A 56325-nucleotide genomic window follows, 5' to 3' on the forward strand; every position below is an offset into this window, starting at 1 on the left:
TACCGCCGACGACCTCTACGGCAACGCGCTGTTCCGCAGCTACCTGCGCGAGCGGGCGGACGTGTCCGCAAGCCAGCGCGAGGAACTCGCCGCGCGCGTGTTCGCCGCCCGCGCCGCCGCGCGCGACGGCCCGGCGCGCGCCGCGGAGGTGAGTGCCGCGCTCGCGCTCGCCGCGACCGCGCAGGCGGGGTTGCGCGACGCGCTTGCCGGGCGCTTCACGCCCGCGCAGCGCCGCGCCGCCGCGCGGCTCAATCTCGACCGCGTGACGCGCGCGCTCGGTCTGGTCGCCGCGTTGGGGACACCGCTATGACCGACTTCGCTCAAGCCGTCGCGGCCGCCGATACACTGGTCGATCAAATGCAGGCATTGGTCGAGGACGCACGGTTCGTGCCGCGGTTCTTCGAGACCTTGTTCGGCCTGCGCACCGCGCTCGGCAGCGCGCGCGACCGCTTCGCCGCGACGCCGGGGGAGGGCGACCGCCCCGGCTATGCGATCGTGCAGGACCGCAGCGAACAGGCGGTCGCGATCGGCCGCGCGCTCGTCCCCGACGATGAAGCGGTCGCGCGCTATGCCGCGGCGGTACAGCGCGCGATCGCCGCGCTCGAAACGCCGCCCGCCCCGCCCCTGCCTGCGGACCTGTCTGCGGACCTGCCTGCGGGCCTGCCTGCGGCCCTGCGCCCGGCCCTGCGCGGGACGCTGCGGATCAGGCCGGCCACGCGGCGCAGCGTCGCCGCTGCCGCGCCCGAGCCCTATTACACCAGCCTGGTGAAGCTGTTCCCGGTCGAGGCGGTGACGCTCTATCCGCTCGCGATCGGGATCGCGGCCGGCGACGCCGCGATCCGGCTGCTGTTGATCGCGGTCATCATGATCTTCGTCGTCACCTTGCGCTGGTTCGCCACGCAGGACGCCGCCCCGGACGTCACGGGGAGCACGGGCGGCGGCGCGGCGGACGTGCCCGCGATCGCGGTCGCGGTCGTGTCGTTCGCGCTCTACGCCGCGTCGCTCGGCGGGTTCGGTTACCTGCGCGGCGGCGAAGCGCAGACCGGGCAATTGCTCGCCTTCCTGACCGTCATGTGGGTCGCGCTGGTGCCGTTCGCGCTCCGCCGCGTCCGCCGTTGAAGGAGAACGCCGATGTGTACCAAGACGCACCGCCACTCGCTCCACTGCATCCTGCCGCCGTACATCCTGTCGCGGATCGCCGAGCACGGCCCGCCCGAGCTGCGCGCCGCGGCGATGCGCGGGCTGCTGATCGACCCGACGATCCGCATGGTTCGCGCCGCGACGGCCGGCCCGGTGCTCGGCGCGTTGGCACGACTGCGCACCGCGGCGGGCGTGGTTCCGGCACCGGCGCCGCTGCGCACGATCCGCGATGCGGGAGGGCAGCCGCAGGCGCCCGGCGCCACGATCCTGCGCCGCGAGGGCGACGCGCCGACGGGCGACCTGGCCGCGGACGAGGCTTATGACGGGCTCGGCGCAACCTTCGCATTGTTCCGGGAAGCGTACGGCCGCAATTCGATCGACGACGCCGGGCTACCGCTCGACGCGACCGTCCATTACGACCGCGACTATGACAACGCCTTCTGGGACGGCACGCAGATGGTGTTCGGCGACGGCGACGGACAGCTGTTCAACCGCTTCACGATCGCGCTCGACGTGATCGGCCACGAACTGACCCACGGCGTGACCGAGAAGGAGGCCGGGCTTGCCTATTACGGGCAGTCGGGCGCGCTCAACGAAAGCATCTCCGATGTGTTCGGCAGCCTCGTGAAACAATATCTGCTCGGGCAGACCGCAGACCAGGCCGACTGGCTGATCGGCGCCGGGCTGCTGACCGATGCGGTGAAGGGCGAGGCGCTGCGCTCGATGAAGGCGCCCGGCACCGCCTATGACGATCCGGTGCTCGGCAAGGATCCGCAGCCCGCCGACATGGCGGGCTTCGTGCGCACCAACCAGGACAATGGCGGCGTGCACATCAACTCGGGCATCCCCAACCGCGCCTTCCAGCTCGCCGCGACCGCGATCGGCGGCAACGCGTGGGAGCGTGCCGGGCAGATCTGGTACGACGCGCTGCTCGACCCCGCGACGCGCGCCAACACCGATTTTGCAGCCTTCGCGCAGATCACCCGCGACGTCGCCGCGCGCCGTTACGGCGCGGACGCCGCGGAGGCGAAGGCGGTCGTCGACGCCTGGGCGACGGTGGGGGTGATCTGATGGCCGACGAAGCGCGGCTGCGTGTCGAGGGCGGGTTCGCGCATATCCCGGGACGCGCGCGCGACCACGCCGTCGCGCTGTGCGACCTCGCGCCCGGCGCGCGCGACGAACTCTGCGCGCTCGCCGACGCTGCCGACTTCTTCGGCTGTGCCGCGCCCGACCACGCCGCGCGCCCGGACGCGCGCACCTATACGCTGGCGCTCACGCTCGGCGACCGCACGCGCGAACTGCGCGTCGCCGAACCGATCCGCGACCCGGCGCTGGCGCAATTGGTGTCGGCGGTGCGGCGGCTGGGGGAGGCGGGCGGGTAGGGGCGACTGGCTGCGCTCAAGCGCGTCGTTTGCAACCCGTTAGGAATACGTTGCTATCGGCGTTCTCATTCGTGCGACTCACCAGTCGCCGTGGGATCGGGCAGCCATGCTAAGCAAAGGGCGGATGAGGAGATTGCGTCGCGACGAGCGCGGCGCCACGCTCATCGAATTCGCTCTCGTGGCGTTGCCGTTCTTCGCGCTGCTGCTGGCGACGTTGCAGACCTGCATTGCCTTTTTTGCGCAGCAATGCCTCGACACCGCGGCGGAGAGTACCGCACGTCAGCTGATGACCGGCGCCGCGCAAAAGGCCGGCATGAACCAGACCGCCTTCAAGACGATGGCATGCAAGAACCTGCCGAACTTCATGACCTGTGCCAACACGATGATCGACGTCCAGTCCGCGACCGAATTCGCGTCGGTCGCCACCACGACGCCGGCATTGACCTACGACACCGCCAGCAATGTCTCAAACACGTGGCAGTTCGCGCCGGGTGGCCCCGGCAGCGTCGTCGTTATGCGCGTGATGTACCTTCTGCCGGTCGTCGGCGCGCCGCTGGGGTTCAACCTTGCGACCGCCCGCGGCGGTCGGCGGCTGCTGGTGTCGACCATCGTCTTTAAATCGGAGCCATACGCGTCATGACGCGCTCCGGCTTCGCAGCGTGGCGTCTGCTGCGTGACCGGCGCGCGGTCGCGGCGACCGAATTCGCGATCATCCTGCCGGTAATGCTGCTGCTGTATCTGGGCGGGTTCCAGCTGATGGATGCGATCGCGACCTATCGCAAGGTCACGAGCACGGTCCGCGCGCTCGCCGACCTGTCGACGCAGAGCGAACAGGTCACGCCGGCGGAAATGACCGCAATTCTCGCCGGGACACGCCAGATCATGGCGCCGTATTCGATCACCGGATCGACGCTGTCGGTTGTCGCGATCGATTTCGACAATCTCGGCCAACCGTCGGTCACCTGGGTCTGTGCGCAGACGGTGACCGCGTCGTGCGGCACGTCCTATCCGGGGTTGCAGGTGGCCAACCTGAAGATCCCGGCCGGGTTGCGCGTGCCGAACAGCACGTTGCTCTACAGCGCGCTGTCGTTGCCGTACGTACCGATCTTCAGCGGTGCGTTCATGTTGCCGGTAACGCTCAGTGACAAGCTGTTTATGTCTCCGCGGCGTTCGCCATCGGTGTGCCTTAACAAGGGCACCCCGACAGCGCCGCTGTGCGTCGGAAAAGGCGGTGTCACATGATCCGGACCTTCTGCACCTTGCTGCGGCGGCTGGCATCGGAACGGCGCGGCGGCGTCCTGATGCTCTTCGCGATTTCGCTGGTTCCGATGATCTTCGCCACCGGCATGGGGATCGATTACGCGCGGGCGGTGCGGCTGCGCACCAAGCTGAACGCGATCGCGGACGCTGCGGCGCTGGCGGGCGTATCGCAGCCGATGATGAACGTGGTCGACGACACGCAGGTCCGTGCGGCCGCGCTGGCGATGTTCAACGGGCAATCGGCCGGGCTGGAAGGACTGGCAGCGGCACCGCAGATCACGGTGGTCGTCACGCATCCCGAAGGCGCCACGTCGCGGGCGGTGGCGGTGACCTATACCGCGGGCTCGACGAACATGTTTGCCAGCATCCTCAACCTGCGCAGCATCGGAATCGGCGGCGCATCGACCGCAACTGCAACCGCAGCGCCGAACGTCGATTTCTATCTTGCGCTGGACACCTCACCGTCGATGGCGCTGGCCACCACCACCGCTGGCATGACGCTGATGGACACCGTCCTGAAGTGCACGTTCGCGTGCCATAGCAACAACATGGCGGCGGTCAGCACCTCAAGCTTCCCGAACCTGATCGTCGACACCACCAAGTTTTCGATCAACAAGAAAAATTACGGCACCAAGACGGTCGGCGGGTTCCCGGCAACGGTCATCGATGCCAATGGCACCTATATCTTCGACAACAAGACCACCAATGTTCCGGCGCGCTGTAATCAGGGCGGCAAGGACCTGTGCGTCTACAACAGCAACGGCACCGCCGTCGACAGTTACTGGTATGCCCTGAACCAGGGCGTGCGGATGCGTGTCACCGACGAGCGCGCGGCGATCCGCGACCTGATGACGCTGGCGATGCAATATGCCGACCAGAACAAGCGACGCTATCACGCCTCGCTCCACACCTTCGACCACAAGTCGAACTTCAAGACGCTGGTGACGATGCCGAATCCCAGCGCGGCGGCGAACCTGACGGCGGTGTCGAATGCGGCGGACGCGATCGATCTGGTCACGGTCAACGATCTGGCCGGGGGCGGGCGCCCGCCCAACGGCGAAAGCGGCACCGAATACCTTTTCACCAGCCTGGAGTCGGTCCTCACCCAGATGGGCGCGATCATGCCGGCCAAGAGCGGGCAGGGCTCCGACCAGCCCGGCGACACGCCGCAGGCGATGATGTTCCTCGTTACCGACGGGATGAGCGACGAGAATATCGGCTCCGGACGCACGCGCTCTGCGATGCGCGACCAGCAGGTCGCGCAATGCAATGCGATCAAGGCGCGCGGGATCAGGCTGGCGATCCTCTATACCGAATACACGGCCGAATCGATCAAGGACGACGAGCCCAATCAGCGCGCCCTGGCACAGGCGGCAATTCCCAATATCGCGCCGCAACTGACCAAGTGCGCGTCGCCAGGGCTGCTCTATACCGTGAAGACCGACCAGAGCATGTCGACCGCGTTGCAGGCGCTGTTCGCAAAGGCGATGGTCACCGCCCGCCTGACGCAGTGATCGGCGGCTGGCGGGGAGGCGGGGGATGCCGTGGATCGGTACGCCTCCACCAGCAAAGGCAGGCATATCTCGCGCCGGTCAGGGGGAGCGTAGCCGAGAGGGCGCGACCGTGCCGCCCACGGCGTGCATCAACCCGTGGAGCCGGATGCACGGGGTTAACCTGCCGTCGCCGATCAGCCACACCGCGCCGTGTCAAACGACCGACCGATAGGCTCGCCACGTAGAGCGGAAGCAGGAGTTATCAGAATATCCTGTGGAACATAGGTTAAGACCTGAGCTTTAGGATATTTGGCCGATCATGACCGCAAGCAGTTGATCGTCGCTCGTTCGAAACCCCGCTGGCTCCCGGGGGCGTTCGTAACATGTCCGCGCCCAGAGCGTTCGACCGGTCAGAACGGCCAACACGGCGTGATTGCGGGGTATCGGCGCGGACGGTACGTTCGCCGGACATGGCATGTTCCCCCGTGCAGCTCCTTCGCCCTCGCCGGTTCGGCGACAGCCGCGGCTGGCTCACGGAAGTCTATTCGGTACCTGCCTTCGCTGCGCTGGGTATCGACTGCACGTTCGTGCAGGACAATCACTCGCTCTCGGCCCCAGCCTTCACGCTGCGCGGCCTGCACTTCCAGACGCCCCCGCGTGCGCAGGACAAGCTGGTGCGCTGCGTCCGCGGGCGGATCTTCGATGTTTCGGTCGACGTGCGTGCGGGCTCACCGAGCTACGGCCAGTGGGTCGGCACTGAACTCAGCGCCGAGAACGGCCACCAGCTGTTCATCCCCGTCGGCTTCGCGCACGGCTTCGTCACGCTCGAGCCCGATTGCGAGGTCACGTACAAATGTTCGGACACCTACGCTCCCGCTAACGACGGCGGGATCCGCTGGGACAGCGTCGGCATCGACTGGCCGATCCCGGCCGGCACCACGCCGGAGCTGAGCGAGAAGGACAAGGTCCAGCCGACGCTCGCCGAGTTCGACAGCCCCTTCGCCTATGACGGCCGTCCGCTGACGCCGCTCGCCTGAGGACCCGACCGACATGCGCATCTTCGTCACCGGCGGGGCCGGGTTCATCGGCTCGGCGCTCGTCCGCCACCTGATCGAGCATACCGACCACGCGGTGCTCAACTTCGACAAGCTGACTTATGCCGGCACGCTGTCGACGGTCGAGCGCGTCGCGCAATCCAGCCGCTATCGCTTCGTACAGGGCGACATCTGCGACGCCGAGGCCGTCCGCGCGGCGATCGCGGCGTTCCGCCCCGACATCGTCACGCACCTCGCGGCCGAGAGCCATGTCGACCGTTCGATCGACGGGCCGGGCGCGTTCGTGCAGACCAACGTCGTCGGCACCTATACGATGCTGGCGGAGGCGCGCGCTTACTGGCTGACGCTGGACGAGGATGCAAAGGCGGCGTTCCGTTTCCACCATATCTCGACCGACGAAGTGTATGGCTCGCTCGGCGACACCGGGCTGTTCACGGAGCAGACGCCCTACGATCCGCGCTCGCCCTACTCGGCGTCGAAGGCCGGATCGGATCACCTCGTCTCGGCGTGGGGGCATACCTACGGGCTGCCGGTGCTCATCACCAATTGCTCGAACAATTACGGGCCGTATCACTTTCCCGAAAAGCTGATCCCGCTGATGATCGTCAAGGCGCTCGCGGGCGACGCGCTGCCGGTCTACGGCGCGGGCGACCAGGTGCGCGACTGGCTGTTCGTCGAGGATCACGTCCGCGCGCTACAGGCGGTGTTCGAGCGCGGGGCGGTCGGGCGGACCTACAATGTTGGCGGGCACAACGAGAAGCAGAACATCGAGGTGGTGCGCACGGTCTGCGCGATCCTCGACCGGCTGCGCCCGCGTGGCGACGGCCAGAGCTATGCCGAACAGATCACCTCGGTCGCCGATCGTCCCGGTCACGACAAGCGCTATGCGATCGATGCCGCGCGGATCGGCGACGAACTCGGCTGGCAGCCGCAGGAGACGTTCGAAACCGGGATCGAGAAGACGGTGCGCTGGTATCTCGACAACGAGGCGTGGTGGCGTCCGCTGGTCGACGCCAGGGCATCCGAGCGGCGCGGGATCGCGTGATGCGTGAGTTGCTGGTCACCGGGGCCAACGGTCAGCTCGGACGGGAGCTGCAACGCGCGAGCCTGCCCGAGGGCTGGCGGGTGGTGGCGCTCGACCGCGCCGCGCTCGACCTCACCGATCCGCGCGCGATCGCGGCCAAGGTGGCGGAGCGGCCATGGGCGGCGGTCATCAACGGTGCCGCCTATACCGCGGTCGACAAGGCGGAGAGCGACCAGGTCGCGGCGTGGCAGGTCAATGCGCTCGCCCCCGCCGCCTTCGCTACGGCATGCGCGACGGCGAACATCCCGCTGGTGCAGGTGTCGACCGATTACGTCTTTCCCGGCGATCGTGACGGAGCGTGGCAGGTCGGCGATGCGGTCGCGCCGCTCGGCGTCTATGGCGCATCGAAGCTGGGCGGCGAGCTGGCGGTGCGCACCAGCGGCGCGCGCCACGCGATCGTCCGTACCGCCTGGGTGGTGTCGGCGCACGGCAACAATTTCGTCAAGACGATGCTGCACGTCGGCGCCGAGCGCGGAGCGTTGCGCGTCGTCGCCGATCAGCACGGCTCCCCCACCAGCGCCGCCGATCTCGCCGACGCCCTGATGCGCGTCGCGGTACGGCTGGCCGACGATCCGCAGGCGCCGACCGGCACCTTCCATTTCAGCAACGTCGGCGCGACGACCTGGGCGGGGTTTGCGGAAGAGATCTTCCGCCAGTCCGCCGCGCGCGGCGGCGCGACCGCGACGGTCGAGCCGATCGCGACCGCCGACTATCCGACGCCCGCGCGCCGCCCCGGCAACTCGCTGCTCGCGCACGATGCGATCGAACGCGCGTACGGCATCACGCCCCGGCCGTGGCGCGACGCGCTCGGCGACATCCTCGACGAACTGATCGGAGCCACGAAGTGAAGGGTGTCATCCTGGCCGGCGGATCGAGCACCCGGCTCCACCCGGCGACGCTGGCGGTCAACAAGCAGCTGCTGCCGGTCTACGACAAGCCGATGATCTATTATCCGCTGTCGGTGCTGATGCTCGCCGGCATCCGCGAGATCCTGATCATTTCCAGCCCCGAATATCTCGGCAATTACCAGCGCCTGTTCGGCGACGGCAGCGCGTTCGGGCTGGCGATCGCCTATGCCGAGCAGCCCGCCCCCGAGGGGCTGGCGCAGGCGTTCACGATCGGCGCGGACTTCATCGGCACCGACAATGTCGCGCTGGTGCTGGGCGATAACATCTTCTTCGGCGCGCATCTGACCGACCTGCTGGCGAGCGCAGTCGCGCGGACGCACGGCGCGACCGTGTTCAGCTACCGCGTCGAGGATCCCGAGCGCTACGGCGTGGTGGAATTGGCGGCGGACGGCAAGGCGCTGAGCCTTGAGGAAAAGCCCGCGCAGCCGAAGTCGAATTATGCGGTGACCGGCCTGTATTTCTACGACAACCGCGTCGTGCAGATGGCGCGCGATCTGAAGCCGAGCGCGCGCGCCGAGCTGGAGATCACCGATCTCAACCGCCTCTACATGGAAGCGGGCGATCTTCACGTCGAGCAGATGGGGCGCGGCTATGCGTGGCTCGACACCGGCACCCACGACAGCCTGCTGGAAGCCAGCGAGTTCGTCCGTACGCTCCAGCACCGCCAGGGCATCCAGATCGCCTGCCTGGAAGAGATCGCGTTCGAGATGGGCTTTATCACCGCGGAGCAGGCACGCGCGGCCGGCGAGAAGTTCGCCAAGACTGCCTACGGTCGCGCGATCCTGCGTGCCGTGGAGGAACGGGTATCGTTGTCCGGCACACCAGGATGATCAACGCATAGATCTTGCCGGAAAGGCGGGCGACGCGCGCATCTCCGGTATGTCGGGGAGCGTGCAAGGAAGTCATGCGGTTACCCTTCGTCGCCCGTCAGCCCAGGCTGGTGCGGTGCTGACATCCGAACAGGTCGCGGCGTTGGTCGCCGCGTCCGGCGCAACGGCATTGCGCTGGCGATCCACCATCACAAGTCGGGCAAGACGTTCTGGTAGGTGCCATGCAACGGCAGCACCGATGGCTGTCGCATCGACGGAGAATGCCGCCGCTAACGGGTAGCGACCGCCCGGCCCGGATCGCGCCTCCGCCTCAAGGCACAAACAGTATCTTGGCTTCGACGCAGCCTGTCACCAGACCGCTGGTGTTCCGGGAAGAGTCGCTCCACTTGATGTGGATGATATTGTTTTACCGGGCTGCCGCGTCGAGCACAGCCGCGGCGTGCCTTTGTCGCTTGCGCGTGTCGGCTCGGCTGGGTCATGCTGGCCGCGGATGCGCGGTCGTGGCCCTCTTCAAATCGGTACGCCGACGGCAGGGCACCTTGCCATCATCACCGCCCCGTTGCCCGGCCACCTCAACCCCCTGCAGGTCCTGGCGAGAGAGCTGAACGATCGCGGCTGGCGCGTGTCGCTGGTTCACATGGAACCGGCGCGACGTTTCGTGACGGATCCCGCCATTTCCTTTTCGGCGCTTCCCGGCGGGTTTGAGAAGATGTTCGAAGCCTATCTCGAAGCTCTGGTGGCGCCGAACGGGCCCGTTCGGCTGAACCGCATGATCCGCGCGACGGCGTCATTGACCGCCGGCTTGCTGGAGGAAGCGCCGGTGGTGCTGGAGCGGATCGGTGCCACGGCCGTGCTGTCGGACGCGGTCGAGCCTGCCGGCCCCCTTATCGCCCAGAAGCTCAACCTGCCTTATGCCGTCGCCACGACCGGCCTGCCGCTTCTGACGGAAGCCGATGTGCCGCCTCCCTTTCTCGGCTGGCGCTACCGCTCCGATCGATGGGGGAGGTTTCGGAACCGCGGCGGGTATGCGGTGACCGATCTGCTGATGCGGCCGGTCACCCGCGTGATCGAGACGCGCCGGCGCGAGTGGGGCCTTGCGGAAGGCTGCTTGCCGCGCGTGCAGGTCGCGCAATGTCCGCAAGGGCTGGACTATCCCCGGCGCTCCCTGCCGGCGGAGTTCCTGTACGGATCACCGTGGCGATCCCGCGAGCCGGAGAACACCGATCTGCCCGACGACGGGCCACCGCTGGTCTTCTGCTCACTCGGTACGCTCCAGGGCTCTCGTCGCGCTCTGTTCGCGACCATGTCCCAGGCGTGCGCAGCGATCGGCGCCCGGGCAGTGATCGGCCATGGCGGCGGCCTGTCGCGGGAGGAGGAGGCCGCATTGCCGGGCGATCCGCTGGTGCGGGCCTTCTGGCCGCAGGCGGCCGTGCTGCGTCGTTGCTCGGCCGCGGTGCTGCACGGCGGGTTCAATTCGGTGCTGGATGCGCTGGCGGCCGGCGTACCGATCGTGGCGCTGCCGATCGGGTTCGAGCAACCCGCAACCGCCGCCCGGCTCGTCCGCGCCGGGGCAGGCCGGATGCTGTCCCCACGTCGCTTGAGCGTGCGTGCGCTGGCCGCCGCCTTGCGGGACGTGATGGTTCGACCAGACTACGCCCGGGCCGCGCGCGTCCTCGCCGCCGAGATCGCGGCCGGAGCCGGCGCAGCCGGCGCGGCCGCCGCCATCACCGCCGCGCTAGCGTCTCCCGCCTGAAAGCCGGGAGCCGCCACCACGGCGTGCCGGGGCTGAGATGATGTTCATGATGATAGGCGCCGAAGTGAAAGCAGGTCATGAGTGACAGCAGTGGCCGGAGCGCGCTGCTGCGGGCATTGTGGGCGTCGGCGAAGGGGCGGTCGTCGTGACGGTGCGGCAGATAGGTGCCGAACACGAACAACTGCCCCAGCGCCAGTAGCGCCGGGACCGCCCAGAACACGACGATGTCGAGGAGCGACGCACCCAGCAGCAGGTACACGATCGCCGCGATCGTGATGCGTCCGATTTGCCCGTGCGTATAATAATTGCGGAAGAAGGACCCGAACCACGGCAGCAAGCGGCGGGGAGCGTCGGCGTGGAAATCGGGATCGCTGGTTGTGCCGGGCGCCGCGTGATGCGCGTGGTGCTTGGGCAGCAGCTCGCCGTACGAAAGACCGGCGTAGGCGGCGAGGCAGAACGTGCCCACGATCCTGTTCAGCCGCGGCCTGCCCGGTGCCAGCGATCCGTGCATGCAATCGTGCGCGATGATGAACAGCCCGGTGCTGAGCCAGGCCTGCACGAGGATCACGACCGGCGCCAGTAACGCGGTGCCGGGGCTCCAGTGCCAGAAGAAGATGCCGCCGACATGCACACTCGTCCAGGCACCGCCGATCGCTGCCGCCAGCATCAGGCCATGCCGGCCATCGGCCCGGCCATCGGCCCTGCGCCGATCGCGGCTCATTGCCCGGCACGTTCGGTCAGGCGGCGTTTCAGCCGCGCGGGATCGGGTGCGAACAGGAAGCCGAAGCTGACGCCGCCTTCCTTGCCCCTCACCGCATGGTGCAGGCGGTGGGCCTGATGCAGCCGCTTGAAATAGCCCCGCCGCGGCACCCAACGCATGCCGAACCGCTGGTGCACCAGCATGTCGTGCACGAAGGCATAGATCGCGCCATAGACGGTGATGCCCAGGGCGATCCACCAGAGCGGTTCCCACAATGTGCCGAGGGCGAACAGCGCGATCACGATCGCGGCGAAGCTCACCGCATACAAATCGTTGCGCTCGAAGGCGCCCGCGCGCGGCTCATGATGCGAGCGGTGCCAGCCCCAGCCCCAGCCGTGCATGACATATTTGTGCGTCGCCCAGGCGAAAACCTCCATGAACAGCACCATGGCCACGACCAGCAGCAGTTTCTCGTACCAGTTCAATGGATCACCTCGGCGCCCTGCTTCCACCGAATACGGCCGGTCGTGCGCGGCATCGGTCTAGCATGACGAACGGGCCAGCGCATCCCGCTGAGATCAGGCGCCTTTGCAGCCAGACGCCGGGCGACGGCCAGCGCGAGCACCGCCAGCAGGAGACCGGCCAGCACATCAACACCGTAATGGCCGCCGAACAACGGGGTCGCCACGATCGTCAGCCCGGCCCAGATCGCCGCCGGAACGCGGAGCCGGGTGACGGGGTACAGCCCCCAGAACAGGATCACCGGCAGCGCCGCGTGATAGCTGGGGAAGCTGACGATCCCGGTCATATGCGACAGGTCGAGCTCCCGGACGGCGCCGTCGCGCAGGCCGAGGACCAAATCACGGTCTTGCCAGGCGACGGATGGCCACAGCGTCCGGTAATGAGCGGGATCGAACAGATTGCCGACTGCCGGCAGCAATCCCGACAGGAGGATCGTCACCGCGCCAGCCACGATCGCAGCGGCGACGGCCGTGCGCAACCGTTCCAGCCGGGCGGTTGCGGCGAGCACCACGATGCACCCCACCATCTGCACGACAAGGCTGTGATAGGCGAGGCCCGCGACCAGCAGGAGCGGCGCCGGCAGCCGGTCGGCCACCGCCAGGATCGCCGGCCAGTCCAATCCCAGCCGTGCATCCGCCACGGCCAGCCACTCATCCCACGATGGTCCGCCAAATGCTGCCAGCAGATAGGCGAGCACCACGCCCAGAATGGTGAACAGGGTCATCTGAAGAAACGCGGTGGCTCCGGCCACCAACCGGGTGTCCGCGCGCATTCGCCCGATCGCCAGCGCTCCCGTCAGCACGGCCACCCCGAGCGCCGGGAGCGCCGCGCGCGCGAGCGCTACGCTGAAACCCAGGGCGTGGCTTAGCAGCAGGCAGGCGAGCGCCAGGCCACCGATGACCGACCACGACGCGGCGTTGGCATGGGACGTGGTCGTTGGCAGACGCATGGTCACCCAACGCGAAACCACTATGCCGGGTCCGCGTACGGCATGCAGCGTCAGGTTCCACAGCTGTTCTGCGTGGGCTTTTTCGTGAGCGGGTGACCCGACGCGGACGTGCCGCCGTTCACCGCGGCAACGTGGTAGGTGCGATAAGCAGTCTTATGTTAACTATTCGTTAGTTGCGAGCCGTGCTTTGTTACCACGCGCGCTTACCTTCCCTTGCGGTATGGCGCTGCCGCATGTTCGAAGAATTGGCGTTGCCAGCAAACTATCGCGTAACTCGTGGTTAGGTTGGCGGGAGTAGAGCCGGAATGCTCACGGTTGATCAGAGTCACTGGTCCGGCCGACCGGGGCCGCGATGGCGCTCTTTCGCGTCTGACCATCTGGCGACCAGCTCCCTCAGAAAGGAGCTTGGGTCGACCGGGAACACCCATGCTCAGCCTCGGCTCGCTCGCTTCGGAGCGGCCCCTTCGGGCCGCCCTCGCTACGCCTCGGCCGGGGAAGCACCAGTGCGGGCACCGAGCCCGCCCTGGCGCTGCTGACGCGCCCTCTAGCGAGCCTTCTTCGCCGGGGATGGAAGCAGCCGAACCACCCCGGTCGCCGGGCGGTACAACCTCGCCGGAGAAGAGGGAGAAGGGGAGACGCGGTTTCAACGAAGGAGGTCGAGATGACCATCACGTTCCGCGTCGACGACGGCCACAACATTCTGTCGCCCTCCCCTGCTATTATCACCCCTGACCAGCTCGGCGCGTTGCGCGATCTGCTCGGCCGCCATGTCGTGCGCAGCGGCGTCGCCTTGTTGGTTCCGATCCACGGCGATCCGGCCTCCGGGACGTTCGAGATCGAGGTCCGCGTCTGTCCGCTTGCGCTTGCGTCGATCGCGCGCTGTTTCGACTGGGATCCCGCCGTCATCACCGTCGTCGACGAGGCACAATTCCTCGGCCGTCGGGCGCGCATCTGGCAGGCTGAACCGGGCGGCGACATCAAGCTCCGCCTCGGCCTCAACCCCGACGCCGCACCCGAGCTGGAGGTCGCCAACGGCAACGCCTATGCGATCCTCGCCAGCCTCGGTCTGGACGAGGAAAGCTGCGGTGCCGTGCCCATCTCGGAGCTGCGCGAAAGGCTCATGGACCCGCGCATCCGGCGACGGCTCGACGACGATCCGCACATGACCCGCTACGTCGAAGCCCTGATCACCATGGCAGCGCTGAAACCGGTCGATGGCGAGTACCATCTCGCATGGGCCTGACGACCCCGCTCGGCGCTGAGAAAGACCCATAGGGACGCCCAGCCTCACGGCTGGCGCGTCCCTTTTTTTGCCTGCAAATCTCAAGCCGGCTGCGCCGCTTTTCCGACCGAAAAGAGAATGGCCGCACAGGGTAGCAGCCCCGTGCGGCCATCGCCGTGACCATCGGTCTCGAACCGGCTCAGGCTGTCGCCGTGAGCCGCTTCTCCACCTCGTCGACGCCCAGCGTCTTCACCGCCTTCATCAGCCCCTCAAGTCGATCGAGCGGGAGCTTCAGCAGCCCTGCCCTCTCGACCGTCCCGACAGCCGCCTCCCGCACCTTCGCCTGATGCGCCTGACGGCGCTCGGCGAGCTTGCGTTCATCGGCCGCGATCGCAGCCAGTTCAGCGTCTAGTGACTTCGCCATAGTCTTGCCTTTCGGTCAGGCTCATCGGCTTCTGAACGGCGCTGTTATACCGGCCACTGTCGCTCTCTGGAAGCCACCTCGCGTCACCCCCGAGCAACCCCGGATACGATCCATGAACCAACCTAGGCAGCGCGTCAGCAACCCGGCGCGGAGCGCCCCTCAGACCCTGCCATTCCGCCTCACGGCGGTGCAGATCCCGCCGGAAAACCGGAACACGCCCACAGCCTCCTCGAAGGACCTAGGGGGGCAAAGCGGGACAGAGGAATCGGGACTTCAGTAGAGCACACCGAACGCAAGCTTCGCTTGCCTTTTTCCCCGGATTTCCGGGGTTTTTCGAGGCTTTCTAGGTTGTGACAACGTCCGACGCTCTGTCCGACGATGTCACAGCCCGGCTTTGCGTCGAAATCTGTCTGACGGCGTCTGACTGGGAGCTTGATCGATCTCGACGACTACAGTACGATAAGCTGCTTTTCGGAGTCCCACCAGCCTCTCTGCTAGGAGGTTGAGTTGGACAACGGCTCTCGCCGATACACTATGCGGTTCGATCCTGTTCAGTACGAACAGATCGAGGAGATCGCGGCCAAGCTATCGATAGCGCCGGTCGACGTGGTTCGACGGGCGATCGGCCATTATCTCGCGGGTCAGAAGCTTCTCACGGACAGTGAGCTGCGCCACCTCCGCGTCGCCGAGTATACCCAGGTCGCGCTCGACGCGATCATCCGGGAAGATCATCCGGAACTGCGCGACACGCTGGTCCTCGAGACGAACCGCCGCATGGAGAAATACCATGGCGCGTGACGACCCCAAGGGCATGCGGCGTGACATCCGCAACAACCGCCTGGCGATCCCGCAGGAGCACCATTCCTCGCGCGGCGACACACCCCGCAACTCGGGCAATTTCACCCGCGGTTCGCAGCTCCTCAACACGCAGGTGCTGATGTGGCTACAGGGGGCCAAACTGCCGGTCCTGATGTGGCTCGGTGTGTTCGCCCTCGCCTACGTCATCATCCTCTCGATCACCCTCGACGAGAACAACGTGCAGCTCATCTGCATGCGGATCCTCTCGAGCCTGTGGAACTGGGTCGCGCTCGACAATCTGAAGCAGGTCGACCTCCGCATGCCGGACAACAGTCTGCACCGCACGATCATGGGCTATGTGCCCTACGTACCAGAGGTCGCGCGCGCCTGGGACAAGGCGGTTCGCGGCGTCATCGGATCGATGATGATCGCCACCTGCGTGACGGTGCCGCTGGCCATCTGGTTCGTCGACTTTTCCAAGCGCCGCGGCAAGGCGATGATCCAAGAGCGCCACGAGCGCGGCGCCATGCTGGTCGAGCGCGATCTGCTCTACGCCGAGATCGTCCAGCACAACAAAATCGAGTTCGTGAAGGAAGCTCAGACCCTCTTCCCCGGCAAGACCGCGAACGAGGTACTGAAGCTGCCGTTCGGCGCGCGGAAAGCGGGCGGCATCCACCACCCCTATCACATCGCTGGCATCCCCTACCCCTATCACATCGCTGGCATCCCCTACCCGCACCGCCTCGAGCAGTCGCACACGATGCTGCTCGGCACCACCGGCTCGGGCAAAACGACGGCGCTGCGCAAGCACATCCAGCAGATGCGCGAGCGCCAGGACAGCGCCGTCATCTTCGATCTCACGGGGGCCTACGTGGAGGCCTTCTACGACCCCGAGCGCGATACGATCCTAAACCCGCTCGATGCGCGCTGCCCGGCCTGGTCGATCTTCAACGACTGCACCACCTACAGCGAGTTCACCGCCGCGGCAGCGGCTCTGATCCCGTCGGATGGCGGCGCGGCCGAGCCCTTCTGGGCGCTCGCTGCACGTACCCTGTTCATCGAGATGTGCATGAAGCTCATCGAGAAGAACATGATGTCGAACCAGGCGCTGGCCGACAACCTCATGACCGCCGACCTGAAGCAGGTTCACAAGCACCTCGCCAAGACTATTGCCGACCCCATCACTGCGCCCGAGGCAGCCAAAATGGCGGAGTCGATCCGCGCCGTGTTCAACACCAACGCGCAGGTGCTGCGCTTCCTCCCCGACACCGGCCCGAGCTACTCGATCAGGGGCTGGATGACGGGCGAGAAGAAGCCCGGCTCGATCCTCTTCATCACCTCGAATTACACTGACCTGAAGATTGCGGCGACTGTTACGCCCGGCGCCGTACCCGTATCACGGGTCGGCCACCGGCCGCCAGTTTGTAGGTTCCCAGCGCGGCATGCTTGATGACGATCTTCTCGCCGGCACGCGGCGCCACCACGAAACGCTGGCCTTCGGTCTGTAGCCAGTGCGAACCCTCCGCCAGCGTGAGGGCCCAATTTCCATCACCGGTCTGCACCGCCTGCGCCAACTGGCTAGCCAGCGAATTCAGCTTGTTGCCATCGGCGCCCGGCACGCCCGGCACGCCCGGCATGCCCGGTAGATCGGCGGCGCGGCGCCGTTCGCCGAAACGCGCGCGGCGTTCCTCCTTGCTCCAGGCACGGTGGACCACCACCACCTCGCGTGCGGTGATAGCGCCATCGAAGGCCCACGCGGCGGCGTCGAAGCAGCGCAGCCGTTCCTTGTCGCTGCCGATCGTCCGGCACCGGATCACCGCATCGGCGACTGTGCTGCGATCGGGCATCGCTGCGTCAGCGGCCGCTGTACTTGGCGTAAATATCATTACGATCGTGCCCAAAACTGTCGCAGACCTGACGGCGAGCGGCGCGTAGTGGAAGTTGTGCGGATCATACCGAACGGCGGGCCTATGCTTGTTGACGCCGTCGCCAGCGGAATAGATCCGGCGCGACTGCCGAACGGAGTGTTGTGGGAGGACAACTAGAACAGAACCGGATGTTTTCTGGCCGTAATGCGGAGTTGTCGAGCGCAAAGCTTTTTATCACGCACCTTTGCGCGCACGCGCGTTCGTCGTTGCACCGCGCCGGCTCACTGCCGCAGCACCCAGCACTCCGCCTCTTCGAGGCTCGTGAAATACTCCGCTGCGCGCTCCGCTGCGGCGCGTTTGATCTGCAGGCGCGATAGCGAGCGGGCGACGACGAACGCCAGCCGGCGCGATACCATGCGCGGGTCGGACAGCACCTGCTGGAACGCGGCGACCGTTTCCTGCGCCTGGATCTGCATCGCGCGCATGTCGACGATCGTGGCGTGCGCGTTCGGGGCGCAGCGCAACTGGCGGTGCGCGGCGTCGCGCGCGGCGACGAAACGGTCGACGTCGTCGGGGCTGAAGAAGCCGGTCAGCGTGATCCGGACCAGGTCGCGCGCCGGATCGACGTCGAAGGACATGCGAGGGTTCATGCCCCGGCTGTAGCAGCCGAAGGTACAGAATCATTTACCTATGTCGGCGACAGCCATCCGCCTGCGAACCCGGCGCGCTCCAGCCCGGCGCGCACATAGCGGTTCTTCTGCATCGTCTTCCAGATCAGCCCGCTGCGCCAATTCTCGATCATGCACGCGATCGGCCCCTGGTCGATGCCCAGGAAATCGCTTGCGACCCAGCCGATGTCGGGCACCACCTTGCCGTGCTGCAGCTTCACGTCGGTCAGCGTCAGCGTCGGGTTGAAGCTGTCGCGGAAGCCGTAGCGGTCGTAAATCGCCGTACCGTAAGTGGAATACATCGCGCGGGCGGCGGGCAGCACGATCTCCGGCGCGAACGCGACCGAGCCGAGCGCGGCGGTCGGCGCGATCGTGCCGTCGTCGCGGTCGCCGGGGCCGCGCGCCGAATAGGAGAAGAACTCGCGGTTGCGCCCGTCGATCTCGCGCACGAAATCGCCCGGCCCGTCGCACGCGGTCAGCCCCCAGACGTTCTCGCCATAGCCGCGCCAGCGCGGCGGATTGTTGATCGCATAGCGGCGCTGCGCATAGGTGGCGCGGCGGCTGTTCTCGAAATAGTCGAACCCGCGGCGCTTCGAATAACCGTCCATCAGCCCGCGGAAATCGATCCACACCTGGCTGTACTGATGCCCGAACAACGGCGGGAAGGCAGTGAAAGGATTGGCGTAATTCTCGTCCCACGACGGGTCGAAGCGCGCAGTCCATTCGTCCCAGGTCGTCGGCGGCAGCGCGTGGGTCGGCGATCCCAGCGCCAGCACGTACAGGATCAGGCTTTCGTTGTAGATGTTCCAGTCGGAGCCGATGAAGCCGCTTTCGGGGTGCCAGCCCATCGCCACGAACGGCGCGCGCGGCGTGATCCAGTCCCATTCGACCGCGCGGTAGAGCTGGTCGGCGAGCGCGCGGATCTCGCGTTCGGCGGGATCGGTTTCGTCGTCGAACCACGTCTGTGCGAACAGCACGCCGCCCAGCAGCAGCGCGGTGTCGATCGTCGACAGCTCGGTCTTGGCGAAACGGTGCCCCTTGGTGACGCCCAGGAAGTGATAGAAGAAGCCTTTGTGCCCGCTGGTGCCGTCTTTCGCGGGTCCTTGCGGCGCGTCCGCGAAGAAGCGCAGCGTCGCCAGCGTGCGTTGCGCGGCGGCCGCGCGCGTGACCCAGCCGCGCGTCGCCGCGATCGGATAGGTGGTGAGCGCGAAGCCGACCGCGGCGATCGACGCGAAGCTGGGCGTCGGCCAGCGATCGGGGGCCAGCCCGGTCAGCTGGTCGGTGGTGTTCCAGAAATAGCTGACCGTCCGGCGCTGGATATCGTCCATCAACGGATCGCTGGCGCTGGCCGGCGTGGTGCCGATCGCGGGCAGCACGCCGGGGAAGGCGAGCCGCGGCGCGCGGGCCGGTGCGAGCGGGCCGGCGGTGCATCCCGCCAGCCACCCCGCCCCGCCCAGCGCCGCGGTACGCAGCAGATCACGCCGGTCGATCGTCATTCGGTAAGGCACCTCCGTCGCGTCACCCCGGCCACGCGGCCGGGGTGACGGTTGACCCTCATCAGAAGTTGAACCCCGCCGACAGCTTCACGGTGCGCGGCGGGTTGCCGCCGATGCTGTTGGTCGATTGCTCGCGGTACACGCTGGGCGAATCCGCCGGACGCGTGTTGTCGTTGGGGTTGTTGTTATAGTCGACGTAGTTGCGGTCGTTCATCGCGTTGATGATGTCGACGCGGAAGCGGATCCGCGTCTCGTCGCCGATGAACTTCAGCGGCACGTACTTCGTGAACGCCAGGTCGAGCTGGCGGCGCCCCCAGCGATCGCCGAGCCCGAACACCTCGGACCCCACGATCGTGCGCTGGAACGGCTCCGCCGTGTCGAGCAACGCGCGCTGGAAGGTCGGGCTCTCGATCTGGAACTTCGCCGACAGCGTGATGCCCAGCGGCGTGTCGGTGCTGCCCGCCACCACGAAGCGGTGGCGCGGCACCACGCCCGAGCGCAGGAACGGGTAATCCGACACCTTCGGGAAATCGAGCAGGAAGTAGCCCGCCTGGTCGTTGCCCGGCCGGTTATCCTCCGCCGCGGTGAAGGTGTAGGTGGCGTCGATGCTCCACGGCGACGCCGCCGAATACGCCTTGGTCAGCTTGGCATAGGCCGAGTCCGCGCGCGTCTCCAGCCCGTTGTCGCCGATGATGATCGCACCGAAACCGGCCGGCGCGAAGCTGGTGTCCGGTCCCTGCGGCGCACCGGTGGTCGGCGACGGCGCAAAGAACGATCCGTCGGGGCGACGCGTGCCGAGCAGGTAGACGAAGCCGTCCTTGCTGACGATCCGGGTATAGCCGACCTCCAGCTCGACCGGGTTGAACCGCCCGCGCACGCCGAGGCTGAACTGGTCCGAATACGGCACCTTCAGGTCGTTGTTGATGAAGCGGAACTCGCGCCCGCCCGGCGCGCTGCCGGTGCCGACCAGCTGCTGGCGGCCCGCTTCGGTGAGGTAGACGTCGTTCCACGGGATGCAGGTCGCGCTGGGCGTGCACGGATTGACCGTGTCCGCGCCCTGGAACAGGAACTGCCGCCGCTGGAAGCGCCCGTTGGCCAGTTCCTGCTGGAGGAAGTCGAACTGGTTGCGGTCGTACGAGCGGCCATAGCCGCCGAACACCGTGAACCGCCCGGCCTCGTCGAGGCGATAGGTGAAGCCGAGCCGCGGCTGCCACGCGCCCTTGAACGCCTTCCGGTTGTTGCCGTTCGAGATATAGTCGTTGATGTCGTAATCGGCGCCGACGAGGTTCGGGTAGTTCGCGGGCGACACCGCGTTGATGTCCACCGCCGACGTCACGTAGTTCAGGAACGCCGGCGTGCGCTCGTAATCCCAGCGCAGCCCCAGGTTCAGCGTCAGCCGGTCGGTCACGTCCCAATCGTCCTGCGCATACAGGCCGAGCTGGAAGTTGTTCGAACGGATGCGCGGATCCAGCCCGCCCTGCGCGCCGAATTCCAGGCTGTACGGGATCTCGTCGTTGAACCCGTCGGCGACCGGCAGCGTCGTATCGTAGCGATACAGCGGGTTGATCAGGTTCTGCTCCAGCGAGTTGAGCCGCACCCACTTCGCCTTCGCGCCGACCTTGATCGTGTGGTTCTCGAACCCGGTCCAGGTGAAGTCGTCCTGGACGGTCCAGCCCTTCTGGCCCTTGTCCTGGAAGCCGAGCCCGGCGCCGGTGCGGAACAGGTCGAAGCTCGACACGCTGCCGCCGATCCGCGTCGTCGTGCGGAACTGCTGGCCGATGCCGTTGGTGGCGGGCTGCGGCGACCAGGCCACGTCCTCGTAGGACACGCGCAGGTCGTTGATCCACTTCTCCTCGCTGTGCTGCCAGCGCAGCATCCCGCGCTTTTCCTCGACCTTGGTCAGCGTCGCGGTGGAGACGGCGGCGATGCCGTTGCCGATCTGCCGGCCGCTTTCGTTGCGGTACTTGGCCGTCAGCTCGAACAGGTCCTTGTCGGTCGGCTCGACGTCGATCTTGCCGAAATACAGGTCCTGCGTGAAGTCCGAATTATACGACCCGAAGATGTCGCGATATTGCGCGGGCAGGCTGTCGACCGCGATGCCGTTGCCCGGCAGGATGTCGATCGGCACCTGCCGGCGCTTGCCCTCGTAGCTGGCGAAGAAGTGCGCGACGTCCTTCACGATCGGCCCGCCCAGCGCGACGCCGAACTGCTTGTCCTCCGACGCGACCTTGGCGATCCTGTTCGGGAAGATCTCGGTCGGGCGGCGCTCGCGCAGGCTCTGGTCGGTATAGTCGAAGAAACCTTCGCCGTGGAATTCGTTGGTGCCCGACTTGGTGCCCGCGATGATCGCGACCGAGCCGACCTGGTCGAGCTCCGCCTTGTAGTTCGACGACAGCACCTGATACTCGCCGATCGCGAGCTGCGGGAACGGGTTGCCGGGCGAGCTGTCCTGCCCGGTCAGTCCGCCGCGCAGCACGTAATCCTTCTGGCTGACGCCGTCGATGAACACGTTGACCGAGTTCGATCCTTGCGCGCCGCCCTGGATGCGCGAGCTGCCGTCGGCGCTCTCGATGAAGCGCACGCCCGGTGCGAGATCGGCGAAGGCGAGGAAGTTGCGGCTGTTCTGCGGCAGCTGCTCGATCAACCGCGGCGTGATGTTGATGCCGACCTGCCCGCCCGACAGCGAACGGATGCGGCTGCCGGTGACGATGATATCGCCTTCCTGCGCTTCGGCGGGCGGGGGGGCGGTCTCGCCGGCGGTGTTGTCGGCCGGGGCCGGCTGCGCGGGCGCCGGCGCGGTGGTCAGGTCGAGGTCGAGCCCGGCGTTCTGGCCGACGCGCAACGTGAACTGGTCGGAATTGCGCGTGCCCTTCTGCAGGCGGATCTCCAGCCGGTACGCGCCCGCGCGCAGCGACGGGAAATTGTAGCTGCCGTCCGCGCCCGGCGCGACGGTGCGGCGGAAGCCGCTGCCGACCTCGACCAGCGCGATCTCCTGCACCGGATTGTCGGGCGTGCTGCGGATCACGCCGCGCAACGCCGCCTGCCCGGCCTGCGCCGCGGCGGGGGCGGCCCAGGTCGCCGCGATCGCGGTGCCGGCCAGCATCGTGGCGCCGGCCAGTGCCAGCCGCAAGGTCCTGTTCTTCATCGATCGTTTCCCCATATCGTTTCTGTCGTTGTCGTCGCCCGCGCCACCAGGTGCGGGACGACCTCCTCCGTGCCGGTTCCGTCGTCGGAATCCTGTTCGCCGGAACCTTCCTGAACAAACGCCGCGCGCGTGCCCGCGATCCTCGCGGCGAGCCGCGCGACCGCGCGCGCGCCCAGCGCGGCGATGTCGATGCGCATCGTCGTCAGCGCCGGGCTGACCAGCCGCGCCAGCGGGATGTCGTCGAACCCGGCGACCAGCACCTGCCCCGGCACGTCGACGCCGGCGCGGCGCAGCGCCATCAGCGCGCCGATCGCCATCATGTCGTTCGCCGCGAAGATCGCATCCGCCTCCAGCGTGCCGGCCGCGACGCACTCCGCGACGATGGCGCCGCTGCGCTCGCGGAAGTCGCCGCCCTCCACGTGCAGCGCGACGCCCGCCGCGGCCGCCGCCTGCTCGGCGCCGGCGCGACGCTCGTCGGCGTCGACGTTGCCGGCCGGGCCGGACACATGCACGATCCGCCGCGCGCCGCGTTCGACCAGATGCGCGACCATCGCCGCCGCACCGGTGCGATTGTCGATGCGCAGCGTCGCCGCCGCGTCATCCGGCGCGCAATTCAGGAACAGCGCCGCCAGCCCGCGCGGCATGTGCTGCGCCAGCACGTCGGCGCGCAGGTGCGGCGCCATCACCACCAGCCCGTCGACCTGCCCGCGCAGGTTCGCCAGCGTGTCCAGCCCACGCCCGTCGTGGAGCATCGTCAGCAACAGCCCCAGCCCGCGCGCGCTCGCCTCGCGGTCCATGCCGCGCAGCAATTCGGAGAAGAACTCGCCATGCAGGTCGGGCAGCACCACCCCGATCGCGCCGGTCCGCGCCAGGCTGAGGCTGCGGGCGCCGGCATGCGGGACATAGCCGAGCCGCGCCGCCGCTTCCTCGACGCGCGCGCGCATCTCCGGGCGGACGTTGTCGTGCCGGTTCAGCACCCGCGACACCGACGCCACGGACACGCCGGCATCGCGCGCGACGTCGTGGATCGTGGCATGAACGGTACGCGCGAACGGCATGGCCGGCGGGACATCCTCTCCGAGACGCGGGCCAAGTCCGAGGCTTGTAACCGCTTACAGAAACCGCTTACATGAGCGTCGAGTGATAATCAATCGGGGCTAACTCCCCGTCATTGCGGGGCTTGGCCTCGTCATTGCGAGCGCAGCAAAGCAATGACGAAGGGACGGCGGTCGGGGATGTGTCCTGGAACATCCCTTCCCGGCCGCCGCTCGCCCCGGATCACATCCGGGGTGACGGCGTAGTCGGCCGCGGCGGACGATACGGAAGCGGAAAGGGAGCAGGATGAACGGACACGATCGCCACGCGGGGCAACGCATCTCACGCCGCGCGATGCTGGCGGGCGCGGGCGCGACGCTCGCGTGGTCGGCCAGCCCGGCGCGCGCGCTGCTCGCTGCGGCCGGCGCGCGCCCGCTCCCGCCGGCGGTAGAGGCGTTGCTCGCGCGGATGACCGTCACCGAAAAGGCCGGGCAGCTCAACCTGCTCGCCGCCGCCTGGGCGGGCGGCGCGGCGGTGTCGCTCAATCCGGCGGGCGGCACGGCCAGCTTCGACGCGCAATTGCGCATGGTCCGCCGCGGCGAGCTGACCGGCGTGTTCAACGGCAATGGCGCGGGCATGGCGCGGCGGATGCAGACGGAGGCGATGCGCCGCTCGCGGCTGAAGATTCCGCTGCTGTTCGCGGCCGATGTCATCCACGGCCTGCGCACCGTCTTCCCGGTCCCGCTTGCCGAGGCGGCCAGCTTCGATCCCGAGCTGGCGCGGCGCACCGCGCGCGCCGCCGCGATCGAGGCGTCGGCATCCGGCATCGACTGGACCTTCGCGCCGATGGTCGACATCGCGCGCGACGCGCGCTGGGGGCGCGGCGTGGAGGGCGCGGGCGAGGACGTGTTGCTCGGGCGCATGATGGCGGCGGCGCGCGTGCGCGGCTTCCAGGGCGACGGGCTGTCCGCGCCGGATGCGGTCGCCGCCTGCGCCAAGCATTTCGTCGCTTATGGCGCCGGCGAGGCCGGGCTCGACTACAATAGCGTCGACGTGTCGGAACGGACGTTGCGCGACATCTATTTCCCGCCGTTCCAGGCGGCGTTCGCGGCCGGCGCGCCGACCGTGATGGCGTCGTTCAACGACCTGTCCGGCGTGCCGGCGACCGCCAATCCGTGGCTGCTCGATACGATCCTGCGCCGCGAATGGGGGTTCGGCGGGCTGGTCGTCTCCGATTACACCGGCGACGAGGAACTGATCGCGCACGGGCTGGCCACGGATGCGCGCGACGCGACGAAGCTCGCCTTCCTCGCCGGTGTCGACATGTCGATGCAGAGCGGCTTCTACCTGCAGCACCTGCCCGACCTCGTCGCCAAGGGCGAGGTGCCGATGGCGCGGCTGGACGAGGCGGTGCGCCGCGTGCTCGCGCTCAAGGTCGCGCTCGGGCTGTTCGACGATCCGTTCCGGCGCATCGACCCCGCGCGCGAGAAGGCGCGGATCCGCACGCCGGAGATGCTGGCGCTCGCACGCGAGGCCGGCGCGCGCAGCATCGTGATGCTCCGCAACGACGGCGGGCTGCTCCCCCTGCCCCGCACCGGCCGCAGGATCGCGCTGATCGGACCGTTCGCCGGCGGGGGGCACGACCTGATCGGGCCGTGGAACGTCTATGGCACCGATCGCGAGGCGGTGGATCTGGCGACGGCGGTCCGCGCGATCGTCCCCGATGTCACCGTCGACGATGGCAGCGACGTGGGCGCGGCGGTCGCGGCGGCGCGCGCGGCCGATGTCGTCGTGCTCGCGATCGGCGAGACGCAGGACATGTCGGGCGAGGCGCAGTCGCGCTCCGCCGTGGTCGTGCCGCCTGCGCAGCAGGCGCTGGCCGAGGCGATCGCCGCGACCGGCAAGCCCGTGGTGGTGCTGTTGCGCACCGGCCGTGCGCTCGCGCTGGCGGGCGCGGTGCGGGATGCGCCCGCGCTCCTGGTCACGTGGTTCCTCGGTTCGCAGGACGGCCCGGCGATCGCCGACGTGCTGTTCGGCGCGGTGTCGCCGTCGGCGCGGCTGCCGGTGTCCTTCCCGCGCGCGACCGGGCAGGTGCCTTATTATTACGCGCACCGCAGCACCGGCCGCCCCAACCCGCCCGGTGCGCTGCAACCCTACAAGACGCACTTCCGCGAACTTCCGAACAGCGCATTGTTCGCATTCGGGCACGGTCTGACGTACGGAAAGATCGCCTATTCCGACCTTTCGCTCAGTAGCCGGACGCTCGGCGACGCGCCGCTCACGATCCGCGCCACCATCGCCAACAACGGCGCGGTCGCGGCGACCGAGGTGGTGCAGCTGTACGTCCACGACGTCGCCGCCAGCGTGACGCAGCCGGTGCGCGTCCTGAAGGCGTTCACCCGCGTCACGCTCGCGCCCGGCGAGCGGCAGGAGGTGCGCTTCACGCTCACCCGCGCCGATTTGTCCTTCACGGGTCGCGACTTGCGGCCGACCGTCGAACCCGGCGCCTTCCGCCTGTGGGTGGCGCCGTCCGCGGAGGCGGAGGGGCTGGCGGGGACGTTCATGCTGGCGTGACGGCGCGGGTGCCGCAGCGGTCCGCGATTGCGACGCCGCGCCGCTGCGCTAGGATGTGCGGCCACGCAAAGCGGCGCGGGTCCGCAGGCAGGGCGCTACGACGATGATCGACACTTCAGCCCGCCTGAGCTTGCGGCCGCGGCAGGAAGCCGATGCCGAGGCGCTGTTCACGACCATGGCGGATCGCCGGGCGATGCGGTGGTGGTCGTGCGCCCCGTTCGGCAGCATCCCGGAATTACGCGACTATTTCTCTCCGCGCGCGGGATCGGGGTGGCAATCGTGGGCGATCGTCCGGCACGGCGCGCAGCAGGCGATCGGTTTCGTGTCGGCGGGGCGGAAAAGGGACGGCGTCTCGGAGATCGGTTATCTGCTCGCCCGCGACGCACATGGGCAAGGCTATGGCCGCGAAGCCGTTTCACTGTTGATCGACCATCTTCTGGCGCACGGGGACCGACGGATCTTCGCCGACGTCGATCCGGACAACCGGGCGTCGATCGCGCTGCTGACGGCGCTCGGCTTCACGCTCGAGGGCCGGCTTCGCGCCGAGTGGCAGACCCATATCGGCGTGCGCGATTCATTGATCTACGGCCTGCTGGCCGAGGAATGGCCAGCGCGGTCCGCGGCCTGAGACGACCGGGTACGGGCGGCAGCGCCCGGCCACATGCGCCTCGTCCGCCACGACGATCGGGCGCTGGCGTGCGGGCCGGCGGGGCTTACCAGTCGACCGGACCGCATACGATCGCGACAACGGCACCCCCTGGCGAATTCCGGCCCGTGGCGAGCGGCGCATCGCTGGCGATATCACAAACATCGGTTAACCCCCGGAAAAGCCATGGCCGGTATACACGCCGGCAGGAATGGCGGTGGAGAGATCGATTGCGTATTGACGAACTGGAGCCGACGCCGACGAATGCAGCTCCGCTCGAAATCCCCGACGACCTGCTGGAAAGCGTGCGGCGGCACCAGACCAACCTCGCCACGCTGGTCGCGAGCCTGCGCGCGGCCGGCATCGACGAGGCGGTGGTGGAAGCGAGCATCCGCAGCCTGGTGGACAGCTACGCCGACGAACTGACCCGCGCCGTCCAGCAGATGCTCAGGGCCGATGCGCGTGGTTGATCAGCTGCTTCTGGACGACGAGGGCCGGCTTGCCGCCCTGCACCGGCTGAACGTGCTGGATTCCCCGGTCGAACAGCCCTTCGAAAAGATCGTCACCCTGGTGAGGACGGTGCTGGCCGTGCCGATCGCCACCGTGTCGCTGGTCGACCGGGATCGGCAATGGTTCAAGGCCAGGCACGGCCTCGAGGCGACCGAGACGCCGCGCTCCGTCTCCTTCTGCACGCATACGATCCAGCAACGCGAGCCGTTGATCGTCGAGGACGCCGCGGCCGATCCGCGTTTCGCGGGAAGTCCGCTGGTCGTCGGCCCGCCGTATATCCGGAGCTATGCGGGCGTGCCGTTGCGCACCCCCGAGGGGTACAATGTCGGCTCGCTCTGCGCCATGGACACGCGGCCACGGCGGTTCAGCCCGGCGGATATCGGCATCCTGTCGAACTTCGCAAACATCGTCTGCGACGAGCTCCAGCTGCGACTGATCGCGCAAAGTGACCATCTTACGGGCGCGTTGACGCGGCGCGGCTTCGCCGAGCAGGCCGAACGCGAGATCAACCGTTCCGGGCGCTACGATCGTCCCAGCTCGCTGATCATGCTGGATCTCGACCATTTCAAGTCGATCAACGATAGCCATGGCCACGGCGTCGGTGACGACGTGCTCAGGCACGTGGCCGAGATCATCAAGGCGACGATCAGGCCCAGCGACGTCCTGGGCCGGCTGGGCGGGGAGGAGTTCGGCATCCTGCTGACCGAGACCGGAGCGGAGGACGCCAGGATCGCCGCGGAGCGCATCCGCCACGCGATCGCGACATCGCCGCTGGTCGTGTCGCCCGCACTTTCCATACCCGTCACCGCAAGCCTGGGGGTGGCCAGCATCACGGAGGACGTGAGCGCGTTCGCGGACTGGCTCAAGGCGGCGGATGAGCTGCTGTATTCGGCAAAGCACGCCGGCCGGAACACCGTGCGGCCGCTGTAGGTCGCAGCACGGGTCCGGCATTACTGCGGCGGAGCGGCGCTCCGCCGTGGTGATCGTGATCTCGTGGCCGGGCGACAGGCCGAACCGCGCCGGCGCGAGCCAGCCTAGAATACGCCCACCGCGGCGTCGGCCCAGATCAGCGTGATTGTCGCCACCGAAACGGCGATCGCGATCATGCGCGCTCGCCGATGCCGGATCAGCCGGTGAGCGAGCTCCACCGCGATGCCGAGCGCCGTCAACAGCACCGCGCCGGCAGCGAAGTCGCTCCGCTCCCAGCGCACTTCGTCGGTGAACCGCATAGCGAGAAGCGGGCAGGCCAGCAGAATGGCCATTCCGCCCCAAAGCGCCAGCCGCCACGTTGCGAACGGACCGCCGGCTCGCCGCCGCTGCGCACTCATCGCGATAGCTCCGTCATGACGCATCATCATAGCGCGGCGCCTCGCGGGCCGGCAATCGCGGGCGGTCGCCGGCAACCGGCACGGCGGACGGGCGCAGCCGTTGAACGTCACGGGTCGCGCCTCGTCACGGCATCGCGGCTGCCGTGGGGTGCCGGGCGTGCTGCGCTGCGCCGCCCGATCGTTCCCCCTCCCCTGCCCGGGCGTGCTTAATGCTTCGGCGACAACTCGCGGCTAAATGTACGGAAACCAACCGGAAAAGGCTGCCTGCCCTGTACACGATCGACCATGACGCCGCGACGCGGACGCTGACCATCGTGACCGAGGGCTTCTGGACCGCGGGGGTCACCGCCGCCTTCACCACCGAGCTGCTGGCGCGCGGCACCGCGGCGCGGCTGCGGCATGGACCGTTCGTGGTGCTCGCCGATCTGCGCCGCGCCGCGATCCAGCCGACGCAGGTCGTCGACGCGCTCGCCGCGATGATGCCGCGCGCGCTGAAGGTCACCACGCTGCCGATCGCCGCAGTCGCCGCCAGCAACCTGGCCAAGCTCCAGACCGAACGTTACCTGAAGGGCGCGAACTGCCGCACCTTCCTCGACGTCGACGAGGCGCGGCGCTGGCTTGCCGCCGCGCGGCCAGCCGCGCGTGAGGCCGCGGCGCCCCCTGCCGCGACGATGTAGGTCACCGACCTACGCCGCCCCCGCCCCGCACCGTTATGGGCGCCGCGACATCAAGGGGGATCCGATGAAGACGTTGATATGCGCGATGCTGGCCGTGACTGCCGCGCCGGGGCCGGCACACGCCGCGACCTTCGCGTTCACCGAGACGTTCGGCATCGGGCGCGACGCAGCGACCGGCAGCGGGGCGCCGGTGGTCGCGACGGGGACGTTCGACGGTGATGTGGCGGGGAACGTCATCACGAACCTGCGCAACGTCTCGGTCTTTCTCGACGGCACCGCCTTCGCCGGCAACGGCGCGCTGTTCGCGGGGCGGTTCGACCGCGATCTCGCGCAGTTCGTCGCCGGCGGCGCGACCGCCTCGCTTGACGGCAGCGCGAACGACTTCTTCTTCTCGGACGCGCTGCTCGGCACCGCGGTGGCCCCGCGCAACTATTATTATGCGAATGGCATCGACGGCCTGTCGGGCGCGGTATCGGGCATCACCGACGATGGGATCACCGGGCTGTTCGGCGCGTCGACCGCGCTGTCTCCCGGCACGCCGCTGACGATCACCCGCGTCGAGACGTCGCCATCCGTACAGCCCGGCGCGGTGCCCGAGCCCGCCAGCTGGGCGCTGATGCTGCTCGGCTTCGGCACCGTCGGCTATGCGATGCGGCGGCGCGCAACGGTGCGTGTGGCGCAGGCGGTCTGATCGGCACGGCGCGCGGCACGCCGGCGTTGGCGCCGCGCGCCGCGCGCCCTACATGGCGGTCATGACCGAGCGCTTCGAGAGACACCGCCAGCCCTGGCGCCCCGATGAAATCCAGAAGCTGCACCAGCTGGCCAAGAAGGGCATGGCGCTGAAAGCGATCGCCAAGGCGCTGACGCGCAGCGAGGAATCGGTGAAGGACCGCGCCAAGGAAGACGGGCTGGCGATCGCGAAGCTGCGCTAAGGCGTTGATGATACGGTGCGGAACGCGCCCTTAGAGCGTGATGACGTGGATCTGAATCGCTGAGGATTCCCATTGGGCTGGCGATCTGATTCACTGTGCTGGCTGGCGAAGGAGGCCAGCCAGCATGTCAAAGCCGTATTCGATGGACCTGCGGGAACGGGTGGTCAGGGCGGTAATCGCCGATGGCATGTCGTGCCACGCGGCTGCTTCACGCTTCGGGGTGGCGCCGAGTTCGGCGATCAAATGGGTGCGGCGCTTTCGCGATACGGGCAGCGCCGCGCCGAGCCGGATGGGTGGTCGCCGATCCAACATCCTGTCCGGCGCGACACGTGACTGGCTGCTGGAGCGGATGACCCGCGACTTCACCTTGCGTGGACTGGTAGCGGAGTTGGCGGGCCGCGACGTGAAGGTCGACTATGTTCAGGTCTGGCGGTTCGCCCATGTCGAGGGGCTGAGCTTCAAAAAAAAGCGTGCTGCCCGCCGAACAACTCCGTCCCGCAATTGCCCGGCGTCGCGCGCAGTGGAAGAAATACCAGGGTCGGCTTGATCCGGCGCGTCTCGTCTTCATCGATGAGACGTGGGTGAAGACGAACATGGCCCCCTTGCGCGGTTGGGCACCGGTCGGCCAGCGGCTCCATGCCAAGGTGCCCTACGGCCACTGGCGCACGATGACGTTCCTGGCGGCGCTGCGCTGCGACCGGATCGACGCGCCGTGCGTGCTGGACCAGCCGGTCAACGCGCAAAGCTTCACCGACTATATCGAGCAGTGCCTCGTGCCGACGCTGTCGCCCGGCGACGTCGTCATCATGGACAACCTCTCCAGCCACAAGAAACCCGCCATCCGCAACGCTATCCGTGCGGTCGGTGCCAGGCTGCTGTTCCTGCCGCCCTACAGCCCGGACCTGAACCCGATCGAGCAGGTCTTCGCCAAGCTCAAGCACCTCATGCGCAAGGCCGCCGAGCGATCCCACGAGGCGACATGGAGACGCGTCGGCACGCTTCTCGATGCCTTCTCCCCCGCAGAATGCCGCAACTACCTCGTCAACTCAGGATATGGGTCAGCTTGATGTCATCCGACTCTAGTCGACTGCGGCGCGCTCGACGCGCTTGATGATTCCCTGCCGCTGCATGTCGGGTGTCAGCTCGTGGCCGACCGCGCAGAGCGCTTTGCCTAGTGCTTTGTCAAAAATCGGTCAGGCGCGTGGCTGCCGGCCGCCCGGCGGTGCGATCGTCGAACAACGACAGGATCGTTGTGTTCGCCGGGTAAGCAGTGTCCATCTGTGCGTTGGATAACGCTGCCATAGCCACGATGTCGCCAACGCTGTTCCAGTCTATGCCTTCCATTTTGGTGAGATAAGCGCGACGTAAATGGCCATCTTTGTAGTTTGGGCCTACGATTGCAACCGCCACATGCCTGTTGTTGCCCCCTAAAGGCGTGACGGGGCCTCGCGGGTTTGTGCGATGTAATCGCGGGGTGAACGATAGCCCAAGGCGCGATGCGGATGCACCTCATTGTAGTGCGCCAGCCATCCTGGCAGTTGCTTGATGACCGTCTGAGCGTCCGGCCTGGGGTTCACGCGGACATAGTCGCGTTTGAGGGTTCGGGCGAACGCCTCGGCCATGCCGTTCGACTGCGGGCTGCTGACCGGAGTGGTGCGCGGCAGCAGGCCGATATCGCGGGCGAAGGTGCGGGTGTCACGGGCGGTGTAGCAGCTGCCGTTGTCGGTCAGCCACTCGATGGGTTTGGGTAGGCGGTTCACGGGTCCGTAGCGGTGCTCGACGGTGGCGACCATCAGGTCCTGCACGTCTTCGGCGGTGATGCCGCCCGCCGTTGCCACATGCCCCATCGCTTCCCGGTCGCAGCAGTCGAGCGCGAAGGCGACGCGGACCTTCTCGCCATTGTCGCATGCGATCTCCAGCCCGTCGGAGCACCAACGCGTGTTGCGCTGGTCGACGGCGATGCGGCCGTCGTGACGCCGTTCCTCGTGATGTTCGCCATCTCGCCGGAGCAGCAGCCCATGCACCTTCATGACGCGGTAGACGCGCTTTGGATTGGGCGCTGCGCGCCCGGTCTTTTCGGCCTGCCGGCGCAGCAAGGCATGCACGCGACGATAGCCGTAGGTCGGCAGATCGGCGACGAGCAACCGGATGTCGGCGACCAGTTCCGCGTCCGGCAGCGGCGGCCGTCCACACGGTCGCGGAGGCGGTCTGTTGCGCATCGGGGACAGATGCTGGCGGGTAATGCCGAGCGCGTCGGCTGCCTTGGTCACAGACCAACCCCCGGCAACGAGGTCGAGCGCAGCAGCAGTTGTGGGATGGTCCGCCCCCTTACGGAGCGACACGGTCAGACGCATACTGGCCGTCTTCATCAAGGAGGACCGTCATGACAGAGGTAGCGGTAATCGGCATCGACATCGGCAAGACGTCATTCCATCTGGTTGCGCTAGACGCGACAGGTGCGATCCAGTGGAAGAAGAAGGCCAGCCGTGCCCAGCTAATGCGGCACATGGATGCGCTGCCCCGCTGCCCGGTCGGTATGGAGGCATGCTGCGGTGCTCACCACCTCGCGCGCGAGCTGACGGCGCTCGACCACGACGTCCGGCTAATGGCGCCTCAGTTCGTGAAGCCGTTCCTTAAATTGAACAAGAACGACTACCTCGATGCCGAGGCGATTGCCGAAGCAGTACAGAGGCCGACCATGCGCTTTGTGCCGGCCAAGTCAGTTGAGCAGCTTGATCTGCAGGCACTGCACCGCGTGCGCGAACGTCTCGTGAGCCGCAGGAACGCCGTCATCAACCAAATCCGCGCCTTCCTGTTGGAGCGCGGCATCGTGTTCCGCGCTGGTCGGCGCCACATGGCGCGCGAGATGCCAATGCTGTTCACCGACGACCGCTCCACTCTGTCGCCACGAATGCGCACGATCCTGCAGCAGCGGTGGGACGAGTGGCGCAGCCTTGAGTCCGACATCGACGCGGTTACCAAGGAGGTCGAGACGATTGCCGCTACAGACGATGGTTGTCGGCGGCTGCTCGCGATACCCGGGGTCGGACCGATAGTTGCCACAGCGCTGGTCGCGGCCGTCGCGGACGGCACGGGCTTCAAGCGAGGGCGTGACCTTGCCGCATGGCTGGGCCTCGTCCCCCGTCAACATTCCACCGGTGGTAAATCGACGCTTCTGGGCAAGTCCAAGCGCGGCAATAGCACCTGCGCCGACTGTTCATCCACGGCGCAAGGTCGGCAAGCATGCACATGAAACGTGAGCAGGGTCTCGGCCTGTGGCTTGATCAGCTTGAGATGCGAACGCACAAGAACGTCGCGGTCGTCGCACTGGCGAACAAGATCGTACGGATAAGTTGGGCGGTGCTCGCCCGGCAAGAGGAGTATCGGCCACCCGTGCCGATCGCTGCCTGACGCCGGACACCCGCACGAAGAAGTCTGCAAGCAGAGGAGTGATGGCAAGCAGTCGATGGTGACATGGTTGAAGCCTGGCCAAAAATGCAGCCGTCAAAAGGCTGGAGCAGTTTGAAAGGACAACCGTGGCGCGTATCCCATCATGGCCAGGGGCCGAGATGCCCCACAAACAGGACGGATACATTTACGCAGACTGTGCTGCCAATCGCATCTCACGCTTGCCAGACGGGGGCGGACCATACATTTCTTGGGCCCTGCGGCCCGGGACACGGCTTCGCGGAGCAGTTCGTTCTCCATGGCCTTCTTGCCCAGCAGCCGCTGCAGTTCGCGCACTTGCGCCTCCAGCGCCCGGTACTCTGACGCCGGCACCACTTCCTCGCCGGCTGCCGCGGCGGTCAACGCGCCCTGGTTCATCAGCCTGCGCCACGTGAAGACCTGGCTGCCGCTGATGCCGTGCTGGCGGGCAACAAGCGACACGCTCATCCCCGGCAGATACGTCTCCTCGACGATCCGGATCTTCTCATCCGGTGTCCACCGCCTCCGGCGCTGCACACCGGAAAGGACCTCGCCGTCATTGTAACGCATGGTCGTACCGTCAGTCATATGCCTCACTCTTATCCAAGAGCGAGATCCTGTCAGGTCAATTAGGGGGCCACCTCAATGCCGCTGTAACGGCCCATAACAGTGGTCGAGCTGAACCAGCGCACGGCATGCGGACGGCGTAGTATCGCCTCAAGTCGTGGACTTGGCCAACATCGGCAGGATCGCCGAAAAGCATGAAGTTTAAGTTTACGAGACTTGCTGCAGCCTTGTCCGCTTCCACAGGTGCCAAGGCCAGCAGGTTGGCGCGCAGCTGCCAGTGCGGACGCGCAACCGGACCTCTCTTGCAGCCGTATCAATGCGGGTGCGCAGCATGTCGCCATAACGCTGCTGCAATCCCTGTACTCTGACACACAGGCTTCCTCGAAACGTGGGAATGAAGCGGCCGTGCGAGGGGGCGATCATGCTTTGTACCAGCGTGCGGGTCTGTTCGCGAATGCGCGACTTGACCGTGATAGTATTGTTAGCCGCTGCGGGAGCGCCGGTGTGGGGAGGCGGAGCGTCAGGCGTCGTCTGGGCGCAAGTACCGTGGCTATTATCTCAGCTAGTGCCATTGCGATACCTACGACTATCCTCACCATTAGGTATGGCCCCGCAAAAAAAAGGCGGCTTCCAAGGAAGCCGCCGTGAATTAGTAAGATGCCTAGCGCTTAGAAGCGGAATCGGATTCCCGCATAGTAGCGGCGACCAAAAACATCATAAACGCCGGCATTTGTATCGGTACCGGTCGTGTTGAAGTTCGAGAGCGAGAGAATATTTGGAGCTTTGGTGTCCAGAAGGTTGTCGGCGCCGAGATAAAATTCAAACTGATCCGACGCCTTGAACGACATCTGGCTGTCTAGATAGAACTTAGCCGGGACGCTGATAGCGCCTGGTTCCAGATCGAACCCAGACAGCGTCTGATCATCCTCGTTCGACCGGCCGAAGTAGGTGCCGGTGAAGTTCAGGTTGAAGCGCTGGTTGGTGTAGCCCAAATTTGCTGTGAAGCGATCCTTGGCTGCTCCGATCTCACCAGCGAAATTGTCGCGCGCCGCCCCCGGTAGCGGAATCGTGTAGCCGTCGAATACGTGCGTGTAAGCGACGCGCACGTTGACCGCGCCACCCAAACCGACGCCGTCCAGCGGCAGTCGCTGGGTGAGGGTCACGTCCAGACCCGATGTTGCCAGCCGCCCGGCATTAACCGACCCCGCGTTGACGAACTCCAGCGTACCCGCGCTATTAACTGCCGTGGCAGTGGCCCGGCGCTGGATGAACGCGCAATAGGTCGGGTTGCCCTGATTATAGCATTGGTCGAGGATGAACTGCCGCGGCGGCGGGGTGATCGCGTTGGCGATCTTGATGTTGAAATAATCAACACGCAGCACGGTATTGCGCAGAAAGTTGATCGAGCGCGGATTAATTGTGATGCTGCCGGTGTAGGAGTCCGACGTTTCTTCTTTCAGGTTCGGGTTGCCGCTATTGAAGCCGCTGACGCCCTGACGATCAAGCAGCGTGATAGCGAAGGCGCCGTTGGCAGCGATATTGGCCGACACGCCCGGTGCTGCGCGGCAGATATCGCCCAAGGTGCCCCCGCCCGTTGCCGTCACGCCAACGCAGGGGTCGGTAACCGAAGGAAAGGTCTGCGACGGACCGGTGAATAATTCGCCGACGTTTGGCGCACGCACCGCGCGCGCGTAGGTGCCGGTGAAACGGATATCCTCGATCGGCGCCCACTCTACGCCTCCGCTGTAGCTGTAAACGGTCCCGACGGTCGAATAGTCGGAAATACGGCCCGAGCCACGGACGCTGAGTTGCTGGAAGAACGGCGTGTCAGCGAGCAGCGGGATGTTGATCTCGCCGTAAGCTTCCTTCACGTCGAACGAGCCAGCGGTGTCAGGAAGCGCATTGCCACCGTTCAGGCCTGCGTTGGTCAGAGCGTCATTGTTCTCCGAACTGCGCTCGCGGCGGTACTCGCCGCCGATAGCGACCCCGACCGGACCAGCTGGCAGGTCAAAGATCGAGCCGGAAATGTTGCCCTGTACGACCTGCTGCGTCACGCGGGTTTGGAAGGTCTGTTCGGCGTTGAGATACGCCAGCGCTTGCGACGAGATCGTATTCTGGCCGAAGATATTTACCGGCGCGCAGCCCTGCGCCCGTGCATTGGCGTCGGCACAAACCGGGGTGACGCCACCGGCGAGACCTACGCTCTGCGCAGTGACCACGGCGAAGGCATTGCGGAAGTTGACGGTGTTGATTTGGCCGTTGCCGCTCTGATTCTCGGTCGTCTGCCCGAAATTGTACGTCAGGTCCCAATGAAACTTGTCGTTGATGAAGTCGCCTTCGAGCCCCGCAACGAAGCGGTAAAAGTCGCGCGACGTGGTGCTGCGGCGAGTACCAAACTCGAGCAGGCGACGCGAGAAACCGATGTCCTTCAGGCCGTCCCCGTTAGTATCGGTCGCGGCATTATAGATTGCGTCCGGCACAAACGGATTGCGCACGATGTCGAAAGCGCCAGCCGTTGCTCCGGGCACGCGCGTCTCGATCGGCGCCTGACCGCCGGTGCCCGGATAGGCGCCGGTGGAGCCAGCCGAGGAGAAGCCAAACGGCTCGATGTTACGGCTCGAAGTGGTCTTGGCGTAGGTTGCCTCGCCGATAAAGCGGATCGAATCGCTGATATCGTAATGCGCGCGCGATGCGAAAAGGTAGCGCTCGACCGGGACTGCAATCGTGCGGAAGTTCTGACGATTGAATCCGCGCGCCGGCAGCGCAGTGCCGGCGGGTACGCCGCAGGCGCGTGCCGAGTTCCCGCTGATGGGGCCGCCGTTCGAGCTGAAGCCACGCTCCAGCGCGTTGTTCGTAGGGTTGAAAGTGAACTGACAAGCGTTTGCGCCCGTGCCCGTGGTGAACACGCCCTGCGACGGAATGCCGGAGAAGGTCGGCGAGATCGACGTGCCATAATCGGCCGGGTTGTCGCTGTTCCCGCTGAAGAAGGCGTCCGTATCGTCGACCTGCGTATTGGCGCGTTGGCGCGACAGCAACTGACCCTGGCTGGTGTAACCAACGTGCATCATGATGTTGCCGCGGTCCTCAGCGAAGTTGCCGCCGACTGTCACGTTGGCCTGATAGTCGGGCGTGTCACCGCGCTGTGTGAAGCCATATTGCGCGTTGGCCTCAATGCCCTGGAAGTTGTCCTTATAAACCAGGTTCACGACACCGGCGACAGCGTCCGAGCCGTACAGCGACGAGGCGCCGCCGGTAAGGATATCAATCCGCTGTAGGAACTGCGCTGGTACAACGTTGATATCGACCGTTGCCGTACCAGGAATACCAGCCACGACCCGGCGACCATTAAACAGCACCAGCGTACGGTCAGTGCCGAGATTGCGCAGGTCGACCGTCGCCGCGCCAGTGCCCGAAGTCAAGAAGGCGGAATTAGTGCGGCTGTACGCGGGCGAACCGAACACCGGGTTTTCGAGTAACACGTCCTGCACGTTGGCAACGCCCGACTGGGCGATCTGCACGTCGCTGATCACCTGCACCGGCGACACCGAAGTGATCGTTGCTGAAACGATGCGCGATCCGGTAACGACGACGTCTTGGTTCTCGGTCGTGGCGGTGCCGCGGCCGGCTGCGGCCTTCGCCTCGTTTGTCTCGCCGTTGGCATCTTCCTTGCTCGACTGCGCGCCGAGCGTGTCTTCTTGGCCCTGGGTCTGTGCCAGCACCGGCGTGGAGATCAGTGCGATCCCTAGGACGATCGGCGCGACGCCTGCCCGCAGGCCGGCGATACGGCTGAAAGTGGTCAAGATAGTTCCTCCGGAATGAGCATCCATTCAGAGCCCCTGTTTTAGCTCTCTTCGAGGACGAAGCCTGCGCTGCCGCCTTCGATTAGCAAAACATGCCCCACCAGATTTTGCATTGTAAGCTCCGTGTAGTGCGATCGTCACAAATGCGATCGTGTGTGGCGGCAGTGCCACAGTAAGTCGATCTTCGCTTGATACGTTACGCCCTGCGGCATAGCTTCCCTCTACGACACCGGGGCAAAAGGAAGACGATGCTCGCAACTCGATCGATAATCGTCATTGGGCTGACCGCCGGGGTCATCGTTTCAGGGGCATCATCCGCCGCGGCCGAGCGTCGTCCGCTCGCTGGCTTGTTTGCTTGTCTGAAACAGTCGGACGCAGGGAGACGCGCGTCTTGTCTGGAGGTGGAAGCGCAGCGCCTTCAGGCGGCCGAGGGTAGCCGGGACATCGTGGTCATGGATCGAGCGCAAGCTGCCGAGCTACGGAAGAGTGCCAAGGGTCGTGCGAACCCAGCTAAACAAGAGCGAACAGCGTTCGTGCCGATAGATACGACGCTTACCGGCGCGCAACTCGTCGGTGCTAAGTGGCTGTTCAAGACGCAGGGGAATGGCGATTGGATTCAGGCCGAGGTGGGCGAACTTGGTCGCATGCCGCGCACCGGGGATCGTTTCCGTGTACGGCGCGGAACGATAGGTGGCTTTCTGGCAAATATTGGCACCGGTCCGGCGGTCCGAGTGCGCAGCGTGCAGTGATATGCGACCATCGACCGCTGGGATGGCGGCCTTGCACGATGCGTAATCGGTCTACTTCGACGGAGCCGTCAGTCGCTTGCTATTCGCCGGCGGTCGGGCAGATGCTCACGGAGGTTCGGCTACTGACTAAGTAAGTGCACCGAAGGTAACATCCGGGGTGACACCCGCCCTCTTCCATGCCAAGGGCCGCGCATGATCGAGCTTTCCCGCGAACTGGTCGCCTATGCGATCATCGGCGTGCTGGTTGCCGTGGCGGTGCCTACCGCCATCGTCGTCATGCGTCGCCGCAAGCGCGAGAAGTTGCGGCGGCGTGGCATCAAGACCTACGGGCATTGATCGCCGGGCGCCTGGCGCGACCTGACGTCCCGCAATGGCGAAGCGCCGCCTGTATCTGACCGCCCGACTTCCGGATGGCTATGTGAAGACGATCGGGCCGACGGCGGCACCGTTCACGCACTACTGGCGCATCGTCGCGACGCTGGCGAACGGCGCGACGGAGGTGTTCTGGGGCCATACCGCCTCGCTGGCCGAGGCGAAGCGCAAGCGGGTGGCGCTGGACGATGCCGCGCGGCAACGCGGCTGGCGCGACCATCGCTTCGAGATCGTCGAACTCGAACGCACGGACGCCCCGCCCGCCTAGCCCGGTGGAGCGGGATCGCGACCGGCCGGCGGTTTCTTGCGCGCATGCCCGGCGGGCGATCGATGATGGAAGCGTGGAACCACGGTTCGGGCCGGATATCAATCGACGTTAGAACAGCTTGCGGATACCGAGCCGGATCGAGCGGCCGAGCGGATCGAGGTACGCCGGCTGGAAGCGGTTCGGCACCGCGCCGGTCGCCTCGCGGACGTCGATGCGGTCGTTCAGGATGTTCTCGACCGTGACGTTGATCGTCATCGCGACCGTGCACGCCCATCACCGGTCCGCGGATCGCGGCCGCCGTTGCCGACAGGTGGTCGGGCCGGCGCGACACTGTCAAGCGGACCGGCGACCCGGATCGGGCACTCTCGCGCCGCTCGATCGTTGAGCGCACGCGATCCCGCCGTCACGGCGTGCCGATCGCGTTTCTTCCGATTGCCACGAGGGTTCTTCATGACCACCACCGCCCACGGCTACGCCGCGCCGTCCGCCGATGCGCCGCTCGCCCCCTTCTCCTTCGAACGCCGCGACTGCCAAGCCGACGACGTCGCGATCGACATCCTGTTCTGCGGCGTCTGCCATTCCGACCTGCACACCGCGCGCGGCGAGTGGGACGGCACGCTCTATCCGTGCGTGCCCGGGCACGAGATCGTCGGGCGGGTCCGCGCGGTCGGCAGCGACGTGACCGGGTTCGCGATCGGCGACGTGGTCGGCGTCGGCTGCATGGTCGACAGTTGCGGACATTGCCCGTCGTGCAGCGAGGGCGAGGAGCAATATTGCGAGACCACCGGCTTCACCGGCACCTACAACGGGCCGGACCCGGTGCTGGGCGGGCATACCTTCGGCGGCTATTCCGACCAGATCGTCGTCAAGGAAAGCTTCGTCCTGAAGATCGGCCATGACGAGAAGGACCTCGCCGCGGTCGCGCCGCTGCTCTGCGCGGGCATCACCACCTATTCCCCGCTCAAGCACTGGAAGGTCGGGCCGGGCCAGAAGGTCGGCATTGTCGGGCTGGGCGGGCTCGGCCATATGGGCGTCAAGATCGCGGCGGCGATGGGCGCGGAGGTGCACGTCTTCTCGACCTCGCCGAACAAGCGCGAGGACGCCAGGCGGCTGGGCGCGACCGACCTGATCGTGTCGAAGGACGCCGACGCGATGGCCGCGCACGCGGGCACGTTCGACTTCATCCTGAACACCGTCGCCGCCAGCCACGACCTCGACGCGTTCCTGGTGCTGCTCAAGCGCGACGGGACGATGACGCTGGTCGGCGTGCCCGAGGAACCGCACCCCTCGCCGTCGGTCGGCAACCTCGTCTTCAAGCGCCGTGCGCTGGCCGGCTCGCTGATCGGCGGGATCGCCGAGACGCAGGAGATGCTCGACTTCTGCCGCGATCACGGGCTGGTCGCCGACATCGAGATGCTGGCGATGAAGGACATCGAGACCGGCTACGAGCGGATGCAGAAGAGCGACGTGAAGTACCGCTTCGTCATCGACATGGCGACGCTCGACAAGTGAGAAACCGGGTCGGCGTGTCGCGATGTCGACACGTCGACCCTGTGCTTACAGCCGCACGCTCAGTGTCGCGCTGAGCACGTGGTTGACGCGGTCGTCGCCGGGGCGGACGACGCGCTGGTTGAGATAGCCCGGCTCCAGCCGCGCGTTCGGCAGCACCGGAAAGCCGACGCCGACGAACGTCCGCCACTGGTCCACCCCGTCGCGGACGCCCCAGCGGGTGGTGTTGAGGTTGAAGAACCCCTCGGTGGTCGCGATCGCCTGTATCCCGCCGGGACGCCCGAGCGGCACCTGCACGCGCACGAACTGCCGCAGCCGCCACACGGTGCCGTCGCGGCCTTCCACCATGCGTTGTTCCAGCCGGGTGCGGCTGATGAGCAGCGGCGTGCCGTTCGCCAGCCGCAGCGGTGCGAACTGCACCTGTTGCCACGGGCGATGTTCGTTGCTGGGCGCGCCGCCGCGCGGATCGGTGCGGACATAGGCATAGCCGGCAACGACATGCGCATCGCGGCCGATCCGCGCGCCGATCGCCGGGCGCAGCAGGAATTGCGTGCCGCCGCCCAGATCGTCGGTGAAGCGCGCCTGCCCCTCCAGCCACAGGAACAGGTCGCCGCGCACCGCGCCCGAGGCCGTCACCGCCGCCCAGCCTTGCGCATCGTCCTCGGCGAGCGCCGGCGATGCGGCGAGCGACGCCGCCATGCCCAGCGTCATGGCAAGTGAATGGCGAAGGTGGTGGATCGGGATCACTCGAATACTCCGGGATGGGGGCGGCGGCGCGGCATCTTGCGCCCGCTCATCGCGATCGCCCCGCCTACTTTCAAGTCGCGTGGCAGGGGGACGGCCGAAGCCGGTCACGCCAGCAAGTTTTCGATGCGCAGCCCCTCGACCCGCTCGAACGCCCCGACGTCGGCGGTGACGAGCGTCACGTCGGCGGCGACGGCATGGGCAGCGATCAGCAGGCCGTTCGGCGCGATCGGCGTGCCCGCCACGTCCAGCGCGGCACGGATCGCGGCATAGCGGGCGTCCGCGGGAGGTCGAGGGGGTCAGGACACGGAAGTGAGCTTTGCGTATGCCAGGTGCGAACAGAAGGTGTCCGCCAACCCATCGCAATGCCAATTTGGCCGGCGATCCGTAGAAATCGGCACGTTGCCGGACATCTCAAGGGTGACCGCCATACCAGCATTTGGCGGGCAGGCATCCGGCAAAGCTGCCCTTCCGCAATCGCCCAATTGCCGCTGTTCGCCAAAGAGTTGCAAGCCGTCCGAACAGCCGGCTGATGCGGCCAATGATCGGAATGCGGTAGCGGCTAACGATCGTGTGATGACGCATCGCCACCGTCGGTCGTCACCTCTGGTGTGATGGCAGCCCAAGTCAGACCTGTTAGCGCTGCGAGGATTAACGTCTCGATGAAGAACTGCCCTTCGGCAGCAAAGGCCAATGCCCAACTATCCTTAATCCAGAAACTGAACAGGCCTGTTGCGATTACCCGGCCCCTCATCAGCAGCATAAGAAAGACGAATATCGCGATGCGACGGGGTTTCGACCCATTGAGAGCGGGCCACAGCAAATAGATCAAAGCAAATGAGGAGATCGTCGGCTCGATAAACATGCCGTAGATATATTTGTAGACGTAAATGCCGTACGGCATCGTGTGCACTTCGGGGACCTCGGTCAGTTGCAGCGCAGCGGTTATCAGGTCCGAGACCGCCGTCAGCGCCGGCAGTAGCCCGAAATAGCCGATTGCGCTTGCGACCGCGATCGCGATCAGCAGCCGGACATGCCGATCTGATCCGATCTTGCGAGCGATGACAACTGCGATTGCGCCACTGTAAAACGAGAGCAGCGCGTTTGGCAGTCGATTCATCAGCAGGTGGACCCAGCGCAGGTCGATCCACCCGTCGGAAACGATGTTATCCACGACGATGACGCGCAGCGTTTCTTGCAGGAGAACGATCAGTAGTCCGAAGATCGTAGCAGCGAGCACGGTACTGCGCTTATCCAGATACCACCTTGCCAGACGGCAGACGTACACCATCGCACCAAGCCGCACGACTTGCCCGAGAAACCTTGCCCAAGGAGGGACGTCGCCGTCGCTCGGATAGGGTATGCCGAGGTGGGCGATGGCGAGATCATGTGATCCCAATGCAAGAAACGCCGTGATGACCAACCCGACCGCGAGAATGACCAGGTTTCTTGCGGTAAGCTCCACTTGCTGGGCTGTCTGCGAGTTTGTCACGGATTTCCTTTATTGGAGCGGTGTATTGCTTCTATAACACAGATGCCGGCTGGGCGATACGGTATCAATTTGGCCTGCTTGAACACACGGTTGCACTGGCCACTATCTCCACTAAAGCTGCCTGTCGCTAATCTACCACTTCCGGGCGTTCATGGTCCGTTCGCTTTTAGCGTACGCAAGGCTCACCATCGTGTCGTGACCCTTCGAAGGGAAGCACGTCGATGCTGGCCAGGACGGCATCGACGTGCGCCGCCAGCCGCGCAGAGCCTTCCCGATGCAGCCATGACGCAGCTTGGCGGCAGTGATGATGCTGACGCACACGGCCGCGCCGCCGTGCATGGCGATCCGATCGAACACCCGGCCCTGCGGACGGTGGACCGGATTGGACACGATGCTGGCGTCCAGCATGTAGCGGTCCCGGCTCACAGCGCGACGGGTTTATAGGCGAGCAACGGTGCGTCCCGATCGTCCGGAAAGGCGTCCTCGGGGCCAAGCGCCGGCAGCGACCGGAGCACATCAAGCAACCCGCGGCGCGGCTCGGGCTCGATGACGAGCCGCTTGCCGTCCTTGTGGATCAGGACGCGATTGCCGGGGAACTCGAACCGGCCGGGATGCGGACCGCCTGGCTGCGGTAGGTGCGAAAGAGTTTCGCGGCGCGAACGTCGCTGTTCGGGGCCCGGTCGGCCATCGCGGGGTACGCCGTGGGATATGCCACGCTCGACAGCATCGTTCAACGCCGGGGGTGGCGCAGGTCACATACCGGTGCGATGACGCTGCAACGATAGACGGGGAGAGGATGAGCATGACCGGCGTGGCGACGACACCCCCGACACTCCCGACACGCCTCGCACCGCGAACGCCACGCGAATGGTTGCTGTGGGGCACGATCACGCTGCTGGGCGCCGGCGCGCTCGGCGTCGTGGCGCTCAGCCGCGGCGAGCCGGTCAACGCATTGTGGATCGTCACCGCGGCGCTGTGCACCTATCTCGTCGCCTATCGCTTCTACGGGCTGTTCATCGCCACGCGCGTGGCGCAGGTCGACCCGGCCCGCGCCACCCCGGCGGTGCGGCGCGCCGACGGGCTGGATTTCGTGCCGACCGACCGCAACGTGCTGTTCGGGCACCATTTCGCCGCGATCGCCGGTGCCGGCCCGCTGGTCGGCCCGGTGCTGGCGGCGCAGATGGGCTATCTGCCCGGCACCTTGTGGCTGCTGGTCGGGGTGGTGTTCGCGGGCGCGGTGCAGGATTTCCTGATCCTGTTCTTCTCGACGCGGCGCGATGCGCGCTCGCTGGGGGACATGATCCGCACCGAGATGGGGCGCGTGCCCGGCACGATCGCGCTGGTCGGCGTGCTCGCGATCATGGTCATCCTGCTCGCGGTGCTGGCGCTGGTGGTGGTGAAGGCGCTGGCCGACAGCCCGTGGGGCACGTTCACCGTCGCCGCGACGATCCCGATCGCGCTGCTGATGGGCGTCTACGGCCGCTTCGTCCGGCCCGGGCGGATCGCCGAAATGTCCGGCATCGGCTTCGTGCTGTTGATGGCGGCGATCATGGGCGGGCAGCATGTCGCCGCCTCCCCTGCCCTCGCCCCGGTCTTCACGCTGACCGGGCCGACGCTGGCGCTGGCGTTGATGGCCTATGGGTTCATCGCCTCAGTGGTGCCGGTGTGGCTGCTGCTCGCGCCGCGCGATTACCTGTCAACCTTCCTGAAGGTGGGCGTGATCGCGGGGCTGGCGCTGGGCATCCTGATCGTCCGGCCGGAGCTGAACATGCCGGCGGTCACGCGCTTCGTCGACGGCAGCGGACCGGCGTTCGCGGGCGCGCTGTTCCCGTTCCTGTTCATCACGATCGCGTGCGGCGCGGTATCGGGGTTCCACGCGCTGATCTCCAGCGGCACCACCCCCAAGATGATCGCGACCGAGGGCGACCTGCGCTTCATCGGCTATGGCGCGATGCTGACCGAGAGCTTCGTCGCGATCATGGCGCTGATCGCGGCGTGCGTGCTCGACCCGGCGGTCTATTTCGCGATGAACGCGCCGGCTGCGCTGATCGGCACCGACGTGGCGAGCGCGGCGAAGGCGATCGGCGACTGGGGCTTCGCGATCCAGCCCGAGGCACTGTCGCAGATCGCGCGCGATGTCGGCGAGCGTACGATCCTGAGCCGTGCCGGGGGCGCGCCGACGCTGGCGGTGGGCATGGCGCACATCCTGAGCCGCGTGATCGGCGGGCAGGCGTTGATGGCGTTCTGGTACCATTTCGCGATCCTGTTCGAGGCGCTGTTCATCCTGACCACCGTCGATGCCGGCACGCGCGTGGCGCGCTTCATGATCCAGGACCTGCTCGGCAGCGTGATCCCGGCGATGCGCGCGACCGAGAAACTGGCGCCGAACCTGATCGCGACCGCGCTGGCGGTGGGGGCGTGGGGCTGGTTCCTCTACCAGGGCGTCACCGACCCGCTGGGCGGGATCAACACGCTGTGGCCGCTGTTCGGCATCTCCAACCAGATGCTGGCCGCGATCGCGCTGGTGCTGGCGACCGTCATCCTGTTCCGCATGAAGCGGCAGCGTTATGCGTGGGTGACGATCGCACCGACGGTGTGGCTGCTGATCTGCACGCTGGTGGCGGGCTGGCAGAAGCTGTTCCACGCCGACCCGCGCATCGGCTTCCTGGCGCATGCCGACACCTTCGCGACCGCCATGGCGGAGGGGCGGCTGCTCGCCCCCGCGAAGACGCCGGCCGACATGGCGCGGATCGTGTTCAACGACCGCGTCGACGCCGCGGTGTGCGCGTTCTTCGTCGTGCTGGTGCTGGCGATCGTCGGCTACGGCGTGACGGTGGCGCGGCGCGCGCTGGCGAGCGAGCGCCCGACGGCGCAGGAGGTCGGCGATGTCGTGGTGGCGTAATGTGGCGCACCGCGCCGTACAGACCGCGCGGCTGATGGTGGGCGTGCCCGATTACGACGCCTATGTCGCGCATTGCACGACGCATCACCCCGATGCGCCGGTGCTGACGCGCGCCGACTTCCACCGCAACCGCATCGAGCGCCGCTACGGCACCGGCAAGGACGCACCGCCGCGCTGTTGCTGAGGGGGCGCCCTGCCCTGCCCTGCCCTGCCCTGCCTTGCATTGCATTGCGATCTCCGGCCGCGGCGTCGGGCGGTTGCCGGGATGCTCTTGGGGAGGATCGATGTGTCGGCGCATGCTGCCGTGGTGTCGGCCGGGTGGCAAATCTTGCCGGCCGCGCGCTGGCCGCCCGGATGCGGCAGCGTCGCCGCGCTGGTGGTGCGCGACGGCGTTGCGCTCGGTGTCGCCTGGCGCGCGGATGGTGCGGCAGCGGCACGGGTGGCACGCCCCTCCCCTGCCCGCTTCGTCGGAGATACGCCGCAGCATCATCCCCGCGTGTGCCGACGTTCAGGACTTCCCCGCGATCTTGACGCCGCCTGCGCCATATTCCGCAGCCGTTCGGGTCGATCGATCCGGCGGTGGCTACGGCGCGGCGGCACGCATCGACGCGGCGCTGGTCAAGGCTCCCGATCTCGACCGCAGCGAGCTACGCGGCCGCATCGCGACGACCCCGTGTGCCCTGCTTCGGCGATTGCTGCGGGGCATCGGCATGGACGCTCCAAAGGCCGGATTGGAGGCGCTGCGAGGCGCGTCGACATCCACCACGCGGGACGGCGCGTACGGAGCCGCGGGGCTTACGTCCTGCACGAACCGCCGTCAGCCTGGTCACCGTCATGTCGTAGTGTCGAGATGTCTACGCCCCGACATGTATGCTCGACGTGGGCGTGCTGCTTGAACGCAACGTACGTGCCAGCCCGGACCTCGCCGCGCGTCTGTAAGCCCCCCGAGATCATGTCTGCATGTCGACACCTCGACAACGCGGCGCGTGTCCCCTGCCCTTCGGTCGCTTTATACGGCAGCATGGGAGCTCGCCGCCGCACGCGTTCGATGCGGAGCCCTGCTTCTTCATCGTCATTCGCTAGCGGGACCGCGGATCAGGTCGGGACGCCGGAGATCGGGGCGTCCGCGTCGCCTGGTCCGATGTGCTGATCTGAACGTTCCCGCCACAGGTTGTCTCGGTCGGTTGCGGCGGGGGTTCGCCACGAACAATCAGCGACGTCCACATGTCTATATGTCGACCAGATCAGTGTCGACATATAGACATCCCGACAGGCTACCCCGAGGCGTCAGGGCGAGCGGCGGCCGTTCATGGCGCCGCCTGCACACGCGATCGGCACTTCCGCCTGCAAGGAGCCGGCGTCGACATACCGACGTGTCGGCGTGTCGACATGTTGGGCCGGCAGAGATCCCTCGCGGTGAGAGTGGCGGTTCGGATCGTCGTGGCCATGCGGGTGATGGGCTGTAGGAATGTCTGCATGTCGACACGCGTACAGGTCGGCAAGACGACACTTCGACAAGCCGTCCGCTTATGCCCGCGCATGGAGGCTGGTTGAGCGCCCGCGCTTATGCCCACGCCGACTTGAGGTAGACATGTCGAAATGCCGGCCTATCGACAACGCGACACGTCGATATGTCGACATATTTGTGTTTGTTCGCGACCCCGATCCTGACGACGACATCGCGGCGGGCCCGCGTTCGCCGGCTGCGCTGCGCGTTTGACAGCGATAAGCCGCGCCCGGTAAAACGCCGGCCATGCGTATGCGATGGTCCGGGATGCTCAAGACGACCGCGCGATCCCGCCGCGCCACCGGCTTTTCCGCCCGAAAGCACGAAGATCGCGCCGCGCGCAGGGCAGGGGCGCGCGCATGACCAAGGTGATCCCGCCGCAGGGCGATCTGTTCCGGCTCGACAGCCCGTTGCTCGGCGACATCCAGGGCGAGCGCACCGTCGCCGAATTCCCGTTCTTCGCGCTGACCAAACGCGCGCAGATGGAGCCGATGACCTTCGAGAGCGAGAGCGCGCGGATCGATATCAACCCCAGCAAGACCGGGGTCGCGACGATCTACGACAAGGAAATCCTGCTCTATATCGCCAGCATCATGGTCGGGCGGCTGGAAGCGGGCGAGACGATCGACCGCACGCTCAGCTTCACCGCCAACGACCTGTTCCGCATGACCGGCACCAATGCCTCGGCGCGCTCCTATGCGTCGCTCAAGGCATCGCTGGCGCGATTGCAGGGCACGCAGATCATCACCAATATCGAGACGGGCGGGGAGGGGTCCGACAGCGCCTTCTCGTGGTTGCTCAAGGCCGACATCAAATACACCAAGCTGCCGAACGGCGAGCGGCGGGTGAAGCACGTCGAGGTGATGCTGTGCGACTGGCTGCACCGCGCGATCCTGACCGACCGGCGGATCGCGGCCTATCACGACGATTTCTTCAAGCTGGGGCCGATCGAGCGGCGGCTCTACGAACTGGCCAAATTCAACTGCATCGACGGCACGCGCTTCGAGATCGACGCGGTGGAGCTGGCGGGCAGGGTAGGGTGCTCGCTCGAACCGCGCTCGCTGGAGAACTTCCGCCGCACGCTGCGCGAGGTCGCACGGACGCAGTCGATCCCGGAGTATTGGCTGACGCTGACCGACAGCAAGGAGCCGGCGCCGACCGGTGGGCGGCCCAAGCTGACCACGATGGTGACGATCGCGCCCGACGCGGCGTTGCAGTTCATCGGCCCGCCGACGCCGGCCGCGCACTGACGCCGCGATCGGCGCCGAACGGCGCCGTGCCGGGGTTTTCCGCCTGAAAGCACGAGGGAATTCGGTTTCCCGCGCGATAGCACGAGCGGGCCGGCACGCCCCGAGTCGCAAGCGTGCGAGCAGTGTCGCCGGGCGCTGCAACGGCCAAACGGCGTCCGAAATGACTTTCCCGCGCGATAATCGGCGCGGCGACCGCCGCTGCGGCGAGGTTTTCCGCCCGAAAGCACGAACGAAACGCGGTCTGACACTTGTCGCGCGGTGGCGCTGCGGCGGGTTTCCCGCCCGAAAGCACGAACATTGGTGAGATTTCCCGCCCGAAAGCACGAACATTCGCGCTTTCCTACATCGGAACCGTCCGACACAAACGATGCGATACGGCGATTGCGCTTTCGCAGACGCCCAGGGAAATGGCTGTGAGCACATAAACGAATGCCCGGCACGAAGGCCGGGCACCCTTGAGATTGTTATGTGGCAGCGTCGCCAAACGCTGACCGGTCACTAACGACGACCTCCACGTAGCGGTTTCCGAGCCTTGGTTCAAGGGAGCGCACTTCGCGCCACGCTCTAGTTTTGCCTGCTGACGGCCCCTTCGCAAAGGGGACGAACGATGAACTATGCCCAAACGGCCTTCACCGGCGCGACGGGGGCACGGCCGATCACCGCATGGTCGCGGCGGATCGTGCGCGATCTGGAGGCGCGGGCGCCGGACGCGGCCGATGTCGAGCGCAACCGGCTCTATGCCGTACTCGACGGCGCGCGGCTCGCGCTGCGGCTCGGCACGCCCGCGCTCGAGACGCTCAAGCATCTGATCGGCTATACGCGCCCCGACGACTGGAAGGGCGAGCGCCGGCCGCTGGCGTGGCCCAGCAACTATACGCTCGCCGAGCGCGCCGGCGTGACGGAGAGCGCGATCAAGGCGCGGCTGCGGCAATTGCGTGCGCTGGGGCTGGTCGCGGCGCACGACAGCGCGCACGGACGGCGCACGGGTCGCCGCGACGCGGACGGCACGATCACCAGCGGCTACGGCCTCGATTTGTCGCCGCTGCGGATCCGCTTCGACGAATTGTGCGCGCTGGCCGATGCGCAGACCGCGCAATCCCGGCTGTTCCGCGAAGGGCGGCAGGCGATCGCGCGCGGACGGCGGCTGGTCGGTCAGGTGCTCGCGCAGGCTGCCGACCTGCGGTTGACCGGCGCGCACTGGATGGCGCTGCAGGACACGCTCGACCGGATCGCGGACGATGCGGCGCAGGCGCGGGCCGCGCGGGACAGCGCGGCGTTTCGGCAGGCGCTGGAATGCCTGCCGGCGCTGGAGCGGGCGGTTGGCGCGACGATCGATACCTTTATGTTTCAATCTGAAAATGACGGGTCGGGGTCAAAATATGCGCCCGACATACATATACAAACCAACCCCTATCCTGACTCCGTACCATGCGATCGGGAGCGTAGTTCTGTGCCGCGCCCGGACGATCCCGCCGCAGCGACGCTTCCGGCATCGCCGTCGCGCAGCGTCTTCAAGGCTCATGCGGTCGACATGATCGCGATGTTCCCGGCCGCGGCGATGTATGTGACTGCAAGCCCGCCGCGCTGGCCCGATCTCCACGCCGCGGCCGCGCGGCTCCGTCACGATCTCGGGGTGCGCACCGCGACGTGGGTGGATGCCGTCGAGCGACTGGGGCGCGACGGGGCGACGGTGGCGATGCTGATCACCGCCGAGCGGCAGGCACGCCACGAGATCCGGCAGACCGCCGGCGCCTATTTCGCCGGCATGATCGCCAAGGCGGCGCGCGACGAGCTCGATCTCGGGCGCAGCCTGTGGGGATTCCGGACCGAAGCGAGCGCCGATCATTGAACGATCCGCGGGGAAAACGCCGTGTCGACGCGCATTCATGTTGCCATGTCGACATCGCGACATGTAGGGAATGCGACATGCCGACGATCGCGATCATCAGCCAGAAGGGCGGAGCGGGGAAGACCACGGTGGCGCTGCACCTCGCCGCCGCGGCGCAGGATGCCGGGCGCGTGTCGCTCGTCATCGACACCGACCCGCAGGCCACCGCCAGCCAATGGGCCGCGTGGCGCCAGGACCAGCCGCCGGAGGTGATCGACAGCCCGCCGCCCCGGCTCGCCGCCAAGATCGCCCAGGCCACCGAGCAGGGCGCGGAAGTGATCGTGATCGACACGCCGCCACACGCCGACAGCGCCGCGCGCGCCGCGGTCGAGGTCGCCGATCTGGTGCTGATCCCGTGCCGTCCCAGCGCCTTCGATCTCGCCGCGATCCAGACCAGTGCCAAGCTGGTGCAGCTGCTGCGCAAACCGGCCTTCGTGGTGTTCAGCGCCGGCAGCCCCAATGCGCCGCGCATCTATGCCGAGGCCGGCGAACTGGTCGAAAGCTATGGCACGCCGGCCTGCCCGGTGCTGCTGCCGGATCGTGCCGCGTTCCGCCACGCCAGCGCCGAGGGCCGCACCGTCATGGAGACCGAGCCGTCGGGCCGCGCCGCGCAGGACGTCCGCGAATTGTACAAATGGGTGTGTCGACAGCTCGACATGCCGACACCGCGTTTCCGCAAGAAGGTCGCCGCATGAGCCGCAAGCCCAGTTTCGCCAATTTGCGCGGCGCAGCGACCCCGTCGCCCGCCGCTGCGCCGGCACCACGCGTCAAGGCGACGCCAGCTCCGACCTCGGCCCCGGCCCCGGCCGCGGCGCCGACCTCGCCCGCGGTTGCGGCGCCGCCGCCCGCACCCGCGCCGGTCGCCGCGACGCGCCCGGTCAGCCGCGAGGGTCGCAAGCAGATCGCGGGCTTCTTCTCGCCCGACATGTCGCTGGCGATGCACATGCTCGCGCGGCGACAGGGGCGCAGCCTCCAGGCGTTGATGGCCGAGGCGTTCAACGACGTGCTGCGCAAGCACGGTGAAAGCCCGATCGGCGATTGAACCGCGCGGGCAGGGGCCCCGATCGCGGTACGCTGCGTTGACAGTGGCACCAGCAACCGGAGCCCGCCATGACCGATCCCGACGACCTGCCGCGCGACGACGAGCACGAAATGCCCGCCGATCTTCCCGACGACCCCGCCGAGGAGCTGGGCGATTTCGCCTGATATCGGCGCCTGATACTGGAGACCGATAACGGTCCGGTCGGCAGGGCAGGGGGCGTAGTGACGCTCCCCCGTGTCCTCAAACCAGCCGGCGCGCCCGCCGGGTGCCGCGCGCCCGGCGCAGCGCATGGCCGATCGCGCCGAAGCCGAGCGTCAGCAGCGCCCAGCTCGCCGGTTCGGGCACCGCGCCGATCGGGCCGGTGCCGGTGCTGGTGAAGCGGAAGTTGGCATCGCACAGTCCGGCGGTGCAGCTGCGGTTGCTGGTCGGCAGCGCGGTGCCGGTCAGCAACCGGCCGTCGGCATAGGCATCGACGGTGCCGGTGGTGCCCGGCCCGTACCGCACCGCCAGCCGCGTCGTGCCGGTGCCGAGCGCCGCGGTGTAGATCCGCCCGTCGGTGAGCGACAGCCCGCCAAGGTCGACATCCTGCCAGAACACGGTGCGCAGCGCGTTGTCGGGTGCGGAGATGCTGATCTGCTTCAGGGCGATACCGCCAAAGCCTTCGCCATCGTACAGCGTGAAGCTGAGCGGGTCGTTGCCGGTCGGATTGACGGTCTGCAACTCGAAGCCGAACGACGACAGCGTCGTGCCGATCATCGCGAACGACTGGCCGATCGGCCCGGTGCCGGCGATCCCCACCGAACGCGCGCCATCGTCGTAGCTATAGGTCGCCGCCTGCGCCGGAGCCGACGCCGTGCCCGCGACGGCCAGCGCCGCCGCCATCATCATCCGCTTCATGATCCGCAAACCCCCGTTGATTCTGGTAAACGCCGGGCGCGTATCAGCGCGATGTTGCAGGCGCGCGACAGGTCCGATCACCGGACATACCATTGATCTGCAACCGCTCTGTCATGATCGCTGACTAGGCACTTCGCTAACGGAACGGGTTAACGGGGGATGCGACGTGAGCACGCAATATTGGAATCTCGGCGCCGGCGACCTGGTCCAGGACTGGAGCGACGCATCGCTCATCTCGCAGGATGACGACTGGAGCCGCGTGCCCGGCATCATGGGCTTCCGCGGCGACGACCTGACGACGCGCACCGGCACCGATCCGCGCACGATCGCCGGCAGCAGCGACGTGGTCGACGTGATCGCGAACCAGACCAGCACCGCGATCACCAACGGCGGCATCGCCGAATTCCAGATCGCCGACCCGGTCGTGGCATTGCAGGGCTCGGGCACCGCCGATGCGCCGTATCTCGCTTTCTATCTCGACGCGCGCGCGCGCAGCGACGTGCGCTTCACCGCCACGGTGCGCGATATCGATGGCGGCGCCGACAATGCGGTCCAGCAGGTCGCGGTCCAGTATCGCCTGTCCGACACCGCGGCGTGGATCGACCTGCCCTCCGCCTATATCGCCGATGCGACCACCGCCGGCACCGCGACGCAGGAAAGCCGCATCGACGTCACGCTGCCCGACGCGGCGAACGGCGTGGCGACGTTGCAGGTGCGCGTCATCACCACCAATGCGGTGGGCAGCGACGAATGGGTGGGGATCGACGATATCCGCGTCACCAGCAGCGGCGCGGGCGCGCCGCAGCCGGGCGTGCTTTCAATCGCCGACGCCACCACCACCGAGGGCGACGCCGGCACGCACGACATCGCCTTCACCGTGTCGCGGGTCGGCGGCAGCAGCGGCGCGGTCGAGGCCGGCTGGAGCGTGACGCTGCCGGGCGGCGTGGACGGTGCGGATGCGGGCGACTTCGCCGCCGGTACCGCCTTTACGGGCACGGTGGCGTTCGCCGACGGGCAGACCAGCGCGACGATCCGCCTGGCCGTGGCCGGCGACATGCTGGCCGAGCGCAACGAGACGTTCGCCGTCACGCTGTCGAACGCCAGCGGCGGCGCGACTCTCGACCGTGCGGTCGCGACCGGCACGATCCGCAACGACGATATCGCGCAGCTGTCGATCGGCGAGATCCAGGGCAGCGCCGCGCGATCGGCGTACGAGGGGCAGACGGTGCACACCGGCGGCATCGTGACCGCGATCGACAGCAACGGCTTCTATATCCAGGATGACGGCGACGGCGACGCCGCCACCTCGGACGGCATCTTCGTCTTCACGTCCGCGGCGCCGCAGAACGTGTTCCTGGGCGACACGCTGTCGATCGAGGGCCGGGTAAGCGAATTCCGCGCCGGCACCGGCGGGCTGACCGTGACGCAGCTCACCCCGACGTCGATCACCGTCGAGACCACGGGTGACGACCTGCCGGAGGCGACGCTGGTCGGGCCGGGTGGGCTGACCCCGCCGACGCAGGCGATCACCGACGGCATCGCATTCTGGGAAGCGCTGGAGGGGATGCGCGTCACGCTCGATACCCCGAACGTCGTGTCGAACACCACCGCCGACCAGTGGCGCGAAACCGACGTGGTCGTCGCGGGCGGGGAGGGCGCGACCGGCGTCAACGCGCGCGGCGGGATCACGATCGCGCCGGGCGACTACAATCCCGAGAAGATCCAGATCCAGCGCGACGCGGCGGTCTTCGACGGTTTCGAGCCCGCCTACAGCATCGGCGACCGGCTCTCGGGCGTGACGGGCGTCGTCAATTACGCCAACGCCACCTACGAGGTGATCGTGACCGAGGCGGTGTCGGTGACGAAGGACGTCACGCTGGCGAAGGAAGTGACCGCGCTGAAGGGCGACGCGACGCACCTGTCGATCGCGACCTACAATGTCGAAAACCTCGACAGCAGCGACGGCAAGTTCGACGTGCTGGCCGGCAACATCGTCTACAATCTGCAGGCGCCCGACATCGTCGCGTTGCAGGAGATCCAGGACGCCGACGGCGCCGGCAACGGCGGCGACCTGTCGGGACAGGCGACCGCACAGGGGCTGATCGATGCGATCGCGGCCATCAACGGCGGGCGCTACGGTTATGTCGAGGTCGCGCCGGCAAGCGCGGGCACCAGCGGCGGCGAGCCGGGCGGCAACATCCGCAACGGTTACCTCTACAATCTCGACCGCGTGGATTACGTCGCGGGCAGCGCGACGCTGATCGCCGGCGACGCCTATGCCAACAGCCGCAAGCCGCTCGCGGCCACGTTCGATTTCAACGGCGAGCAGGTGACGACGATCAACGTCCACTTCACCTCGCGCGGCGGCAGCGATCCGTTGTGGGGCGCCACCCAGCCGCCGTTCGATGCCGGCGACACGTCGCGCACCGCGCAGGCCGCGGGGGTGAAGGCATGGGTGCACGACCGGCTGGCCGCCGACCCGTCGCTCAACGTCGCGATCATGGGCGACTGGAACGGCTTTTATTTCGAGCAGGCGCAGACCCAGCTCACCGATCCGGCGCAGGGCGGCAAGTTCACCAACCTGAATTCGCTGCTGCCCGAGGAGGAGCGCTACAGCTACATGTTCCAGGGCAATGCGCAGGCGCTGGACAACATGCTGGTCACCGGCGGCTTGCTGGACGGCGCATCGTTCGACGCAGTGCACCTCAACGCCGAATTCGGCGGCGACCGCCCGACCGACCACGATCCGCAACTGGCGTTGCTGCAGCTCGGCTTCGGCGCGGACGCGAACGCGCTCGGGGATTCGTGGAGCGACGATGGGCAGCCCGGCTGGATGACGGGCCAGCAGGCGCAGTTCGTCGGGATGGAACTGCTCCACATCGCCTGAGGCGTGGCGCGGGATCGGGGGGCGACAGGCGCGCTCTCCGGTCGCTGCCCCCGGTCGCTCCCCCCCCCGGTCGCTCCCCCCCGGGCGCTCTCTGGCTCCTGGACCGACCCCGCATGGCCGGACCCGTCCGGCGCCGCCCGGTCGTCGGGTTCGATTACCGTGCGGGTGCGGGTGCGGGCGTCGGGATCGCGCTGCGCGCGGCCATCCGCTGGCGCTGCATGGCGCTCATCGCCTCGGTCTCGGTCAGGTCGATGACGTGCACCGACAGCTTGCCCATGCGCTGCCGGATGCGGGTGCCGATCGGCACGTCCATATCGCCACGCACCGTGAAGCGGTCGATCCGGTACCGGCCGGGCTGCCCGTCGCTCGCCCGCAACGGGACGTAGCGACGCGCGCCGACGTGGTGCAGGATCCCCGGCGCCCACTGCCCGAGCCCGTTGCTGCGCAGCAATTCCGCATCGGCGACCGTACCGTCCGGGCGGATCCAATAGCCGACATCGGCGAAGTGGATCGCATCGTCGCGTAGCGGCGGCAACGCATCTATCCGTCCCCGTGGCGGATTGATGTCTTCGATCGGCGGCGCGTACAGTAACACCGGGTGCGCCTCGGTCGATTGCCGCAGCCGT

At 67.1% G+C, this 56325-nt stretch carries 52 protein-coding genes and 4 pseudogenes (2 of these 56 running past the window's edge); 35 read left to right on the top strand and 21 right to left on the bottom strand.

Annotation, left to right across the window (positions count from 1 at the left end; genetic code table 11):
• The 12 genes from SPHPHY_RS0118380 to SPHPHY_RS0118435 all read left to right on the top strand — a co-directional run.
• Nucleotides 1–310 carry the 3' end of a hypothetical protein gene (locus SPHPHY_RS0118380; RefSeq protein ID WP_022688144.1) on the top strand. Its footprint begins 698 nt before the window's first position, so the window shows 310 of its 1008 coding nt (coding positions 699–1008); the start codon falls outside the window, past its left edge; it ends in the stop codon at nt 308–310.
• A complete protein-coding gene (locus tag SPHPHY_RS0118385) occupies nt 307–1119 on the top strand; it encodes a hypothetical protein (protein ID WP_022688145.1) in 813 nt (270 codons plus the stop codon). The genes SPHPHY_RS0118380 and SPHPHY_RS0118385 overlap by 4 nt, the downstream gene beginning before the upstream one ends.
• 12 nt (nt 1120–1131) lie before the next feature.
• Nucleotides 1132–2211, top strand: coding sequence for a M4 family metallopeptidase (locus SPHPHY_RS0118390; protein ID WP_022688146.1), 1080 nt, complete (start codon nt 1132–1134; stop codon nt 2209–2211).
• Complete coding sequence (locus SPHPHY_RS0118395) at nt 2211–2522, top strand: protealysin inhibitor emfourin (RefSeq protein ID WP_022688147.1); 312 nt, start codon at nt 2211–2213, stop codon at nt 2520–2522. Before SPHPHY_RS0118390 ends, SPHPHY_RS0118395 begins: the two co-directional genes overlap by 1 nt.
• A gap of 124 nt (nt 2523–2646) precedes the next feature.
• A complete protein-coding gene (locus SPHPHY_RS0118400; protein WP_156025196.1) occupies nt 2647–3162 on the top strand; it encodes a TadE/TadG family type IV pilus assembly protein in 516 nt (171 codons plus the stop codon).
• A complete protein-coding gene (locus SPHPHY_RS21100; protein ID WP_022688149.1) occupies nt 3159–3764 on the top strand; it encodes a TadE/TadG family type IV pilus assembly protein in 606 nt (201 codons plus the stop codon). The genes SPHPHY_RS0118400 and SPHPHY_RS21100 overlap by 4 nt, the downstream gene beginning before the upstream one ends.
• The gene (locus SPHPHY_RS21105; protein ID WP_022688150.1) at nt 3761–5296 is read left to right on the top strand and encodes a TadE/TadG family type IV pilus assembly protein; all 1536 of its coding nucleotides are present in this window, start codon (nt 3761–3763) and stop codon (nt 5294–5296) included. Before SPHPHY_RS21100 ends, SPHPHY_RS21105 begins: the two co-directional genes overlap by 4 nt.
• Nucleotides 5297–5760: 464 nt before the next feature.
• Nucleotides 5761–6312 (top strand): dTDP-4-dehydrorhamnose 3,5-epimerase, encoded by a 552-nt coding sequence (gene rfbC, locus SPHPHY_RS0118415; RefSeq protein ID WP_022688151.1) that lies wholly within the window; start codon nt 5761–5763, stop codon nt 6310–6312.
• A 13-nt stretch (nt 6313–6325) separates the two neighbouring features.
• Entirely contained in the window at nt 6326–7375 is a 1050-nt protein-coding gene (rfbB, locus tag SPHPHY_RS0118420; RefSeq protein WP_022688152.1) for a dTDP-glucose 4,6-dehydratase, read from the top strand.
• Nucleotides 7375–8262: a dTDP-4-dehydrorhamnose reductase gene (rfbD, locus tag SPHPHY_RS0118425; RefSeq protein ID WP_022688153.1), complete on the top strand. Its 888-nt coding sequence runs from the start codon at nt 7375–7377 to the stop codon at nt 8260–8262. The genes rfbB and rfbD overlap by 1 nt, the downstream gene beginning before the upstream one ends.
• Entirely contained in the window at nt 8259–9152 is an 894-nt protein-coding gene (gene rfbA / locus SPHPHY_RS0118430) for a glucose-1-phosphate thymidylyltransferase RfbA (protein ID WP_022688154.1), read from the top strand. Before rfbD ends, rfbA begins: the two co-directional genes overlap by 4 nt.
• Before the next feature lie 490 nt (nt 9153–9642).
• Nucleotides 9643–10905, top strand: a complete 1263-nt coding sequence (locus SPHPHY_RS0118435; protein WP_051148474.1) for a glycosyltransferase — start codon at nt 9643–9645, stop codon at nt 10903–10905.
• Here the strand turns inward: SPHPHY_RS0118435 and SPHPHY_RS20710 are convergent.
• From SPHPHY_RS20710 to SPHPHY_RS21110, 3 genes are read right to left on the bottom strand one after another with little or no spacing between them, the layout of a single operon-like run.
• Complete coding sequence (locus SPHPHY_RS20710) at nt 10877–11626, bottom strand: fatty acid desaturase (RefSeq protein WP_022688156.1); 750 nt, start codon at nt 11624–11626, stop codon at nt 10877–10879. The genes SPHPHY_RS0118435 and SPHPHY_RS20710 overlap by 29 nt on opposite strands.
• Nucleotides 11623–12090: a sterol desaturase family protein gene (locus tag SPHPHY_RS20715; RefSeq protein WP_022688157.1), complete on the bottom strand. Its 468-nt coding sequence runs from the start codon at nt 12088–12090 to the stop codon at nt 11623–11625. The genes SPHPHY_RS20710 and SPHPHY_RS20715 overlap by 4 nt, the downstream gene beginning before the upstream one ends.
• On the bottom strand, nt 12087–13076 hold the full coding sequence (locus SPHPHY_RS21110) for a phosphatase PAP2 family protein (RefSeq protein ID WP_022688158.1): 990 nt from the start codon (nt 13074–13076) through the stop codon (nt 12087–12089). Before SPHPHY_RS21110 ends, SPHPHY_RS20715 begins: the two co-directional genes overlap by 4 nt.
• 661 nt (nt 13077–13737) lie before the next feature.
• Here SPHPHY_RS21110 and SPHPHY_RS20725 point away from each other — a divergent pair.
• Nucleotides 13738–14319, top strand: a complete 582-nt coding sequence (locus SPHPHY_RS20725) for a hypothetical protein (protein WP_022688159.1) — start codon at nt 13738–13740, stop codon at nt 14317–14319.
• Nucleotides 14320–14497: 178 nt separating this feature from the next.
• Here the strand turns inward: SPHPHY_RS20725 and SPHPHY_RS0118460 are convergent, their stop codons facing one another.
• Nucleotides 14498–14722 carry a hypothetical protein gene (locus SPHPHY_RS0118460; protein ID WP_022688160.1) on the bottom strand — a complete coding sequence of 75 codons (225 nt, stop codon included), beginning with the start codon at nt 14720–14722 and terminating at the stop codon, nt 14498–14500.
• A gap of 507 nt (nt 14723–15229) precedes the next feature.
• Here SPHPHY_RS0118460 and SPHPHY_RS0118465 point away from each other — a divergent pair.
• Both SPHPHY_RS0118465 and SPHPHY_RS20730 read left to right on the top strand, forming a co-directional pair.
• The gene (locus SPHPHY_RS0118465) at nt 15230–15520 is read left to right on the top strand and encodes a hypothetical protein (protein WP_022688161.1); all 291 of its coding nucleotides are present in this window, start codon (nt 15230–15232) and stop codon (nt 15518–15520) included.
• Nucleotides 15510–16877, top strand: a pseudogene (locus SPHPHY_RS20730) (type IV secretion system DNA-binding domain-containing protein); the annotation flags it as partial. The gene SPHPHY_RS0118465 and the pseudogene SPHPHY_RS20730, both read left to right, overlap by 11 nt.
• Before the next feature lie 16 nt (nt 16878–16893).
• Here the strand turns inward: SPHPHY_RS20730 and SPHPHY_RS0118475 are convergent.
• The 5 genes from SPHPHY_RS0118475 to SPHPHY_RS0118495 all read right to left on the bottom strand — a co-directional run bounded on the left by SPHPHY_RS0118475 (nt 16894) and on the right by SPHPHY_RS0118495 (nt 23755).
• Nucleotides 16894–17367 carry a hypothetical protein gene (locus SPHPHY_RS0118475; RefSeq protein WP_022688163.1) on the bottom strand — a complete coding sequence of 158 codons (474 nt, stop codon included), beginning with the start codon at nt 17365–17367 and terminating at the stop codon, nt 16894–16896.
• A 302-nt stretch (nt 17368–17669) separates the two neighbouring features.
• The gene (locus SPHPHY_RS0118480; protein ID WP_022688164.1) at nt 17670–18026 is read right to left on the bottom strand and encodes a hypothetical protein; all 357 of its coding nucleotides are present in this window, start codon (nt 18024–18026) and stop codon (nt 17670–17672) included.
• A 50-nt stretch (nt 18027–18076) separates the two neighbouring features.
• Nucleotides 18077–19552, bottom strand: coding sequence for a glucoamylase family protein (locus SPHPHY_RS0118485; RefSeq protein ID WP_022688165.1), 1476 nt, complete (start codon nt 19550–19552; stop codon nt 18077–18079).
• A gap of 61 nt (nt 19553–19613) precedes the next feature.
• The gene (locus tag SPHPHY_RS0118490) at nt 19614–22697 is read right to left on the bottom strand and encodes a TonB-dependent receptor (RefSeq protein ID WP_022688166.1); all 3084 of its coding nucleotides are present in this window, start codon (nt 22695–22697) and stop codon (nt 19614–19616) included.
• The gene (locus tag SPHPHY_RS0118495) at nt 22694–23755 is read right to left on the bottom strand and encodes a LacI family DNA-binding transcriptional regulator (protein WP_022688167.1); all 1062 of its coding nucleotides are present in this window, start codon (nt 23753–23755) and stop codon (nt 22694–22696) included. Before SPHPHY_RS0118495 ends, SPHPHY_RS0118490 begins: the two co-directional genes overlap by 4 nt.
• A gap of 283 nt (nt 23756–24038) precedes the next feature.
• On the opposite strand from SPHPHY_RS0118495, the gene SPHPHY_RS0118500 reads away from it, so the two are divergent.
• The 4 genes from SPHPHY_RS0118500 (at nt 24039) to SPHPHY_RS0118515 (ending at nt 28392) form a co-directional block, all read left to right on the top strand.
• Nucleotides 24039–26306 carry a glycoside hydrolase family 3 N-terminal domain-containing protein gene (locus SPHPHY_RS0118500; protein ID WP_043131778.1) on the top strand — a complete coding sequence of 756 codons (2268 nt, stop codon included), beginning with the start codon at nt 24039–24041 and terminating at the stop codon, nt 26304–26306.
• A 103-nt stretch (nt 26307–26409) separates the two neighbouring features.
• Nucleotides 26410–26934, top strand: coding sequence for a GNAT family N-acetyltransferase (locus SPHPHY_RS0118505; RefSeq protein WP_028057136.1), 525 nt, complete (start codon nt 26410–26412; stop codon nt 26932–26934).
• A gap of 248 nt (nt 26935–27182) precedes the next feature.
• Nucleotides 27183–27422: a hypothetical protein gene (locus SPHPHY_RS0118510; RefSeq protein ID WP_022688170.1), complete on the top strand. Its 240-nt coding sequence runs from the start codon at nt 27183–27185 to the stop codon at nt 27420–27422.
• Nucleotides 27415–28392, top strand: coding sequence for a sensor domain-containing diguanylate cyclase (locus tag SPHPHY_RS0118515; RefSeq protein WP_028057137.1), 978 nt, complete (start codon nt 27415–27417; stop codon nt 28390–28392). The genes SPHPHY_RS0118510 and SPHPHY_RS0118515 overlap by 8 nt, the downstream gene beginning before the upstream one ends.
• 104 nt (nt 28393–28496) lie before the next feature.
• Here the strand turns inward: SPHPHY_RS0118515 and SPHPHY_RS0118520 are convergent, their stop codons facing one another.
• The gene (locus SPHPHY_RS0118520) at nt 28497–28724 is read right to left on the bottom strand and encodes a hypothetical protein (protein ID WP_231370507.1); all 228 of its coding nucleotides are present in this window, start codon (nt 28722–28724) and stop codon (nt 28497–28499) included.
• 380 nt (nt 28725–29104) lie between these two features.
• On the opposite strand from SPHPHY_RS0118520, the gene SPHPHY_RS0118525 reads away from it, so the two are divergent.
• The 4 genes from SPHPHY_RS0118525 (at nt 29105) to SPHPHY_RS21610 (ending at nt 31466) form a co-directional block, all read left to right on the top strand.
• Nucleotides 29105–29467, top strand: coding sequence for a hypothetical protein (locus SPHPHY_RS0118525; protein WP_156025197.1), 363 nt, complete (start codon nt 29105–29107; stop codon nt 29465–29467).
• A 64-nt stretch (nt 29468–29531) separates the two neighbouring features.
• Nucleotides 29532–30158, top strand: coding sequence for a PEPxxWA-CTERM sorting domain-containing protein (locus SPHPHY_RS21115; RefSeq protein ID WP_022688173.1), 627 nt, complete (start codon nt 29532–29534; stop codon nt 30156–30158).
• A gap of 61 nt (nt 30159–30219) precedes the next feature.
• Complete coding sequence (locus tag SPHPHY_RS0118535; protein ID WP_028057139.1) at nt 30220–30399, top strand: hypothetical protein; 180 nt, start codon at nt 30220–30222, stop codon at nt 30397–30399.
• 124 nt (nt 30400–30523) lie between these two features.
• Nucleotides 30524–31466 (top strand): IS630 family transposase gene (locus SPHPHY_RS21610; RefSeq protein WP_419554977.1). Its coding sequence is split into 2 segments (ribosomal slippage): nt 30524–30870 and nt 30869–31466, totalling 945 coding nucleotides; the frame shifts between segments, so codons are not numbered across the junction.
• 115 nt (nt 31467–31581) lie between these two features.
• Here SPHPHY_RS21610 and SPHPHY_RS22135 read toward each other — a convergent pair.
• Both SPHPHY_RS22135 and SPHPHY_RS0118560 read right to left on the bottom strand, forming a co-directional pair.
• Nucleotides 31582–31809, bottom strand: a complete 228-nt coding sequence (locus SPHPHY_RS22135) for a hypothetical protein (protein ID WP_156025199.1) — start codon at nt 31807–31809, stop codon at nt 31582–31584.
• Nucleotides 31810–31826: 17 nt separating this feature from the next.
• Nucleotides 31827–32708: pseudogene (locus tag SPHPHY_RS0118560) on the bottom strand (IS3 family transposase); the annotation flags it as partial.
• 74 nt (nt 32709–32782) lie between these two features.
• On the opposite strand from SPHPHY_RS0118560, the pseudogene SPHPHY_RS20740 reads away from it, so the two are divergent.
• Nucleotides 32783–33810 (top strand): annotated as a pseudogene (locus SPHPHY_RS20740) (IS110 family transposase).
• Nucleotides 33811–34026: 216 nt separating this feature from the next.
• On the opposite strand, the pseudogene SPHPHY_RS22615 reads toward SPHPHY_RS20740, so the two are convergent.
• Both SPHPHY_RS22615 and SPHPHY_RS0118575 read right to left on the bottom strand, forming a co-directional pair.
• Nucleotides 34027–34395: pseudogene (locus tag SPHPHY_RS22615) on the bottom strand (transposase); the annotation flags it as partial.
• A 665-nt stretch (nt 34396–35060) separates the two neighbouring features.
• Nucleotides 35061–38192 (bottom strand): TonB-dependent receptor domain-containing protein, encoded by a 3132-nt coding sequence (locus SPHPHY_RS0118575; RefSeq protein WP_022688178.1) that lies wholly within the window; start codon nt 38190–38192, stop codon nt 35061–35063.
• 248 nt (nt 38193–38440) lie between these two features.
• On the opposite strand from SPHPHY_RS0118575, the gene SPHPHY_RS22140 reads away from it, so the two are divergent.
• The 3 genes from SPHPHY_RS22140 to SPHPHY_RS0118585 all read left to right on the top strand — a co-directional run bounded on the left by SPHPHY_RS22140 (nt 38441) and on the right by SPHPHY_RS0118585 (nt 39581).
• The gene (locus SPHPHY_RS22140) at nt 38441–38941 is read left to right on the top strand and encodes a hypothetical protein (RefSeq protein WP_156025200.1); all 501 of its coding nucleotides are present in this window, start codon (nt 38441–38443) and stop codon (nt 38939–38941) included.
• A gap of 192 nt (nt 38942–39133) precedes the next feature.
• Nucleotides 39134–39277: a hypothetical protein gene (locus SPHPHY_RS22355; protein WP_022688179.1), complete on the top strand. Its 144-nt coding sequence runs from the start codon at nt 39134–39136 to the stop codon at nt 39275–39277.
• Between the two features lie 34 nt (nt 39278–39311).
• Entirely contained in the window at nt 39312–39581 is a 270-nt protein-coding gene (locus tag SPHPHY_RS0118585) for a hypothetical protein (RefSeq protein ID WP_022688180.1), read from the top strand.
• A gap of 108 nt (nt 39582–39689) precedes the next feature.
• Here SPHPHY_RS0118585 and SPHPHY_RS22145 read toward each other — a convergent pair whose 3' ends face one another.
• Nucleotides 39690–39836: a hypothetical protein gene (locus SPHPHY_RS22145; protein ID WP_022688181.1), complete on the bottom strand. Its 147-nt coding sequence runs from the start codon at nt 39834–39836 to the stop codon at nt 39690–39692.
• Nucleotides 39837–40031: 195 nt separating this feature from the next.
• Here SPHPHY_RS22145 and SPHPHY_RS0118595 point away from each other — a divergent pair, with 195 nt between their 5' ends.
• On the top strand, nt 40032–41093 hold the full coding sequence (locus SPHPHY_RS0118595) for an NAD(P)-dependent alcohol dehydrogenase (RefSeq protein WP_022688182.1): 1062 nt from the start codon (nt 40032–40034) through the stop codon (nt 41091–41093).
• Between the two features lie 45 nt (nt 41094–41138).
• Here SPHPHY_RS0118595 and SPHPHY_RS0118600 read toward each other — a convergent pair whose 3' ends face one another.
• The 4 genes from SPHPHY_RS0118600 to SPHPHY_RS20755 form a co-directional block, all read right to left on the bottom strand.
• Nucleotides 41139–41789 carry a DUF2490 domain-containing protein gene (locus SPHPHY_RS0118600; RefSeq protein WP_196802235.1) on the bottom strand — a complete coding sequence of 217 codons (651 nt, stop codon included), beginning with the start codon at nt 41787–41789 and terminating at the stop codon, nt 41139–41141.
• Nucleotides 41790–41941: 152 nt separating this feature from the next.
• Nucleotides 41942–42079, bottom strand: a complete 138-nt coding sequence (locus SPHPHY_RS22150) for a hypothetical protein (protein ID WP_022688184.1) — start codon at nt 42077–42079, stop codon at nt 41942–41944.
• Nucleotides 42080–42396: 317 nt separating this feature from the next.
• Nucleotides 42397–43326, bottom strand: coding sequence for a hypothetical protein (locus tag SPHPHY_RS0118610; protein WP_022688185.1), 930 nt, complete (start codon nt 43324–43326; stop codon nt 42397–42399).
• Between the two features lie 132 nt (nt 43327–43458).
• Entirely contained in the window at nt 43459–43734 is a 276-nt protein-coding gene (locus tag SPHPHY_RS20755; protein WP_051148478.1) for a hypothetical protein, read from the bottom strand.
• Between the two features lie 394 nt (nt 43735–44128).
• Between SPHPHY_RS20755 and SPHPHY_RS0118625 the strand changes: the two genes are divergently transcribed.
• The 6 genes from SPHPHY_RS0118625 to SPHPHY_RS0118650 all read left to right on the top strand — a co-directional run bounded on the left by SPHPHY_RS0118625 (nt 44129) and on the right by SPHPHY_RS0118650 (nt 51915).
• A complete protein-coding gene (locus tag SPHPHY_RS0118625; protein ID WP_081645473.1) occupies nt 44129–46228 on the top strand; it encodes a carbon starvation CstA family protein in 2100 nt (699 codons plus the stop codon).
• Nucleotides 46212–46412, top strand: coding sequence for a YbdD/YjiX family protein (locus SPHPHY_RS0118630; protein ID WP_051148479.1), 201 nt, complete (start codon nt 46212–46214; stop codon nt 46410–46412). The genes SPHPHY_RS0118625 and SPHPHY_RS0118630 overlap by 17 nt, the downstream gene beginning before the upstream one ends.
• A 1682-nt stretch (nt 46413–48094) precedes the next feature.
• A complete protein-coding gene (locus SPHPHY_RS20765; protein WP_022688188.1) occupies nt 48095–48985 on the top strand; it encodes a replication initiator protein A in 891 nt (296 codons plus the stop codon).
• A 607-nt stretch (nt 48986–49592) separates the two neighbouring features.
• A complete protein-coding gene (gene repC, locus SPHPHY_RS0118640; RefSeq protein WP_022688189.1) occupies nt 49593–50834 on the top strand; it encodes a plasmid replication protein RepC in 1242 nt (413 codons plus the stop codon).
• A 77-nt stretch (nt 50835–50911) separates the two neighbouring features.
• Complete coding sequence (parA, locus tag SPHPHY_RS0118645; protein ID WP_022688190.1) at nt 50912–51568, top strand: ParA family partition ATPase; 657 nt, start codon at nt 50912–50914, stop codon at nt 51566–51568.
• Nucleotides 51565–51915: a ribbon-helix-helix domain-containing protein gene (locus tag SPHPHY_RS0118650; protein ID WP_022688191.1), complete on the top strand. Its 351-nt coding sequence runs from the start codon at nt 51565–51567 to the stop codon at nt 51913–51915. Before parA ends, SPHPHY_RS0118650 begins: the two co-directional genes overlap by 4 nt.
• A 240-nt stretch (nt 51916–52155) precedes the next feature.
• On the opposite strand, the gene SPHPHY_RS0118660 is transcribed toward SPHPHY_RS0118650, so the two are convergent.
• Nucleotides 52156–52812: a PEPxxWA-CTERM sorting domain-containing protein gene (locus tag SPHPHY_RS0118660; protein ID WP_022688193.1), complete on the bottom strand. Its 657-nt coding sequence runs from the start codon at nt 52810–52812 to the stop codon at nt 52156–52158.
• A gap of 166 nt (nt 52813–52978) precedes the next feature.
• Here SPHPHY_RS0118660 and SPHPHY_RS20770 point away from each other — a divergent pair, with 166 nt between their 5' ends.
• Nucleotides 52979–55699, top strand: coding sequence for a hypothetical protein (locus SPHPHY_RS20770; protein WP_022688194.1), 2721 nt, complete (start codon nt 52979–52981; stop codon nt 55697–55699).
• 154 nt (nt 55700–55853) lie between these two features.
• Here the strand turns inward: SPHPHY_RS20770 and SPHPHY_RS22360 are convergent, their stop codons facing one another.
• Nucleotides 55854–56325 carry the 3' portion of a hypothetical protein gene (locus tag SPHPHY_RS22360; protein ID WP_022688195.1) on the bottom strand. It continues 752 nt past the right edge of the window, so the window shows 472 of its 1224 coding nt (coding positions 753–1224); the start codon falls outside the window, past its right edge; it ends in the stop codon at nt 55854–55856.

Source organism: Sphingomonas phyllosphaerae 5.2 (genome assembly GCF_000419605.1).
Taxonomy (GTDB): Bacteria; Pseudomonadota; Alphaproteobacteria; order Sphingomonadales; family Sphingomonadaceae; genus Sphingomonas; species Sphingomonas phyllosphaerae_B.

Excerpts from the sequence above, each read along its gene's own strand:
- SPHPHY_RS0118650 (WP_022688191.1), top strand. The coding sequence starts at position 51,565 with ATGAGCCGCAAGCCCAGTTTCGCCAATTTGCGCGGCGCAGCGACCCCG.
- SPHPHY_RS20710 (WP_022688156.1), bottom strand. The coding sequence starts at position 11,626 with ATGAGCCGCGATCGGCGCAGGGCCGATGGCCGGGCCGATGGCCGGCAT.
- SPHPHY_RS20725 (WP_022688159.1), top strand. The coding sequence starts at position 13,738 with ATGACCATCACGTTCCGCGTCGACGACGGCCACAACATTCTGTCGCCC.
- SPHPHY_RS21100 (WP_022688149.1), top strand. The coding sequence starts at position 3,159 with ATGACGCGCTCCGGCTTCGCAGCGTGGCGTCTGCTGCGTGACCGGCGC.
- SPHPHY_RS0118630 (WP_051148479.1), top strand. The coding sequence starts at position 46,212 with ATGTCGTGGTGGCGTAATGTGGCGCACCGCGCCGTACAGACCGCGCGG.
- SPHPHY_RS0118595 (WP_022688182.1), top strand. The coding sequence starts at position 40,032 with ATGACCACCACCGCCCACGGCTACGCCGCGCCGTCCGCCGATGCGCCG.
- SPHPHY_RS22355 (WP_022688179.1), top strand. The coding sequence starts at position 39,134 with ATGATCGAGCTTTCCCGCGAACTGGTCGCCTATGCGATCATCGGCGTG.
- SPHPHY_RS0118660 (WP_022688193.1), bottom strand. The coding sequence starts at position 52,812 with ATGAAGCGGATGATGATGGCGGCGGCGCTGGCCGTCGCGGGCACGGCG.
- SPHPHY_RS21110 (WP_022688158.1), bottom strand. The coding sequence starts at position 13,076 with ATGCGTCTGCCAACGACCACGTCCCATGCCAACGCCGCGTCGTGGTCG.
- SPHPHY_RS0118520 (WP_231370507.1), bottom strand. The coding sequence starts at position 28,724 with ATGGCCATTCTGCTGGCCTGCCCGCTTCTCGCTATGCGGTTCACCGAC.
- rfbB (WP_022688152.1), top strand. The coding sequence starts at position 6,326 with ATGCGCATCTTCGTCACCGGCGGGGCCGGGTTCATCGGCTCGGCGCTC.
- SPHPHY_RS21115 (WP_022688173.1), top strand. The coding sequence starts at position 29,532 with ATGAAGACGTTGATATGCGCGATGCTGGCCGTGACTGCCGCGCCGGGG.
- SPHPHY_RS20755 (WP_051148478.1), bottom strand. The coding sequence starts at position 43,734 with ATGCTGGACGCCAGCATCGTGTCCAATCCGGTCCACCGTCCGCAGGGC.
- SPHPHY_RS0118435 (WP_051148474.1), top strand. The coding sequence starts at position 9,643 with ATGCGCGGTCGTGGCCCTCTTCAAATCGGTACGCCGACGGCAGGGCAC.
- SPHPHY_RS0118585 (WP_022688180.1), top strand. The coding sequence starts at position 39,312 with ATGGCGAAGCGCCGCCTGTATCTGACCGCCCGACTTCCGGATGGCTAT.
- SPHPHY_RS0118600 (WP_196802235.1), bottom strand. The coding sequence starts at position 41,789 with ATGGCGGCGTCGCTCGCCGCATCGCCGGCGCTCGCCGAGGACGATGCG.
- SPHPHY_RS0118535 (WP_028057139.1), top strand. The coding sequence starts at position 30,220 with ATGACCGAGCGCTTCGAGAGACACCGCCAGCCCTGGCGCCCCGATGAA.
- SPHPHY_RS0118505 (WP_028057136.1), top strand. The coding sequence starts at position 26,410 with ATGATCGACACTTCAGCCCGCCTGAGCTTGCGGCCGCGGCAGGAAGCC.
- SPHPHY_RS0118385 (WP_022688145.1), top strand. The coding sequence starts at position 307 with ATGACCGACTTCGCTCAAGCCGTCGCGGCCGCCGATACACTGGTCGAT.
- SPHPHY_RS22145 (WP_022688181.1), bottom strand. The coding sequence starts at position 39,836 with ATGACGATCAACGTCACGGTCGAGAACATCCTGAACGACCGCATCGAC.
- parA (WP_022688190.1), top strand. The coding sequence starts at position 50,912 with ATGCCGACGATCGCGATCATCAGCCAGAAGGGCGGAGCGGGGAAGACC.
- SPHPHY_RS0118475 (WP_022688163.1), bottom strand. The coding sequence starts at position 17,367 with ATGCCCGATCGCAGCACAGTCGCCGATGCGGTGATCCGGTGCCGGACG.
- SPHPHY_RS0118485 (WP_022688165.1), bottom strand. The coding sequence starts at position 19,552 with ATGACGATCGACCGGCGTGATCTGCTGCGTACCGCGGCGCTGGGCGGG.
- SPHPHY_RS0118395 (WP_022688147.1), top strand. The coding sequence starts at position 2,211 with ATGGCCGACGAAGCGCGGCTGCGTGTCGAGGGCGGGTTCGCGCATATC.
- SPHPHY_RS0118495 (WP_022688167.1), bottom strand. The coding sequence starts at position 23,755 with ATGCCGTTCGCGCGTACCGTTCATGCCACGATCCACGACGTCGCGCGC.
- repC (WP_022688189.1), top strand. The coding sequence starts at position 49,593 with ATGAACTATGCCCAAACGGCCTTCACCGGCGCGACGGGGGCACGGCCG.
- SPHPHY_RS0118390 (WP_022688146.1), top strand. The coding sequence starts at position 1,132 with ATGTGTACCAAGACGCACCGCCACTCGCTCCACTGCATCCTGCCGCCG.
- SPHPHY_RS22140 (WP_156025200.1), top strand. The coding sequence starts at position 38,441 with ATGCTCGCAACTCGATCGATAATCGTCATTGGGCTGACCGCCGGGGTC.
- SPHPHY_RS0118460 (WP_022688160.1), bottom strand. The coding sequence starts at position 14,722 with ATGGCGAAGTCACTAGACGCTGAACTGGCTGCGATCGCGGCCGATGAA.
- rfbD (WP_022688153.1), top strand. The coding sequence starts at position 7,375 with ATGCGTGAGTTGCTGGTCACCGGGGCCAACGGTCAGCTCGGACGGGAG.
- SPHPHY_RS0118625 (WP_081645473.1), top strand. The coding sequence starts at position 44,129 with ATGACCGGCGTGGCGACGACACCCCCGACACTCCCGACACGCCTCGCA.
- SPHPHY_RS21105 (WP_022688150.1), top strand. The coding sequence starts at position 3,761 with ATGATCCGGACCTTCTGCACCTTGCTGCGGCGGCTGGCATCGGAACGG.
- SPHPHY_RS20765 (WP_022688188.1), top strand. The coding sequence starts at position 48,095 with ATGACCAAGGTGATCCCGCCGCAGGGCGATCTGTTCCGGCTCGACAGC.
- SPHPHY_RS0118400 (WP_156025196.1), top strand. The coding sequence starts at position 2,647 with ATGAGGAGATTGCGTCGCGACGAGCGCGGCGCCACGCTCATCGAATTC.
- SPHPHY_RS0118490 (WP_022688166.1), bottom strand. The coding sequence starts at position 22,697 with ATGAAGAACAGGACCTTGCGGCTGGCACTGGCCGGCGCCACGATGCTG.
- SPHPHY_RS0118500 (WP_043131778.1), top strand. The coding sequence starts at position 24,039 with ATGAACGGACACGATCGCCACGCGGGGCAACGCATCTCACGCCGCGCG.
- SPHPHY_RS0118480 (WP_022688164.1), bottom strand. The coding sequence starts at position 18,026 with ATGTCCTTCGACGTCGATCCGGCGCGCGACCTGGTCCGGATCACGCTG.